Origin of the sequence: Sphingomonas pseudosanguinis (assembly GCF_014196255.1) — a bacterium.
Classification (GTDB): domain Bacteria; phylum Pseudomonadota; class Alphaproteobacteria; order Sphingomonadales; family Sphingomonadaceae; genus Sphingomonas; species Sphingomonas pseudosanguinis.
In genome coordinates, this window is the sequence record NZ_JACIDH010000013.1 from 1 (window position 1) to 57671 (window position 57671).

Annotated in this window: 43 protein-coding genes and 1 pseudogene; 10 read left to right on the forward strand and 34 right to left on the reverse strand. The window is 62.8% G+C overall.

Features of this window, described 5'->3' with window-relative positions; all coding sequences use genetic code 11:
• Positions 1-161 precede the first annotated feature (161 nt).
• Both GGR48_RS13010 and GGR48_RS13015 read right to left on the reverse strand, forming a co-directional pair.
• Complete coding sequence (locus GGR48_RS13010) at positions 162-2819, reverse strand: UvrD-helicase domain-containing protein (RefSeq protein WP_183952285.1); 2658 nt, start codon at positions 2817-2819, stop codon at positions 162-164.
• 150 nt (positions 2820-2969) lie between these two features.
• Positions 2970-3386 carry a hypothetical protein gene (locus GGR48_RS13015; RefSeq protein ID WP_183952286.1) on the reverse strand — a complete coding sequence of 139 codons (417 nt, stop codon included), beginning with the start codon at positions 3384-3386 and terminating at the stop codon, positions 2970-2972.
• Between the two features lie 73 nt (positions 3387-3459).
• On the opposite strand from GGR48_RS13015, the gene GGR48_RS13020 reads away from it, so the two are divergent.
• From GGR48_RS13020 to GGR48_RS13035, 4 genes are all read left to right on the forward strand, one after another.
• Positions 3460-5028: a recombinase family protein gene (locus tag GGR48_RS13020; RefSeq protein WP_183952287.1), complete on the forward strand. Its 1569-nt coding sequence runs from the start codon at positions 3460-3462 to the stop codon at positions 5026-5028.
• Positions 5025-5903, forward strand: coding sequence for a plasmid partitioning protein RepB C-terminal domain-containing protein (locus GGR48_RS13025; RefSeq protein WP_183952288.1), 879 nt, complete (start codon positions 5025-5027; stop codon positions 5901-5903). Before GGR48_RS13020 ends, GGR48_RS13025 begins: the two co-directional genes overlap by 4 nt.
• A gap of 10 nt (positions 5904-5913) precedes the next feature.
• Positions 5914-6804 (forward strand): plasmid partitioning protein RepB C-terminal domain-containing protein, encoded by an 891-nt coding sequence (locus GGR48_RS13030; RefSeq protein ID WP_425326508.1) that lies wholly within the window; start codon positions 5914-5916, stop codon positions 6802-6804.
• A 310-nt stretch (positions 6805-7114) separates the two neighbouring features.
• Positions 7115-8968, forward strand: a complete 1854-nt coding sequence (locus GGR48_RS13035) for a HipA domain-containing protein (RefSeq protein ID WP_183952290.1) — start codon at positions 7115-7117, stop codon at positions 8966-8968.
• Position 8969: 1 nt separating this feature from the next.
• On the opposite strand, the gene GGR48_RS13040 is transcribed toward GGR48_RS13035, so the two are convergent.
• The 6 genes from GGR48_RS13040 to GGR48_RS13065 all read right to left on the reverse strand — a co-directional run bounded on the left by GGR48_RS13040 (position 8970) and on the right by GGR48_RS13065 (position 24053).
• The gene (locus GGR48_RS13040) at positions 8970-12098 is read right to left on the reverse strand and encodes a DEAD/DEAH box helicase (RefSeq protein ID WP_183952291.1); all 3129 of its coding nucleotides are present in this window, start codon (positions 12096-12098) and stop codon (positions 8970-8972) included.
• Positions 12088-13944: a phospholipase D family protein gene (locus GGR48_RS13045; protein ID WP_183952292.1), complete on the reverse strand. Its 1857-nt coding sequence runs from the start codon at positions 13942-13944 to the stop codon at positions 12088-12090. Before GGR48_RS13045 ends, GGR48_RS13040 begins: the two co-directional genes overlap by 11 nt.
• Complete coding sequence (locus tag GGR48_RS13050) at positions 13934-15058, reverse strand: DUF6361 family protein (RefSeq protein ID WP_240455919.1); 1125 nt, start codon at positions 15056-15058, stop codon at positions 13934-13936. Before GGR48_RS13050 ends, GGR48_RS13045 begins: the two co-directional genes overlap by 11 nt.
• 153 nt (positions 15059-15211) lie before the next feature.
• Positions 15212-17893, reverse strand: coding sequence for an ATP-binding domain-containing protein (locus tag GGR48_RS18190; protein ID WP_240455918.1), 2682 nt, complete (start codon positions 17891-17893; stop codon positions 15212-15214).
• Between the two features lie 119 nt (positions 17894-18012).
• On the reverse strand, positions 18013-21399 hold the full coding sequence (locus GGR48_RS13060) for a UvrD-helicase domain-containing protein (RefSeq protein ID WP_183952295.1): 3387 nt from the start codon (positions 21397-21399) through the stop codon (positions 18013-18015).
• Complete coding sequence (locus GGR48_RS13065) at positions 21399-24053, reverse strand: PD-(D/E)XK nuclease family protein (RefSeq protein WP_183952296.1); 2655 nt, start codon at positions 24051-24053, stop codon at positions 21399-21401. Before GGR48_RS13065 ends, GGR48_RS13060 begins: the two co-directional genes overlap by 1 nt.
• Positions 24054-24276: 223 nt before the next feature.
• Here GGR48_RS13065 and GGR48_RS13070 point away from each other — a divergent pair, with 223 nt between their 5' ends.
• From GGR48_RS13070 to GGR48_RS13095, 6 genes are all read left to right on the forward strand, one after another.
• Positions 24277-25161, forward strand: coding sequence for a BrxR family helix-turn-helix transcriptional regulator (locus GGR48_RS13070; RefSeq protein WP_183952297.1), 885 nt, complete (start codon positions 24277-24279; stop codon positions 25159-25161).
• 22 nt (positions 25162-25183) lie between these two features.
• A complete protein-coding gene (locus GGR48_RS13075; RefSeq protein ID WP_183952298.1) occupies positions 25184-28687 on the forward strand; it encodes a protein NO VEIN domain-containing protein in 3504 nt (1167 codons plus the stop codon).
• Positions 28688-28782: 95 nt separating this feature from the next.
• Positions 28783-29958: a hypothetical protein gene (locus GGR48_RS13080; protein WP_206362429.1), complete on the forward strand. Its 1176-nt coding sequence runs from the start codon at positions 28783-28785 to the stop codon at positions 29956-29958.
• Positions 29955-32753, forward strand: a complete 2799-nt coding sequence (locus GGR48_RS13085; RefSeq protein ID WP_206362428.1) for a DUF1156 domain-containing protein — start codon at positions 29955-29957, stop codon at positions 32751-32753. The genes GGR48_RS13080 and GGR48_RS13085 overlap by 4 nt, the downstream gene beginning before the upstream one ends.
• A gap of 13 nt (positions 32754-32766) precedes the next feature.
• The gene (locus GGR48_RS13090; protein ID WP_183952300.1) at positions 32767-36063 is read left to right on the forward strand and encodes a DUF499 domain-containing protein; all 3297 of its coding nucleotides are present in this window, start codon (positions 32767-32769) and stop codon (positions 36061-36063) included.
• Between the two features lie 143 nt (positions 36064-36206).
• A complete protein-coding gene (locus GGR48_RS13095) occupies positions 36207-37100 on the forward strand; it encodes a LysR family transcriptional regulator (RefSeq protein WP_183952301.1) in 894 nt (297 codons plus the stop codon).
• Here GGR48_RS13095 and GGR48_RS13100 read toward each other — a convergent pair.
• From GGR48_RS13100 to GGR48_RS13220, 26 genes and pseudogenes are all read right to left on the reverse strand, one after another.
• Positions 37095-37334, reverse strand: a complete 240-nt coding sequence (locus GGR48_RS13100) for a DUF2274 domain-containing protein (protein ID WP_066520609.1) — start codon at positions 37332-37334, stop codon at positions 37095-37097. The genes GGR48_RS13095 and GGR48_RS13100 overlap by 6 nt on opposite strands.
• A 1-nt stretch (position 37335) precedes the next feature.
• Complete coding sequence (locus GGR48_RS13105; protein WP_206362432.1) at positions 37336-38451, reverse strand: TraB/TrbI/VirB10 family type IV secretion system protein; 1116 nt, start codon at positions 38449-38451, stop codon at positions 37336-37338.
• Between the two features lie 68 nt (positions 38452-38519).
• Positions 38520-39500, reverse strand: coding sequence for a P-type conjugative transfer protein TrbG (trbG, locus tag GGR48_RS13110; RefSeq protein WP_183952303.1), 981 nt, complete (start codon positions 39498-39500; stop codon positions 38520-38522).
• On the reverse strand, positions 39497-40186 hold the full coding sequence (gene trbF / locus GGR48_RS13115; protein WP_183952304.1) for a conjugal transfer protein TrbF: 690 nt from the start codon (positions 40184-40186) through the stop codon (positions 39497-39499). The genes trbG and trbF overlap by 4 nt, the downstream gene beginning before the upstream one ends.
• Positions 40183-41541: a P-type conjugative transfer protein TrbL gene (gene trbL, locus GGR48_RS13120; protein ID WP_183952305.1), complete on the reverse strand. Its 1359-nt coding sequence runs from the start codon at positions 41539-41541 to the stop codon at positions 40183-40185. Before trbL ends, trbF begins: the two co-directional genes overlap by 4 nt.
• A gap of 3 nt (positions 41542-41544) precedes the next feature.
• Positions 41545-41829 carry a putative entry exclusion protein TrbK-alt gene (trbK-alt, locus tag GGR48_RS13125; RefSeq protein ID WP_183952306.1) on the reverse strand — a complete coding sequence of 95 codons (285 nt, stop codon included), beginning with the start codon at positions 41827-41829 and terminating at the stop codon, positions 41545-41547.
• Between the two features lie 10 nt (positions 41830-41839).
• Positions 41840-42637, reverse strand: coding sequence for a P-type conjugative transfer protein TrbJ (trbJ, locus tag GGR48_RS13130; RefSeq protein WP_183952307.1), 798 nt, complete (start codon positions 42635-42637; stop codon positions 41840-41842).
• A 4-nt stretch (positions 42638-42641) separates the two neighbouring features.
• A complete protein-coding gene (gene trbE / locus GGR48_RS13135; RefSeq protein WP_183952308.1) occupies positions 42642-45092 on the reverse strand; it encodes a conjugal transfer protein TrbE in 2451 nt (816 codons plus the stop codon).
• Between the two features lie 14 nt (positions 45093-45106).
• A complete protein-coding gene (locus tag GGR48_RS13140) occupies positions 45107-45388 on the reverse strand; it encodes a VirB3 family type IV secretion system protein (RefSeq protein WP_066520631.1) in 282 nt (93 codons plus the stop codon).
• Positions 45388-45720, reverse strand: a complete 333-nt coding sequence (locus tag GGR48_RS13145; protein ID WP_183952309.1) for a TrbC/VirB2 family type IV secretion system protein — start codon at positions 45718-45720, stop codon at positions 45388-45390. The genes GGR48_RS13140 and GGR48_RS13145 overlap by 1 nt, the downstream gene beginning before the upstream one ends.
• Positions 45717-46700, reverse strand: a complete 984-nt coding sequence (gene trbB, locus GGR48_RS13150) for a P-type conjugative transfer ATPase TrbB (RefSeq protein ID WP_183952310.1) — start codon at positions 46698-46700, stop codon at positions 45717-45719. The genes GGR48_RS13145 and trbB overlap by 4 nt, the downstream gene beginning before the upstream one ends.
• A 167-nt stretch (positions 46701-46867) precedes the next feature.
• Positions 46868-47317, reverse strand: coding sequence for a CopG family transcriptional regulator (locus tag GGR48_RS13155; RefSeq protein ID WP_183952311.1), 450 nt, complete (start codon positions 47315-47317; stop codon positions 46868-46870).
• A 4-nt stretch (positions 47318-47321) separates the two neighbouring features.
• Positions 47322-49307: a conjugal transfer protein TraG gene (locus tag GGR48_RS13160; protein WP_183952312.1), complete on the reverse strand. Its 1986-nt coding sequence runs from the start codon at positions 49305-49307 to the stop codon at positions 47322-47324.
• A gap of 26 nt (positions 49308-49333) precedes the next feature.
• Entirely contained in the window at positions 49334-51073 is a 1740-nt protein-coding gene (locus tag GGR48_RS13165) for a relaxase/mobilization nuclease domain-containing protein (RefSeq protein ID WP_183952313.1), read from the reverse strand.
• Between the two features lie 246 nt (positions 51074-51319).
• Complete coding sequence (locus GGR48_RS13170; protein ID WP_240455917.1) at positions 51320-52030, reverse strand: lytic transglycosylase domain-containing protein; 711 nt, start codon at positions 52028-52030, stop codon at positions 51320-51322.
• A 69-nt stretch (positions 52031-52099) separates the two neighbouring features.
• A complete protein-coding gene (locus tag GGR48_RS13175; RefSeq protein WP_183952315.1) occupies positions 52100-52435 on the reverse strand; it encodes a DUF736 domain-containing protein in 336 nt (111 codons plus the stop codon).
• A 68-nt stretch (positions 52436-52503) separates the two neighbouring features.
• Entirely contained in the window at positions 52504-53049 is a 546-nt protein-coding gene (locus GGR48_RS13180) for a S26 family signal peptidase (protein ID WP_183952316.1), read from the reverse strand.
• The gene (locus tag GGR48_RS13185) at positions 53046-53567 is read right to left on the reverse strand and encodes a DUF2840 domain-containing protein (RefSeq protein ID WP_183952317.1); all 522 of its coding nucleotides are present in this window, start codon (positions 53565-53567) and stop codon (positions 53046-53048) included. Before GGR48_RS13185 ends, GGR48_RS13180 begins: the two co-directional genes overlap by 4 nt.
• Positions 53564-53815, reverse strand: coding sequence for a hypothetical protein (locus GGR48_RS13190; RefSeq protein ID WP_183952318.1), 252 nt, complete (start codon positions 53813-53815; stop codon positions 53564-53566). The genes GGR48_RS13185 and GGR48_RS13190 overlap by 4 nt, the downstream gene beginning before the upstream one ends.
• A complete protein-coding gene (parA, locus tag GGR48_RS13195; RefSeq protein WP_183952319.1) occupies positions 53812-54465 on the reverse strand; it encodes a ParA family partition ATPase in 654 nt (217 codons plus the stop codon). The genes GGR48_RS13190 and parA overlap by 4 nt, the downstream gene beginning before the upstream one ends.
• Positions 54466-54803: 338 nt before the next feature.
• Positions 54804-55619: pseudogene (locus GGR48_RS13200) on the reverse strand (replication initiator protein A); the annotation flags it as partial.
• Between the two features lie 17 nt (positions 55620-55636).
• Positions 55637-55918 (reverse strand): helix-turn-helix transcriptional regulator, encoded by a 282-nt coding sequence (locus tag GGR48_RS13205; RefSeq protein WP_183952321.1) that lies wholly within the window; start codon positions 55916-55918, stop codon positions 55637-55639.
• A gap of 134 nt (positions 55919-56052) precedes the next feature.
• On the reverse strand, positions 56053-56595 hold the full coding sequence (locus GGR48_RS13210; RefSeq protein ID WP_183952322.1) for a DUF2285 domain-containing protein: 543 nt from the start codon (positions 56593-56595) through the stop codon (positions 56053-56055).
• Positions 56504-56869, reverse strand: coding sequence for a transcriptional regulator domain-containing protein (locus tag GGR48_RS18455; protein ID WP_425326509.1), 366 nt, complete (start codon positions 56867-56869; stop codon positions 56504-56506). Before GGR48_RS18455 ends, GGR48_RS13210 begins: the two co-directional genes overlap by 92 nt.
• A gap of 72 nt (positions 56870-56941) precedes the next feature.
• Positions 56942-57202 carry a DNA -binding domain-containing protein gene (locus tag GGR48_RS13215; protein ID WP_183952323.1) on the reverse strand — a complete coding sequence of 87 codons (261 nt, stop codon included), beginning with the start codon at positions 57200-57202 and terminating at the stop codon, positions 56942-56944.
• 92 nt (positions 57203-57294) lie between these two features.
• Positions 57295-57561, reverse strand: a complete 267-nt coding sequence (locus tag GGR48_RS13220; protein ID WP_066520673.1) for a helix-turn-helix domain-containing protein — start codon at positions 57559-57561, stop codon at positions 57295-57297.
• Between the last annotated feature and the right edge of the window lie 110 nt (positions 57562-57671).

A 57671-nucleotide genomic window follows, 5' to 3' on the forward strand; every position in this document is an offset into this window, starting at 1 on the left:
CCTCAACACCGTCTCCAATACCAGCATCCCGATCTCGCCGCCTGACACACCGCCAAGCGAACAGCCTAGACCAACGGGATGAGGGGTCCCTTTTCGACGCCGATCACCCCGCTACCGGGGTCCCTTTTCCACGCCGATCCACAATCCGGTGTGATCGGACGTCATTCACCTGGTCGGTGGGGGGCCAGCGCTGCGGTCGTCTTGCAGGAAGGGTATGCTGAGCAAGCCAGGAACGGTTGATATGCGCCGCCGGAGCGGACGACCATCAACCCGTCGCCGCAGGTGGGACAGGTATCTCCGGCTGATATCGGATGGGTGATCCTCACCCGGTTGGATGGCGGGGGCGCGACAGAACCCTCCCCTGAAACATTGCGTTTGAAATCGCATCGGGGGTGGGTGCTGCACGCTTCGAATGGGCCATATTGGCCATCGTACCGCCTCATCGTGCCTTCGCCGCACTTCGGGCACGGGGTCAGAACCCCTCCCTCAGCTTCTACTTCTATCGCGCCAGACTTCGCCAATTCGCTCAGGAAGCGCGAAGGCGAGTCTGCTAGGGTGTAGATGCGTACCTGGCGGCGCGCCCGGGTCAGTGCGACGTAAAAGAGGCGGCGCTCCTCGGCCAGAGGATAGGGATCGGGTTCGGGCATCGCGATCTGTAGGACCGGATCGTCGGTAATCTGGCTTGGAAAGCCCATCATCCCCTCGACGACGTTTAGGAGCATCACATAGTCCGCTTCGAGGCCCTTCGAAGAATGGACCGTGCGGTACTCGATACTCAGAAAATCGCCAAAGCGCCGTTGCCAGCGCCGCCAGCCACGGGGTTCGTCATTGTTGTACCGGCCGAGCATCATCACGCTGATGCGGTCGCCGACATCCGGGCTCAGCCGGCCGTCCCGCGCAAAGTCGTACATGCTTTGCAGATCCTGCTCGAGCCGCTCTTGCGCCAAAGCAGGCGTTTCCGCAGCGAAGGCATGCAGCGCCTTTTTCGCATAGAGGTTCGTCGTCTCGACCGCCTTTTTGATCTGCCGGGGATTGGCCTGAACGAAGGTGCTTGAGGCCTCGCACAATTGCGCAGGACAGCGGAACGTCGTGTTCAGCATGAGCCGGGTCGAATGATCGAACACCTTATCGAACTCGGTCATGACTGCGATATCGGCTCCGGCAAATCGATTGATACCCTGCCAATCATCGCCGACGACACACAGATGCGCCTCTTCGCCGGCGTTCTTCAACAGGGCCTTCAACATGCGAACCTTGGCCCGTGAGGTGTCCTGAAATTCATCGGCCAGCACCATCAGATAGGGGCTGGCGAACCGGCCGCTCTCGATATGCTCGATCGCCATCAGCAGCATGTCGTCGAAATCGATACAGTCAGCCTCACGCAGCCGCCGTTCCCACTCGTTCGCTATCCGTTCGAAGAGTGCCAGGAATCGGGCTGAGCGGTCGGCATGACCCTGCGCATCCTTGGCAGCGGCATCCCGGAGCTGCTCGTGGGAAAGACCGTTGCTTTTGACATGCTGCTGGAAAATCCGGATTGTCGCAGCGAGCTGCTCGGTGGTTATAGGGCGCTGACCTTTGGGCGGCCGGTCAGGATCATATTGGAGGGTGATCCCGCTCCGTTTCAGCTCATCTGCAAGGCCTGCAAAGCCAGCCGCTCCCCTGATCCCATGAGAGGTGGTTTCGAAGAGCCGCGTACCTTTCTCGGCATGAAGTTCGCGTTTCCAGTGGACCCCGCTGACATAATCGCCACCGAAATGTGGCGGCGCCTGCCCCTTATCGTCGAGCGCGAAATGCTCGTGATAGAGGCTGATTTCCGGGTAGAAAAAGTCGGGACGATACTGTCGATGATGTTCGGTGGCAGTATCATGCTCATAGGGGCGTTCGTACTGGTAGAGGACACCATGATAGAAGAGCCAGTCGGCGATCATCCGCTCCTCTTCGCTTTTGACGATTTCGCCATTGGCCGTGAGAATGCCGCGCCTTCCGTCGCGATAGGCGTTGGCCTGCGCAGGCTCGTTCCAAGAACCAATGTTCCGGCCGAAAACCGTGCGAAACAGATCCCAGTCGTGACGGAATTTATCATCGCCGGTCCGCAGGTCATCGATGATCTCGACGATCATGGCCCCATCCCGGCCCGGCTCGGCCCATTCGGCGAGCGAAGGCTTGCGCCCCGTTGCCTTGCCGATCACGCTTAGACCAAAGGCATTGAACGTCTTAACGGTCACAGCATCGACGCCATCGAACCCTGCCAGCCTGGCCTTGATTCTGGCCTGGAGTTCTTCAGCAACGGCCCGGTTGAAGGCGAGTACGAGAATCTGCTCGGGCTGTACCAGGTCTTCGTGAAGCGCATAGCCGACCCTCGCCACCATGGTCGATGTCTTGCCCGATCCCGCCGCGGCGACGATTTGCACCGCATCGTCCATGCAGATGCAGCCGTCCATTTGATCATCTGTGAGCGGATTCTTTTCGACCGTGTCGAAAAAGGGTTTCAGCCGTTCCTTTTGCTTCGCCAGATAAGCGGCATTGTGCGCGGCAAATTCGGTGAGCAGTTCCTTCTCGACGCGATCGCCACCCATCCAGGAAAAGGAGATGTCGGAGCGCTTGGGCGGCGGAAACCGAGCAATGATGCGCGATGCCATGCTTTTGGGGATCCAGCGTGAGCGATCGACGGCCGGCTCCCAGCTGGTGCGCCATTGCGCGACCTTGGCAGGAAAATCCTCACGCGGGCCGGGCACCGGGCGCGGGCTTTGTGACTTCGTCTTGTTGTTGCCGAAGAGACCGCCGGCGAGGAGGGCGGCGCCGATGATCCATTCGATCATGTGCGCCTCCGGCCGGGGACGAGGCGTGCGCTCAGGGTGAGCGTGTCGCCGCACGCCATGGCACCGTTTTCCGGCGCCGCGAGTCGTTTGAAATCAATGTCGTTTCGTGTCTGCACCAGACCATATAGTCATAGCACAGTTCCAAAGTCGTTATGTCCCGGCGTCGTCGATGTCATCCGATCCATGATCCGAGGTGTCTGTCGGCAACCCGTCGATCGCCGCGACCGCGTCCATGAGCTGCCGGCGGAGGCCGGCAAGACCGACTGCCACGACGAGATCCTGGCGATCCGCAAGCGCAAGCACCGTGCGCAGGATGAGATCGGAATGACGCATAAGAATGACCAGATTTTCGGCGCTTGGACTGTTTTTCCCCTCGAACCAGTTGCGCACGGCTCGCTCGTTGGAGCGGGTCAGTTGCGCGATCGTCTTGAGGGCTGAGGGCGTGTTGCCGAACTCTTCCTTGAGGGCTCCGGCGATGGCCATCGCCAGCGGTTCCGCGAAGGTGGCGGTAGGAAATATTATTCCGCTTTTGGACTGAAGTTTTCGGTCTTTCTTGGAAAACGACATTCTGGCTCACTCCCAATAAAGTTGGTGGGAAGTCGAGCCTGTCCGCTTGCGGTCAACGAAAGCAGTCGGTGTCATGAACTCTACGGAGATAATTGCCGCAGAAGCCGTACCGCGCGAACCTGTCCGCGCCGCGCAATATGTCCGTATGTCGACCGAACATCAGAAATACTCGACCGAGAACCAAGCCGAGATCATCGCTCAATATGCCGCCCGGCGGGGGTTCGAGATCGTCAAGACCTATGAGGATTCGGGCAAGAGCGGCCTGCGTCTCGACGGACGGCTCTCGCTCCAGCAACTGATCGCCGACGTGCGGAGCGGCCAGACCGACTTCAAGGCCATCCTCGTCTATGACGTGAGCCGGTGGGGTCGGTTTCAGGATGCCGACGAGAGCGCCTATTATGAGTTCATCTGCCGCGAGGCCGGCATCACCGTTCAATACTGCGCGGAACAGTTCGAGAATGACGGCAGCTTGAGCGCGACGATCATCAAGAGCATGAAACGCGCGATGGCCGGCGAATATAGCCGGGAACTGTCGGTCAAGGTCTTTACCGGGCAATGCCGTCTTATCCGGTTGGGGTTTCGGCAAGGCGGCGCTGCGGGCTTCGGATTGCGGCGTTATCTCGTCGATGAGCATCGGCAGCCCAAGGCCGAGCTCAGTCGCGGTGAGCAGAAGAGCCTGCAAACCGACCGGGTCATTTTGAAACCCGGCCCTCCCGAAGAGGTCGAGGTGGTTCGGCGGCTCTACCGGATGTTCGTGGTGCAACGACGCACGGAAACCGAGATCGCCGCAGCACTGAACGAGGAAGGCATTCTTACCGATCTCGGCCGTCCCTGGACACGCGGCACGGTTCATCAGGTACTGACCAACGAGAAGTATATCGGCAACAATGTCTATAACCGTGCGTCCTTCAAGCTGAAGGCCAAGCGGGTCGTGAACACCCCCGACATGTGGGTGCGCGGTGACGGCGCGTTCGAGGCGATCGTCGAACGCGACTTTTTCGAAGCCGCGCAGCGCATCATCCAGGAGCGCAGCCGGCGTTTCAGCGACGAGGAATTGCTGAGCCGCCTATCCGCCCTGCTCGCAGAGAAGGGATGGCTCTCAGGGCTTGTCATCGACGAGGTCGAGGACATGCCATCGAGTTCCACTTTCCGGCATCGCTTTGGAAGCCTGGTCCGGGCCTATCAGCTGGTTGGCTACGCCCCATCGCGGGACTACCGCTATATCGAGACGAACAAGGCGCTCCGGGCGCTTCATCCCGATGTCGTCGCCCAAGTGATCACACAGATCGGCGAGGCCGGCGGATCAGTCTGCCGCGATCCTCAGAACGACCTTCTCCATATCAATGAGGAATTTACCGCCTCGCTCGTCATCGCCCGGTGCCGGGTGACTGAGGCGGGTGCGCTGCGCTGGAAAGTGCGCTTTGACAGCGGGCTTCGCCCGAACATCACGATCGTCGCACGCATGGGGGAAGATAATCGCGTCATCCGCGACTTCTATCTGTTGCCCTGGCTGGATTTCGGGACAGCCGCCAACCTGCGATTAGCGCCTGAAAATGGCATTCTTCTCGACGCCTATCGTTTCGACACGCTGGATCCCTTGTTCGATCTGTCGCGGCGGACGCCATTGAAAGTTGCGGCATGAACGAACCGGCCCCTGAAATCCGTTCGGTTCCGATCGACCTCATCACGGTTCTCAATCCGCGGGTGCGCAACAAGCGGATTTTCCAGGAACTGGTGAACAGTATCGCCCATCTGGGCCTCAAGAAGCCGATCACGGTCAGCAAGCGGCCCGGAAAGACCCGGTTTGATCTGGTCTGCGGCCAGGGACGGCTCGAGGCGTTCATCGCGCTCGGCCAGACCGAGATTCCCGCCATCGTGATCGATGCGGCCGAGGAAGACTGCTTCGTCATGAGCCTCGTCGAGAATCTGGCGCGTCGCCAGCACAGCCCGCTCGAACTGGTCCATGCCATCGGCGCATTACACGCACGCGGCTATTCCTATGCGGAAGTCGCCGCCAAGGTCGATTTCTCTGTCGAATATGTGAGCGCCATTTGCCTGCTGCTCGATCGGGGCGAGGAAAAGCTGATCGCGGCGGTCGATCGCGGGGTCATCCCGCACACGATCGCAATGGAAATCGCCAGGGCCAAGGATGGCGAGGTCCAGCAAGCGCTGGCGCAGGCCTATGAGGAGAAGGCCATTCCGGGCAATCAGGTTCTGGCTATTCGCAAGATCATCGATCAGCGCAACACCAGCGGCAAACAGCTCCACAAGCGCGGTTCACGTCCAGGGCGGGTACAGCGGCCGGTGACCTCCGAAGGCCTCATCCGTGCCTATCAGCGGGAGACTGAGCGGCAAAAGCTCCTCATCAAGCGCGCCTCGCTGGCGCGCAGTCGTTTGCTGTTCGTTGCCAATGCGATGCGGCGCCTCCTGGCCGACGAGCATTTTGTGACGTTGCTGCGAGCCGAAGGCCTCAGCACGCTCCCGCGCGCGCTCGCCGAGCGCATCGAACCGGCATAGGTGAGCCATGGTGGATCCTGTCAAAATCGCCTTCGAGCGCAAGATCATCATCCAGCCGATCGCCGATCTCCTCCCGACCAAGGGTTTGCCGGCGGGGGTGCGCGAGACGGTTAAATATCGCCGGATCGCCGCGTCTGTCGCCGAGGTCGGGTTGATCGAACCCCTTTCGATCGCCCGGCAGAAAGGAGGCGGGGGCTATTTGCTGCTCGATGGCCATATGCGGCTCGATGCCCTGCGATTTCTGGGCGCGACCGAGGCGGCCTGCGTCGTGGCCGACGACGATGAGGCGTTCACCTACAACAAGCGCGTGAACCGTCTCGCGACGATCCAGGAGCATTACATGATCGTGCGCGCGCTTGATCGCGGCGTGCCCGAGGAGAAGCTGGCGCGGGCGCTTAATGTCGATGTGAAGGTCATCCGGCAGCGGCGTCACCTGCTGGCCGGGATCAGCGCGGATGTCGCCGAGCTGCTCAAGGACAAGCCGGTTGGGCATCATGCCTTCCAGAAGCTGCGCAAGATGAAGCCTATCCGGCAACTCGAGGTCGCCGAGCTCATGGTGTCGGCGAACAATTACACGGTGAGCTATGCCAAGGCCCTGCTCGCGACATCAAAGCCTGCCGACTTGCACAAGCCCGACGAGCTGAAGAAAGCGACGGGCCTTTCCGCCGAGCAGATGGCCAGGCTTGAACGCGAGATGGCCTCGGTGAGCGAGGATTATAAGGAGCTCGAGGCGTCCTATGGCGATGACATGCTGGTGCTAGTGGTTGCCTCGGGCTTTATCGAACGGCTCCTTTCCAAGCCCGAGATCGAGGGCTTTCTGGAGCGCCGTCATCCAGAGTTTCTGGAGAATTTCCGCGCCATTGTTCAGGCCACATCGCTCGACCAGTCGACGCCGGCCTGACGGTAAGAAGCATATGGGGACCGGGACCCAAAAGCGCCGGGACCGTCGGAGAAGCCGTCGTATGGTGCGGATCAAGGACGGCGGCGGGGATGGCGGCGAACCCGCTCGGAGCCCGCTAGGTCAGCCGTCATAGGGCTGGCTGCTTGCCGTGATTACGGCATGATGGTCCACGGAGCGCGCCGATGGCAGCTGCCCATCGGCGCGCTCCAAAATGACCTTTGGAATTATCGCGCATGTGAGATGAGAGATAATTCTTGCCCATCACGTCCATCAGTGGGATTATCGCGCATCTGAAATGCGAGATAATTCCATGACGATCCATCTGGTTGGCGAGACGATCGATGCCAAGCGCGCGCACCAGCGCGCGCAAGCCGGCGAGCTCGTGCAGCTCGTGCGAGGCATATATGTCGATCACGATGTCGATGCAGACGCCGCCATAATGAACCATGCGATCCGCATCGCCCACTATCTTTATCCCCATGCCTATCTGTCGTCGGCGAGCGCCGTGCTGCTTGCGCCGACACCCGACGGCCGGCTCTTTATCAGCGGCAGGCGCAACCAGCGCACGAGGCTGCGCAGCCTGGAGATCGTTCAGAACGAAGCGCCGCCGCATCCTTCGACCGCCTCAGCGGTGATCGGCGACGAACTGGGCGAGTTGCGCATCGACGCATCCTCACCCCGGCAGCGTTTTCTGGAAGCCTTTCGTCTGCGCAGCGAGCATGCCAGCGCCATTACTGCCGAAATGCGCGTCCAGATGGCCGCGCGCCTCGTCGAGGAGCACGGCTCGCCCAAGGATGCCGCCGATGCAGTCTGGGCGCTGGCGCGCGAAAATGGCTGGTATCGCGAAGGCGAAGGCGCTGAACGCTTCCTCCTGGCGCAGCCGGGCACATCCAAAGCGCCCGTCAACAAGGCGGCGCTGGATCTGATGATCGCCTGGCACGGCGAGCCGCTCGGCCGCCTGATTCATGACGGCTTTGAATGGCGCTGGAAGCCGGCTCGGCGTTCAGGACCGGCGCTCGTCCGGGAGACAACACCCGGGAAGCTCCCGGCATTTGTCGAATCCCTGTTACCGGAAGGCTGGCTCGCCCAGGTGCTTCACGAGCGCGACGAGCGCGAGGCGTTGAAGCGTGGGCGGCGTTATATGTCGAACATCACAGTGGTCGAGGCCCGCGACGAGCTGGCGGCGCTACCGGCGGACATTCTCACGACGAGGCTGAACGGCTTTATCGACGCAGGGCGCTTCACCGGTCGCTATGATGGCCCGGCACGCGGCGCGATCGAGGAGAGTTTCGAGCAGAACCTCGCGCGCATATTCGCTCGCGCGGAAACGCCGCGCCTGTCGGGTGTCCAGATCAAGGCGCCGATGCATCTGGCGTCCGATGGCGCGCTCCTCCCGGCCATCGATCTGCCATTTACCCATATCCTCAAGCCGGCAGGTACCGCTGGCTTCGAGATGCTGCCGATCGTGGAATGGCTCTGTCTTCAACTTGGCCGAGCGGCCGGCTTCGCGGCGCCTGACGTCGCCCTGACGGCGATGCCCGATGGCATGGCCCCAGCCCTCGTCGTGGAGCGGTTCGACATCCGCCAGGGACCGGACGATCAAAGGCGGATCGCGCTTGAGGATTTCTGTTCGATCCTGGATCTTCCCGCCTCGGCCAAATATGATGGGACGATAGAGCGGATGGCGCGCGGACTGCGGCCGCTGTCGACCGACCCTGCGGCCGATCTCGATATTCTCTTTCGCCGCGCGGTTTTCGCCTGGCTGATCGCCGATGGCGACATGCACCTCAAAAACCTCGCGCTGCTCAAAATCGCTGAACCGGATGCCAAGGCCTTCACCTCGGTTCGTTTCGCCCCGCTTTATGATGCGGTCACGACGCGGGTATTCCCGGGTCTTGGCGGCGATCGCATGGCGCTCAAGCTCAACGGCAAGGATGATCGGCTGACGCGCCGAGATTTCATGACGCTGGCCCGCACGATCAGCCTGCCCCAAATCGATGCGGAGGCGGCGATTGCCGAATTGACGAGCAGCCTCGCCCAAGCCGTCGAAACCGTCAGGCTACCGGCTTTTGCGGCGGAGGCCGAGGCCGCTGCTACCGTCCAAGGCCAGATATTGGCCATCGTCGGCGAGCGCTGCACTGCGCTCGCCGACGATGCGGGTTAGCTTACGGCTGAAGCTGGATTTGAAGCTCGGCCAGGTCTTCTGCGCTCATGTCCGAGCCCAGAAGGGAGTGCAGATATTCCAGCAAATCTTCCTGCCGTGGCTGACCGAAGGCGAGGCGATAGAGGGTCAGGCTCCGTTTGAGCCATTCCAATCGGCGCACCTCGCGGCTGAATGGCAGTGTTGGAACGCGCCGTTCGACCTTAACCGGTCCCTCATAGATCCAATAGGGGATGAGGTCGGAATCGACCGCAGCTTCGGCGCGCGCGGCGTCGAACATGGCCTGCCAAGGATCGCCATTGTCCACGCCTGCCCCGCGCACGACATCGGTTTGATTAAACGCCAGATTGAGCCGGATTGCATGGCCCTTGAAGCGATGAACCCGCCCTTCGCGCTGTTCGAGATCGACCGGATTGCCGGGCAAATTCCAGTGGTAAAGCCGATAGCAGTAGGGATGAAAATCCAGCCCCTCCTGGCCGACCGATGTGGTCGCCAAAGCGAAGGGACGAAATGGCGAGTTGAAGGCATCGCGAACGCTGCCCAACCGTGCCGCGCCGCCTTCCTCGTCTTTGTAGTCGGACAACCGCATGGCGAAGCGTCCGCGCATCTGGAACTTGCCGATAACGAGCTTCTTGTCTTCGACGCGCGGGTCTTCCACGTCGATCTGCGAAGGCCGGATCGAAAGCGCGTCTGAGATCGCCCGGCTGATCCCGGCGATCCGATCTGCCGACGGGCGTGCGCCGAGCCCTTCGGCATCAACGAGATAATGGACATATTCGTCGAGGACGGCCTGGAGATTGTGCTCGGCGCTGAAAGTCAGCACGCGATGCCAGTAGCGATCGTCATCGCCCTTGCGCAGCAATGCGACTGCATCGTGCTGGTTGAATAGGGTGCGAAACCCCCAAGCGATCTGGCTCGCGGCGTTGAGCAGCCGATGATCGTCCAAGGCCATGTCGGGAGCGACCCGTTGCAAGGCTCGCAAGGCACACACCGCAGGGCTTCCGAGCGCGATGTCGGTGAGAAGATCGATGAGCGTGTCGGGCACTGCACCAAACAGCCTGTCACCGGCAGCGGTGCGAAGTTCGGCAACATGCTCCTTGAAACCTTCTTCATTGCCAAGCGCGGCAAAGCCATAGGACGTTGCCACCCAGGAGACCGAGCGCGCACCCGCGACCGTGTCGATCACGGCGGGCGCGGCCCATTCCCAATCGCGGCCGTCCGATGCGTCTCCTGTCCGAGCCTCGAGTGCCGCCACGCTTGCACGCAGCCGTTCGGCGACAGCCTGACGCATCGCCTCATAGGTCAGCCGTTCGGTGGTCTGACCGAAGATTTCTCGGGGGTCGGCAAGCTGCGCGAGTGTTGGCGAGGGATAAACAAGATGCAGCGCGCGCATCGCGACCAGGCGCTCCTGCGCTTGTCGGAACTGAATGGGGCGTGGGCGCACTCGGTCGAAATAGCGGTGCCCCGTGGCACCGACACCCATGCGGCGTTCCGCTTCATATGATAGGATCGCTGCGATCGCGTCGGGCACCATCGACCATGACGAAAAGATCAGCGCCTTGGTAAGCGGCGCCCCCTTCCGCTCTGGTCCATAATAGGGCAGCGAAGGCGGGATCCAAAGATGCTGTTCGAGATCGTCCGCGAACATCTCGTCCATCAGCCCGCGCATGCGGCCATTGGCAGGTTCCAATGGCGCATAATTGGCGAGCGCCTCGTGATCGAGCATCGCTGGCCGGGCCTGCTCCAGGGCTTCGCGCAGTGCGGGCGCAGGTTTGTCTAGCTTATCCCTCAGAAGGCGTTTGAGCGCATAATCGCGCATGAAATTGAGGAGATAGGGCGCCGATTTCCAATATTCGGTAATTTCCGGCGCTTCGAGCGCGCGGGCGACGTCGGAAACGACGGTTGCCTGGCGAAGATCGGCAGGTTGTATGGAGATGGTCATCGGCGGTTCGCTGACCATGGAATCTCGCTCGATCGTACTCGCCACCCGTTCGGTGCGTGCAATCACCCGCCGCAAGCGGCCCTCGATCGTCTGGCGGGCCGTGATGGCTTCTGGACGGGATCCAGGCAGCGCGTGGAGGAAGCCGCGAAACGCCCGCATCTCGCGTTCCAGCGTCTGGGCGATTTCAGGTCCATTGGCCTTGCCGTAAAGGAAGGAGAGCGTTTCGAGAAAATCACGATAATGCTCGCCGTCATCGGGTTCATCGCCGGAAAGAGTGAGCATCCGATAAGGGGTAGCCGACAGCAGCAAGGTACGTGCGCCAAGGCCTGAACCATCGGAATAGTCGAACAGCTCCTGAGCCAGTTCGGCCGCGGGCGTCTTGCCATGGAGGAGATCGCGAAACCGCTGAAACTCGTCCATGATGATCAGATCCGGCTTCAGGGCGTCGATACACGCATGGGAAAGCTTTCCGCGGAGACGTCCGACCAGCGCGTTTCGCCGCTGGTTAAGCTCGTGAGGATAGGTCTCCCGGCGCCGGGGAAAGAGGTCGCATACCGCCTCCAGTTCCTCGAACAGATCAGGGTCTGCTTCGACATCACGGCGGAAGCGTTCGACAATCCGCGGGTCAACACCCTTGAGCGACAGGTCGCTCACGGCGCCGTTCCATCCCGTGACGCCGGCGCTCACCTGAAGCAGATTGTGCAGACCACGCGGCCTGGAAACGCGGTCCTCCAACATCCGCAGCAAGAGTGCGCGTTCCTGGGTTACACCGGTGGTTGATTTCAGATCGAATGTCGTGCCCGGCGTCAGGCTGATGAAATTCACCTTATTGGCATCGAGGCCCTGGCCGCCGCGCACTTGCAACGGGATGAGGGTCATGCGTGTGGGGAGCGCCAATTCCTTACGGCCAAGGACGTTGAGGCGGTTGAGATTCTGTGCGGCAATGGCCTGGTTTGAGCAGATGTAAAGAATGTCGATGCGGTCGGTCGTGTCCCAGAGTTTTTCGATGGTTCGCGCAATGACGCCGCGTGCAACCATCGTCTTGCCCAGGCCTACCTCATCGGCGACGAGAAACTGCCTGACAGGATCCTGCTCTCCGTAAAGCCGGTCAAACACATAATCGACAGTCCGACGCTGGAAGGCCTTGAGAGGCGCCAGCGCGGCAGCAGCTTCAAATCTGCTATCTGGCACGGCCGTCTCCCCGATCCTGTAGTGCGATACGAAATGCTTCCCAGAGCGTGCGGAATTCCGGCGGAATTGGATTGCCCGCGGGGTCTTCCCCGCCGGCCTCCAGCCGGGTCATCAGGCGCTCAATGGCATGAAGACGCTCGCCGCCCCCGCAGAGCGCGCGGACCATGTCTTCTAATAGCGGCGCATCGTCGGCGGCCGCTTCCCATCCGCCACCTCCGCCGCCTTCCTGTGCCGCCAGAGCCGCACCGAAGGGATCGCCCAGCTCCGAGAGGAGGAGGCGCAGATAGCGGAAAAACGCACCCCGGCTATCAATGACCCAGCGAAGGATGGCTGCGTGCCGTTCGGACGGGAGCCCATCCATGACGAGCCCCGTACTAAACAATGCGGATGCAAGGCCGTCCTCGGCCTCCAGGCGAAAGGCGAGAAACCGGGTGAGATCGACCAGGGGCATGGCTCCCAAATCGACCGCAACACCCTCGCGCAGGGCGGCTAAGCCATCGCGGGCATGCCCATCACCGCGGGTAATCGGCCATATGCTGAGCGAGGCCACGCCTGCGAGCGTGATAGGCTCAACGGGGATCAGCCAGACCCGCCACAACGCCTCGCTGTCCTGGTCTTCGATCCGCTCGCACCGCAGACGTAATCCGCCACGGCACAAAGCGCGGCGGGCTTCGTCGAGCCGCAACTCGGCCGATTTGGTCGCCGCATCGACAGGGGCCAATTCGCTGCGTTCATAGGTCCGGGTAAGCCGGCCAAAGCCTTTCTCGCCCATGATGTCATCGACGCTGCCAACCTTGGAACGCTTACCCTTGAGCGAAGCGAAGAGTTCGACATTGTTGCCTGAAATAAGTGCCGGACGGGTCGCGTTGCCCGATCCCACGGTAAGCACGGTGTCCCAACTCACCTCTGCGATGAATGCCTTGGCGTGAAGGCCCTGAATCGCATTGGGCGAGGCGTCCTCCTCACCATCCTCACTGGCGGCCATTTCATCGAGCACGGCCACCTGTTCAAAGCGCTCCAGGACATCCGCATCGATACATGCCAGCTCGTCGGGCCGGCTTAGCAGTCTCGGCTCGGCCCGTGATAAGTTACGGAGCAGTTCAAGGGCCTGGCCGTCGCAGAATGGCGAAATGATGCCGAGCCGTGCGCATGGCCCAGGCTGCCAGACCTTGTTGCTGAAACCGTTTACCGCAAAACTAACCTCATCGAACCGCTCGGGAAGCGTCCACTCAGCGCGTCGCAGATCCTGTGCCACCGAATTTGTCAGTTCCCGCGTATCTTGCGAGACCTCGGTAACCGCAAGGTCCGGCAAGCTGCTGACGAGGTCGAACAGCGGCCGGTTCTCGGCATCGACCCGCCGTGTAAGTTTGCCATCGAGGCGGAGCGAGATGTCCCACGAACGGTCGCGCGTCAGGTTTCGGGAAAGAATAAGCAGGCGCAGCAGGGTCGGATCGCCCGCTCGGATCGGACGATAGCGCAGCGCCCAGAGTTTGGGATGAAATGCGCCACCGCGAGGCGCCGCGACTTCGACAATGATACGCTCCAACAAAGAGCAAAGGCGAGAGTGAGGTCGTCCCTGGGCGTGAAGGTGCCCGGCATCGGCATAAACGACGAGCCTGCCGGCAATCCGTTCCGCACCTTCCAGCAGGGCGAGTGGATGGGTCAGAATATCGTCGCGATTTTCAGCCGCGAACAGAGCCAGGCTGACCGGCGCTGCGAGCGCAGTCTCAAAGTCGAGCGAGAAAGTGGTCGCGACGGCGGCATCGAAGACATAGCCCGGCGGCGGTTGAAGGCTGTCGCCGTAGAGCACGCGGGTTTCGGGATCGAGGGTGGGCCTATTCAACATGGGCCAGATCCCGCAGATGTGAGTGGGCTTGCGACCAGCGGAAGCTGAGCGGCTCGGCACCCGATGCGCCCGTCCACCTGTCCCGCACGGCTCGATTCACGAAGCGCGACTGATTGGTTTTGAGCCGCCGTTCGCGCTCCTGAACGAGGCGGCCAGCCGGCGCCGTCAGGCTGTCCCCGATACCCTCGGACGTCAGCAATCCCAACCAGTCGGTAACGAACCGTTTGGCCGCAGGTCGAATGCCATGTGCGGGATGCTCAATGGCCTGCCAAAATGCGTCGAGCGACCAGGCGCGGATGGCCGCCATGTCGAGGCTCGCACGCCAGTCGGCCAGCCTTGTCTCATAGCGTTCGATCCATTCGGATCGATCCCGCAGCCGGCTGAGCAGCAAATTGTAAAGAAGCGACGCGCCGTGCATCACGCTGGAAAAAAGCGCCGCGTGCTCGACCAGGCGGCGGGGAACGGCAGGGAAATTGGCAAGCTGGGGATGTTCCCAGATGTTGTCGCACTCTGCCTCGCCGTCACCGCTGCGGGCCAAAAAGGTCAGCAAGCTGTCCGGGTGAGTGGCGACCAGTCGATCGACGACAAACTGCGCTTCGTCCGAGGAGAGCTTGAAATGCGCCGCATCGAGCAGATCGTTGGGACACTGCGGCAGCGTCGGCGTCCAGATCTGCAAGGCCTGGCGTTCGGATGCCGGATCCTCGCTTTCGCGCACGCGTGGGCGGCTGCGCTGAAGGTGGCGCATCGAGGTAAAGAGATTGTCAGTCGAACCGGGAAATAAGCGTATGCCCCAGCTCCCCAAGCCGGCCCAATAGACCGAACTGGGCAGGCGCTGGAGGTTCGCTCCGGCATCGCGGCCGATGACCCCATTCGATTCCCCGCCAGCCTTGAGCGCGTTGACGAGCCGGATCTCCAGCGATCTTGCTTCGCGGGCGAGCTGATCTGAACCGGCCGATGATCCTTCGAGCATCTGAAACAGCCAGGGAATGAACAGCATATAGCGCAGCCGGGTCTGGATTGTGCTGGTCCCGGGAAAGAGATGGTCGGCAATGGAATCGCGAATGGCACCCAGCCCCAGTTCGTCGCGAGTTTCGCGTTCCTGGAAAAGCTCCATGATCCGCTGGGCGCGCTGCCGCTCAGCTTCGTCGAAATCTATCCAAGCTAGTGACGACATCCTGCTTTGATGCCTTTTTATCGATACTGTGAGGTCGACGCGGCGATCCGAGGTTCTCAGCTCGCCGCGATACGGATCGGGATAGGAAGGTGGCTACCAGCGCTCGCCAAAGTGATCGCTCAGGCGGGCTAATGACGGGGGGATTTCGTCGTCGGCACACATTCCTAGATATGTCGCCGCACGCGTCGCGCCGACATAGAGATAGCGCTCAAACAGTGACGGCTCCGATGCCGCCAATCTGTCCACCCCGACAAAGAAAACAGCCTCAAACTCGAGGCCCTTGATATGGCGAACGTCAAATACGCGGATCTCATCATCCCGGCCGATTATTTTTCCATCAACGCAAGCGACCGCATGGAGGTTTTGATCTTCAATGACCGCGTTCAAGGCATCTGTTATTGGGCGAACTGCCGCTTCTTCAGGCACCAAAATCGCGATGGAAGGGAGCGGTCGCGGGGACACTGACCGCTCGATTTCGGAGAGGCGCTGACTGAGCCAGAGAGCCACGTCCTCGGGCTCGGAAAGACCGGAAGCCATCACTGGTGACATGGCATCGTTGTTCACGTCCTCCGGCAAATCAGCATCAGACTGGTTCCCGCTTGCCGGGTCAGCCAATGCTTTAGCCAGATCGTTAAGCTGACGGCTTTGCCGATAGGCGATCGAAATTCTTTGAATCTGGAGCGATGGTTCAACCCACTGGAGACTTTCTTCGCTTCGGCTCCCCCAATCTGTGATACGCTGATTGAAATCGCCGCATGCGAAAAATGACCCGATAGGTTCGATCGCCAGTGCTCGCATGCAGGCGAGCTGAACCGGCGAGAAATCGGGCGCCTCGTCCACGAGAATCTGATTGCGCTGGATGTCGTACAGCGCGCGAAGGGACTCATAGGCGGATTGATCTATATTCCGCCGCACCCGATTATCTGCCAGCAGCGCGTTTCCAGCGCGCAGCATGGCCAGAATGACAAGGTCTGCCTCCAGAGGATGAAGGTCACGGCCCGGATTTCCGTCGGGATACCAACGCCCGCCTCGCTCACTCCTCCTGAATTGCCTGTATCGAGCAGGAACCTTGCTCAAATATTGGCGGACGGGGGCGCTGAAGCGATTGAGGGACAATTGCCAGCCCAATCGTTCAGCCAATCCGCTGGCCTCGGTATCAGTTAAGCCTCGATCACCAATCCAGTCGAGAACCAGCGCGCTGCGGGAGCTCGCTGACCGGCGACGTGCCTTCGAACGAGCCTGCAACCGCAGGGCCGCATAATAGGCCCGTTGCGCCGCAGCCGGCTTGTTCGTCGGACGATCCTCCTCTTCCTCTTCCTCGTCATCGAGATCGTCGTCGGCCTGATCTGTCTGATCATCCAGGGTGTCGAGAAAGGCGATAAGCTGCTCGAAAAAATTCTCGCCCTGTGCGCGCGCACCGGCCTGAGCCCGGGCAAGCGCAGTTTTCAGCACGCCGTCGACGTCTGCTCGAACACGGCCAAGAACGCGGCGAACGTCTTCGCTGAGTGAGACAAGAGCATAGATGCCGCTTGCAGCGGAGGTAGTCTGGGCGCTCTGAACAGCGGCGCGAAGACGGTCACCAAGCTTTGCGATTTCTGCGTCCGTAGCCGAAGATAAAATTGCCGCAGCACCTTCCAGGCCAGACCAAAAGTCGCTGTTCTGCTTGGTTTGGAATTGCTCGAACCACTCGATCGGTGATTGCACGGCATCCGGGGTGATGGTGGCAGCGCTATCCTTCAAAATGAAGGGGCCGCCGCCATTTGCCGTGCGCAAAATCGAGAGGTGATTGCGCGCGAGTTCCTTTCGATGTCCGATCCACGTTTTGATCCGCAGGTCCGGCGCAGGCACGTTGTTTCGGCTGAATGCCTCTTTGAGATATTGTCCCAGCAGATCAGTCGGCGTGAACATGATCCAGCTTTGGCCATGCGGCAGAGGCGAAGGCGAAGCGTCGATCAGGCTCTGCTCATCGTCACTGAGGCCGTGTGGGTCGAGTTTTTGCCCCAATCGGCGGATGAGCGTAGTCGTTTTTCCTGTTCCGGGAGGACCAAGGATCAGAAGCTGCGAGTCCAGCGACAATCGGAAGATCGCATCTTGATATTCATCGAGCACCGCCTGATCGCGCAGCTGCATCTTGTCGATGATCCCGCGCTTCCGCCCAATGGTGACGTTGTCGTCGACCTCGGCGTCCTTGAGCATCCGCTCAATCTCGTCCAGCGCATCTGCGGGGGCATCGCGCTCGGAAAGCAGCCGTAGCAATGAGGTGACAGTGACGGTCTTCTGGCCATCTGCCTCGAATATCGTGTCCAGAGAGTCCCAGCCGACAGGCAGGGCCTCCGCGTGAAACACCGTCCGTTCCAGCACCTCGAGGGAGCCGCCCGGCACTTCGATATACCCGCCGGGGCGCAGTGACGCGAGGCGACCGACTGGAGCGTTGTAACTGGCAAAACGCACCTTGGAATCGCGCAAACCGGAGGGCGCGAAACGGGAAATGTAGAATGTCGTTATGTTGTCAGATTCGTCAGCCGCGATCACCCTGGCAATAGCCGGCTCACGCGACAGGATCTGGTGACCGTTGAGTATCTCGCGGCCGATTTCATTGAGCTTCGCTACGGCCTTCTCGGTGGTGAGCGTATTCAAGGGGGCGAGGCTTTCGGCCGATGGGCCTTTGAAGCGCGCCAGTTCCGCTTTTGCACCTGTCGCAACACTGTCGAAGATAGCCAAAGCTTCTCTTGCAATATCGCTGGTGTGTTCGTTGACATTCAAACTCAAAGCCATTCCCCCCGATGGACGTTCACCTTGGTAAGCCAGTTGCCCGAAGTCCAGAATAACTACCTCAAGATTTTGATTTTCTTACTCGCCGCAGCCAGTTCGATCCCCATCGCCTCCTTTTCATGTCACGAAATCGCTGCACTTGCCTGAACCTCAATGATCCGCCCCGAGGTCATCAGCACGATCAGTCCGCGATCGGCGCCGGTCATGTCGAGATAGGCGCTGACCTGAGCCCGATAGTGGTCGAGCGTCTGAGCGTTGGGGTTCACGTCGCTCTTCCAGTCGACCAATGCAACCGGCCGACCGTCGCTGCCAATGGTCAGTGCATCAGCAATGCCCGCCGTTGCCATCAGGTCTGATCCTTCACCATTGAGCGCATAGACAGGAAATTCGGCGAGCAGCTCCGGCCGGAGAGCGGCGATCTCCGGCAATGCAAGGCTTCGCGCGACGCAGCCGGCCAGCTCTCCGGCGCAAAGCCCGGTGGCCGGATCTGCAACAGGGACTTTGCCGAAGGCGCGAATAAGATCAGCGGCACGGTCGGTCAGAGTGGCTTCGGCCTCCAGAGTTTCGCCGGTCAGCACCTCTTCCATGAGCTTATGGAGGATCAATCCGCGTTCGCGGCCGCCTTGTACCTGAGCGGTGGTCTCCAGCTCCGGGGGCAGGTCATCAGCCGATCCTGTCCAGAGGGAGGGTTCTTCTTCTCGCAGGACGCGACCGGCGGCGTTTTCGTCGCGGCTGGGAGCAAGCCAAGTCAGCCGGGTTTGAGCGGCGGCAATGGTTTCGGCTTCCGCGGCGAAACTTGCGCGCGTCTGGGGGTTGGCTACGCCAGCAGCAGTCGTCGTAAAACCCGCCGGCAAGTGCGAGGCGTCGAGGGCTGGAAGATCGGCGAGCGACAGATCGACAAGACCGATCCATGCTGATTTCGACGGCGTGATGTCGAGCCGCGGGAGAACGAGAAGCTCGCGAGCGCGCGTTGCGGCGACATACCACAAGCGGATGCGTTCGCGGTCCAGTTCTTCCTTTTCGGCTTGGCGTACCGTTTCGTAGCCCTCAGGCGCAACGCCGAGGACGGGACAATAAAAGGTCTCGGCCTGACGGTCGATGACAGCGCTTTCGGGTGCCATGACGCCGGTCATGGTATTGATCGGAATGACGATCGGCCATTCCAGCCCCTTGGCCGCATGCATGGTAAACAGCGCAACCGCTTCCTCTTGCGCGTCAGGCCGTCCCTCAACGGCGCGCGCCTCGTCGGACCATGCTGCTGTCATGGCTTCGGCGAAGGCGCGCAGACCGCGCACGGCATAGCCTGTCGACAGGCTGAGATAGAGATCGACATTGGCGAGTGCGCGCTCGGCTTGGCCGCGATGACGCTCGAGGAGAAGCGGTCGGACGCGCATGACGTCCACGGCCTGAGATAGCAGCTCGTGCGGGGTCGTGCTGTTGACACGCCGGGAGAGCGATTGCAGCCGCTCGATGATGTCCCGCGCCAGCGGGTGCGCGAGGGCGGCGGGGTCGACGCTGAGATCCAGGCGCGGAATCCGATCTGGCTGTTCCTCCGTGCGCGGAAGTCCCCAGATGATGTCCAGAAGCTCTTCCTCGGTGAGGCCGACTAGTGGCCCGCGCAGCAGCGCGCCGAGCGCGAGCGTGTCGCGGCGATCGGCGAGGACGCGGCTCAGCGCGATCAGGTCCTGGATTTCCTGGCGACGGAATAGCCCCTTGCCAGCTTGGGTTGCTACGGGAATGCCGCGACGTTCCAAAGCTTCCTCGTAGCGCCATAGTTCTGCGCCGGTCGGTGCAAGCAAGGCGATGTCGCCCGGCAGGCAGGGTCGTTCCGCACCACTGCGTCGGTCGATGATAGGGTGGCTTTCGATGAGCTGGGCGCATAGCTGCGCGATGGCGTCGGCTTCGGCGTCGCGCTGCTTTTCTGCACTGGCTTTGCCGTTTTCGTCAGCCACGGTGATGTCGAGGGCTGCCACGCACAGGCCGCCCCGGTCCTCGTGGAAGGAGTCGAGAGCGGTGAAGCCAGGCTGCCCATCAGCCGAGAGCACGGCTTCGAAGCGCTCGTTGACGAAGGTGAGGATCGAGCCGCAGGAGCGGAAGTTGGTGGAGATGGACAAGAGGCTGTCTGGATTCTGGTCGCGAAAGGCATCGCGCGCTTGCACATAGGCGCCGACATCGGCGCCCCGGAAGCGGTAGATGGCCTGCTTGGGATCACCGACCAGAAACAGCGCACCCGGTCGGATTCGGAACTGGGTCCAATCGTCCTCGCCATCGACCGGCTCGCCGCAGAGCCGCCAGAAGATTTCGGTTTGTAGCGGGTCGGTGTCCTGAAATTCATCGACGAGGACATGAGCGAAACGCTGCCCCAGCGAACGGCGCACAGCATCATGATCGCGCAGCAGATCGCGCGCGGCGAAAATCAGATCATCGAAATCAAGCTGGGCGCTGGCACGCTTGTGCTCGCGATAGCGTTGCAGGATCGGCCGCGCTTCGTCCATCAACGCCGCCAGGGCGTGGCCGGCGGCGGACTGCACAAGCGATATCCAGCTTTCACAGCAGGCCGCATAGTGGGCGTCGGCTGCGTCATTCAGCCGGTCCCCGTCAGCCTTGGCAAGGCCGGCCTGCTTTGCGGCGGCCGCCCATTTGCCCTTCTTGCGGTACGAGTAGAAGGCGCCGTCTTTCTTACAAAGATCCGGATGGGGCCGCGAGGTCAGAAGCCGGATGAGACCCGCAGGCGTGGCGGGATCGGGACCATCCGCCACAGCGGTCGCCATCTCGGCGAGTTGCTCGGCGATTGTCACCGTTTCCGGTTCGACCGCCGCGATGCCATCCAGGAAACCTGCAAAATCCGCCACGGCCTGCCGGAACGCTGTCAGGTGTCCCTCGAGCGGAGAAACGAGCGGCGCGGTAAGCGTGGGGCGGCGGCGCAGATTTTCGGCGATCTTGTGGATGAGCGCCACGGTTTCGCCGGGGCTGTGTAGCACCATTTCAGCCAGGACGCCGCCCTGGCCGCCTGACAGGCGTTCGCGCAGCCAGCCATCGACGATCTCCAGGAAGGTGAGATCGGCCTGGTTGCGATCCATCACGCCGGCACCGGGATCGATGTCGGCTTCCGCCGGATAGGGCTTGATCAGCCGTTGGCAGAAACCGTGGATCGTCGAGCAGGTAATTTCGTCGATCGCGGCGCTAGCGGTGGCGAGATTGTCGCGATGGGCCTGGGAGAGCCCATCGGGCAGAGCCACGCGAAGTTCGGTTGCGATCGTGCCGGCCGACAGATCGGCGACAAATTCGCGGACGCGCGAGAGTAGCTCACTCGCCGCGAGTTCGGTGAAGGTGACGGCGGCGATGGAGCGCGGCGCGACGCCTTCGGCCAACATGGCGGCGATGCGCCCTGCCATCACCGCAGTCTTGCCTGAACCCGCACCAGCCTCGACCAGGATCGAACGATCATGAAGACTGATCGCATCGCGGCGTGCGCCGTCATCTTTCAGCACTTTGGACATGTTGCTCATCATTCCGCCTCCCAGACCTGAGCGACTTCGCCCAGCCGTTCCGTCACAGCGGGCATTTTGCGTTTGGAATAGGTAGCGCTGGCATTCGCCGGCAGGGCAAAGGCGAGATCGTCATAATCGCCGCCGGTATCCGGACCAGGCAGAGCCGCGCCGCCGGCAAAACTTGCCCGTGCCGCGCGGAGATAGCGCGTGATCTGCGCGAGCACCGCCTCTGGATCATCGAGATGGAGATCAATCGGCTCGCGCGGATACAGCAGCGAGGCGCTGATGGCGACGTCATCGCCGAGAAGCGCTTTCACTGCGAAGGCATAGAGGCAACGCTGAAGCTCGCGTCCGCCATTCAGCTGGATGTCCCCGCGCGGTGGACGACCTGTTTTATAGTCGCGCACCATCGCACGCTTGCCGTCGCCGGATATGTCGATCCGGTCGATATAGCCGGCGATGTTGAAGCCAGTGTCGGGGATCGTGACTGGCGTGCTCGTATCCCACGGAGCCTCGGTTGCGGTTTTGGCTTCCGATCCGCCAAAAGGCACCTCTCCGTAGGAGCGCGTGCCCGGCAATAGGGCATCGCCGTAGGACAGAGCCCGGCCTGCCAGGACGCGGGCATCGTCGAGGGTTCGCCCCCAAATGACCGTCGGCGGAACCGGCCGTTCGCTTTCCCAATCCGCAGCGACAGCCTGAACGGCCTGTGTCACCGCGACTTCGATGGATTGCGCGTCAGCGGCTGCAAGCCCACCTGCGGCTTCGAGGTCACGCAAGGCGCGGTCGAGAACCATGTGGACGAGATCGCCAATTCCGAGCGCGTCGAGGACGAGTGGTTCGGCGCTGCTCTGTGGTTCACGCCAGCCGAACGCATAGACCCAGACGAAGCTGAGTGGATTGCGCAGCAGGCGCCGCAGTGAGCTGGCTGACTGGGTGCGGTTGAGGATGGCGAGAACAAGTGGATGGTCCGCACGCACCAGACCGTCATGAGGAGTGATATCCGCCTGCCTCCAGTCGTGCCAGCAGCCCTGTGCGCCGATCGCTTGCGGGTCGGCAGCGAACTCCTTTGGCCGGCCCATGAGGCGATCGGTCTCGCTGAAGGCATGCGTTGGAATCGCATTGCGGCGCAGGTATATTTCGTCGCCGCGTCCAGCGAGCAATGGGCTGCGTCCCAGGAGACGGCCATCACTGTCGCGTCTGGCGCGCGAGAGAACGACGGTATCGGCTGTCGTGGCGAGGATTGTCTCGAAGTCACGGCGGTCGGCGAGATTGACCGGCAAGGGATCGAGAACCGGAGTTGAGATGATATGGTCGGGAATGAGCCGATCCTCGGCGATCCCACGCGGCCAGCGCGAAGAATTCAGCCCGAGAAGACGCACGAAGCGGCGCGGCGACGACGCTAGCGCGCTGGCAGGCATCCAGACGATAGAGACGCAGGCCTCCAGTCCATCGTCCTGTTTCAGGGTCTCTAGAGTTGCGTCGATCGAGGCGGCGGGGCCAGCCACCAGTGCCTTACGCCAGATTGCGAGCCCCCGGCCAGAGAGAAAGGCCTCACCGATTTCGCTGGCGGCGTCCGGCCCTTTCGCCAGAACATCGACAGCGGCGCGGAGCGCCGGGGCGTGATCCTTGCCGTCAGGCCAGTGCTCGGGCGTCAACCGGGTGAGCACGCGGCTCCAGGCGCCTTCCGTAGAAAGCGGCGCATCTGCGGGCAAAACACGCAGCCAGCCATCAGGTAGCGCTTCGAAAGGTGCGCTTTCCCGGCAAAGAGCAGCAAGACGCCGCAGCCGTGATTGTGACAGCCCGCGAACGACAATGTCGGCGAGCGCTGCGGCTGCCTGGCCTTCCCGGGTGGCGACGGTTCGGATGCCGTGGACGAAATGGAGGTCGATATTGGCGTCAGCGCGCAGTGCCAGGAAATGATCGTCATAGTCCGCAGGCGAGGCCGTCGCGATGGCGATCTCCGAGGGCGAGACGCCCGATGCCAGCAGGCCTCGCGCCCAGCGCATCGCCTCAACAGCTTCGTGATAGGAGGTTGCGGCGCTGACGGCACTAATCTCAGGGGCTTCTGCCGGCGCCCGCGCGATAGTGACGGCCATGCCCTCCAGCCATGCAGGAATGCCCCTCGGGCCAGCCGTCCACTGCACTGGGATGTGGTCGGTGAGGGCTTGGAGCAACGGCCGCCAGCAAGGCGATAGTTCGGTAAGGCCAGTGATTTCCACCGGGCCGAGGACTGCCGGTGCATGGCCGATGCGGGCCATCGCGGCGGCGACAATGTCAACTGGCCGCATCATGGCGGTGGGCAGTTGATCCAGGACCGCCGCTTCCAGGCGAGCGATGGCAGCGAGGCGCGGATGATCGGCCGAGCGCGCAGCAAGATCGATCCCCGCGCGCCAGGCTTTGTGCAGCGTGTCCGCAGCAGCGTCGATCATGCCAGGAAGCGTCTTGATGCTCTCCAACTCACCCATCGGCGTCGCCGGAATGGCTGCCTGAATGGCCGAGCGCAGGCTTTCATCATCGATCGGGCGGACGAAGCCACCAGCGAGGCGGACAGCGGCCTGCTCGAAGGACATGATCTGGAGGCCGTGGCGAGCGTCACGACCGGCGGCCAATCGGCTCTTCCGCATCGCAAGGCGGCCGTGAACGATCAGGGTGGATCGATGCGCGATGGTCATTGCCGCTCTCCTTTCAGGAATCGTTTGCTGCCGGGCGTCACACCAGTGGCGGCAGATGCCGTCCGCGCGCAGATGGTCTGACAATTCAAGCCTTGTTGATGCATGCCTTGCTCCATCTCCGCACCCGATAGCCCATTGACTATAGCTTAAGATGGGAATAATAATTACACGGACTGCGATGCCATGTCCATATAGTTTTTATACTCACTTATGCGAGGCCAAGATGGCAGAAGCCGCGACGACGCTGAAATGGGGGGTGGAGCGCCGGCTTGAATTCATCGAATTTCGGCTATTCTGGGAGGGGTCAATCAACCGTGCCGATCTCGTCGAGACGTTCGGCGTGTCGGTGCCCCAAGCATCAAAAGACCTGACGCTCTATCAAGAGCGCGCGCCGGGAAATATGGAGTATGATACCCGCGCCAAGCGCTATGTCGCCGCCGCAAAGTTCGTTCTGCGCTTCCTTGAGCCGGACCCCTACATCTATCTCTCCCAGCTTCGCTCGGTCGCCGAAGGGGCCCTTCCTGCAAGCGATTCGTGGATCGCTGAGCTACCCAGCGCCGATGTCGCAATGACTCCCCGGCGGGACATCGATATCGAAGTCCTACGCAAAATTCTCGATGCCACCCGCGCAGGCGTCTCTATCGACGTTTTCTATCAATCGATGAACAAGGTGCGCCCAGAGCCTATCTGGCGCCGCATCACGCCTCACGCCTTTGGCTATGACGGCTTTCGTTGGCACGCGCGGGCCTATTGCCACCTTGAGCACAAGTTCAAAGATTTCCTGCTGCCACGCATTCTGGAAGTTGGCGAAAAGGGCGAACCAGGAGAAGCGGGTGAACGGGACTGGCTCTGGAACAATTATTTCGACGTACAGATCGGTCCGCACCCCGCGCTTACGGCCAGCCAGAAGCAGGTTGTCGCCAAGGATTACGGGCTGGATCACGGTAACGGCGTGCTCACGGTTCGATATGCGATGCTCTTCTATGTCTTGAAGCGCCTCGGTTTGCTTGCCGATGCCACAAAGCAAAGCGCGTACACGCAGCATATCGTAACAATAAACCGCAAGGAAACTGAAGCTGCGCTTGAAAAGGCAGAGCTTCAGCTATGAATGATTCGGGGGGCTCTGACTGATGGCGGCAAGGCTTGAGGAGATAAAGAACGGCGCGTCTGTACGAGGCATAGCTTCGGCGCAAGCTGTACATGTCGTTTCTGTCGACTGGATCGGCGATCAGGCGATCAGTGTTGTTTTCCGCGACCATAATGGCACAGTAGCCGAGTCTGTTCTTTACCGGGACGATGAGCATCGCCTTGAAGTCGAGCAGAATGGGCGGCCCTGGTCGTTTGATGCCGATGGCGCTCTGCTGCGTCTGGTGACCGAAGCCAACCGCATCAAGCTGGCCCATTTTTTTGACCCGTATCTGGCGATCCATACCAGCCTGGTCGATCCGCTGCCGCACCAGATTTCGGCGGTCTATGGTGAAATGCTGCCGCGTCAGCCGCTCCGCTTCCTACTTGCTGACGATCCGGGTGCCGGCAAGACCATCATGGCCGGATTGCTGATGAAGGAGTTGATCGCACGGAGCGATCTCGAACGCTGCCTCGTCGTCGCGCCGGGCAGTCTGGTCGAGCAATGGCAGGACGAGCTCGGCCAGAAGTTCAATCTTGAGTTCGATATCCTCTCCCGCGACATGATCGAAAATTCGCGCTCGGGTAATCCGTTCAGCGACCGCGATCGGCTGATTGTCCGCCTCGACGTGCTGGCGCGCAATGAGGAGCTTCAGGACAAGCTCATGAGCGCGCGCGAATGGGACCTGATCATTTGCGACGAAGCCCACCGCATGTCGGCTACCTATTTCGGCGGCGAGGTCAAATATACGCGGCGCTATCAGGTTGGCCAGAAGCTCGGCCAAGTCTGCCGACATCTGCTGCTCATGTCGGCGACCCCGCACAACGGCAAGGAAGAAGATTTCCAGCTCTTCATGGCTTTGCTCGACGGAGATCGGTTTGAAGGCCGATTCCGCGACGGTGTCCATTATGCTGACACCGAAGACATGATGCGGCGACTGACCAAGGAAGAGCTCCTCAAGTTCGATGGTCGACCGCTGTTCCCCGAGCGACGGGCGCGCACGGTCAAATATCAGCTCTCGGACGGCGAGGCCGCGCTCTATACCGCCGTCACCGAATATGTGCGCACCGAGATGAACCGGGTGCAGCGCTTCGCCGAGGGGGACGGAAAGAAGCGCAATAATGTCGGTTTCGCCTTGCAGATTCTCCAACGGCGCCTCGCTTCGTCACCGGCCGCCATCTACCAGTCCCTCAAACGGCGTCGGGAAAGGCTGGAAAACGAGCTGAGTGAAGCGCGCCTCGCCGCCAAGGGTCGGCGAGCTGGCGCGTCAGAGTCCGCGATCAACGCCGACATGCTACGCAACATCGAGGAATATGGTCAGGAGGAGATCGACGAACTTGAGGATCTGATCTCCACTGGCGCGACGACGGCCGAGACGGTTGAGCAGCTCGCCCTGGAAGTCGAGACGCTGAAGGGCCTCGAGACCATGGCGCTCGGCGTGCTGCGCTCGGGCGTGGACACCAAGTGGAGCCAGCTCAATCGCATCCTCGACGACGACCTGATGGTTGACGCGGCGGGTAACCGCCGCAAGCTGATCATCTTCACCGAGCCCAAGGACACACTGCATTACCTGCTCGACAAGGTGCGGGCGCGGCTCGGCAACCCCGAGGCCGTCGAGGTGATCCACGGCGGCGTATCACGCGAAGAGCGGCGCAAGGTTGTCGAGCGCTTCATGCAGGACAAGGACATGCTGGTCCTGATCGCCAACGATGCGGCGGGCGAAGGCGTGAACCTTCAGCGCGGTCATCTCATGGTCAACTACGACCTGCCGTGGAACCCGAACAAGATCGAGCAGCGGTTTGGCCGTATCCACCGTATTGGCCAGACCGAGGTTTGCCACCTGTGGAATCTCGTGGCCGCCGATACGCGCGAAGGTGAGGTTTACGCGCGTCTGCTCGAAAAGCTGGAAGCTGCGCGTGAGGCGCTTGGTGGCCGCGTCTATGATGTGCTCGGCGAATTGTTCGACGGCGTGGCGCTCAAGGACCTTTTGTTCGAAGCGATCCAGTATGGCGAACAGGAAGACGTCAAGGCCCGCCTCTTCCAGCAAGTCGATGGCGCGGTTGACCAGGCACATCTGCTTGAATTGCTCCGCCGCCGGGCGCTGACCAACGACACCATGCCCGAGGCCAGAGTCGAGGAACTGCGCCTCGAAATGGAGCGGGCAGAGGCGCTGCGCCTACAGCCGCACCACATCCAGAGCTTCTTTGTCGAGGCGTTTCAGCATCTGGGCGGCCGGATCAAGCGCCGCGAGGAAGGGCGCTGGGAGATAACTCATGTCCCCGTGCGCATCCGCGAGCGCGATCGTCAGATCGGAACAGGCGCGCCAATCCAGACGCAATATGAGCGGATCTGTTTCGAGAAGGACAAGATCAACCAGCAGCCGGTCGCCGCGTTTGTCTGTCCCGGCCATCCGCTGCTCGAAGCGGTGATCAGCCTGGTCCGGGAACAGTATGAGCAGATCATGCGGCAGGGCGCGATCCTGGTGGATGACACTGACGCCGGTGATGCACTCTCGGCGATATTCCTGCTGGAGCACACGGTCCAGGACGGGCGCGTCACCAGCATCGGCAAGCCACATGTGATTTCGCAGCGCCTCCAGTTTGCCGCGATCGACAAGGCCGGCACGACCGTCAATGCCGGCATTGCGCCGCATCTGAATTTGCGGCCCGCCAGACCGGAGGAAGTCGCTAGTGTTCGCGACCTTTTGGAGGAAAGCTGGCTGACCACCGATCTGGAGAAAGCTGCGATCCGGTTTGCCACGGTCGAGCTGGCCCAAGGCCATGTCGCCGAGGTCAAGGCACGTCGCTTGCCTGAAATTGAAAAGGTCGAGCAGGAAGTTCGTGCGCGGCTCAAGAAGGAAATCAACTACTGGGACTCGCGCGCTTTCGAGCTGAAGGAAGAGGAACGGGCCGGCAAAAAGACGCGTGTGAACTGGCAGAATGCCCAGCGCCGGGCGGAGGATCTGGCCGAGCGCCAGAAGCGCCGGATGGATCAGCTCGAACGCGAACGATTCATCTCGTCGCAGCCGCCGCGTGTGCGGGGCGGCATGGTCGTCATTCCGCGTGGCCTGCTCGAAACGCGTCAGGCGCCGAGCATTCCGAACCATTTCGCGGAGGACTCCGCCGCACGCCGGGCCATCGAATTGGCGGCGATGGAAGCTGTCATGGCGGCGGAGCGGGCCTTGGGCAATGAGCCGGCCGACGTCTCTGACCAGAAAATCGGCTACGACATCGCTTCGCATGATCCGAGGTCGGGGCATCTGCGCTTCATCGAGGTCAAAGGACGCATCGACGGTGCCGACAGCGTGATGGTCACGCGGCAGGAGGTCATCACCTCCTTGCACGAGCCGGAGAAATTCATCCTGGCGATCGTCTCGGTGGCGAACGGCTTTGCCCATGAACCGCGCTACGTACGAGGTCCGCTCGTCGAGCGGGAACCGTCATTTCTCGAAACAGCGATCCAGTTCGATTTGAAGAGGTTGTTGCAACGGGCGGAGGGCGTGCAGTAGTGGCGTTACCGCTTGTGCAGATGACTCATTGGGGGGCCGTCTCCAGACGGGTCGTTCGTGCGTTCAACGGGCGAAGCAACCTTCCCGTGCATGAATTGGCGAAGGCCAAGGTCGAGAAGCCTCACGGTCGTACACGGCCGCTACCCAAAGCATCGGGCAACGTGCAGTTCAGTGCTTGGCGTCTCGCCCATGCGGTCAAGAAGGCCGATTGCTTGCGCTGGCCTACCGCGCCGATCCGGTGGGTAGGGGCTACAGGGTTTCTTCTCGAAAACGGCCACTTGTTCGATTGGACTGCGAGCGAATGGTGCCTGAGCGAGGGCATGTCGAGTTTCTATGCTGATTTCGCCGGCACCGGCATAGCGGGACGGATCGCACAAGGCATGGCCCTGCTGTTCTTGGAGGACAATGGCTACGCCTACGTCGGCCGCTTCGAAACGGAGTGGAAGCGACGCGCGGCCACTCAAAACAGGCAATGGCCAGCAGACAAAACTAAGGCACCAGACTTCATTGCCGAAAACGGGCAAAAGGAATGGGTGCTCGCTGAATCCAAGGGCGGGTTTTCTGCCCCTGGAAAGAAGCCTCCAATCAAAGGCGCATTGAAGGATGGGCTGACCCAGCTCGATGGTTGGGACAAGTACATTACCCCCCAACCTATCAAGAGCTTTGCGATCAGCACGTTCCTACGGGAAACCGGAGATACTTCCGGAGAGACGTCGCTTATCGCCTTCGTTGATCCTGAGCCGGAGGTTCCCGAAAACCCCGTTGAGTTCCCTCGGGACGCGGTTCGCCGGGCCAATTATGCCTCCTGGCTGTCGCTGATGGGATTGGACGAGGCGGCTGCGCGGCTCCTGCGAGATGATGGAGAGCGGCAGCGATACGAGCTTCCTCTTCTTACCGTTGGCGGGCACCAATACGTCGTCGGCATCGTGTCCGTGTCGCCGAGGCATCCCGACCTATCCAGCCGTGAATTCTGGCGCGACTTGCGGGACTGGCCGTTTTGGCCTTTCCCTTGGTCTCGGGACGGATTCGACATTGAAATAGTCGGGCTCGATCTAAAAGTCCTGCATGCTCTGAGTTCGGTAACGCAACTGGCTGGTGCTTCGGAGCTAATGGCGCTGGAGCCGTCGGAGGGGCGAGACGGGCCCGCCGAACTCGATGGCGGAACATTTTACGGAAGTGTTTTTTCGGACGGTTCCCTGCTGGGCGAGTTGAGATTGCGGCGTCCGGGCGAGCCGTTTCCGGATTTTGAATGGATTGAGGTGGAACTGTGACAGCTTACAAAAAGAAACTCATTGAAGTTGCTATACCGCTGGAAGCGATCAATGCGGCGTCGGCATATGAAAAGATGCCTGGAATAGGGCCACATCCTCGGGGTTTACATCAATACTGGGCGCGTCGGCCCTTGGTTGCCAGTCGTGCCATTCTATTCGCGCAGCTTGTCGATGATCCTTCGAGCGACCTCGATCGGTTCCCTACACATCAGGCGCAGGAGGCCGAGCGCAAGCGGCTGTTCGGCATTATCGAGGATCTAGTGAAGTGGGAGAACTCGACCAACGAAGCGGTGCTGGAGCGCGCGCGCGCCGAAATCCGCAAGAGCTGCGGCGGTGAATTGCCCCCGGTCTATGACCCGTTCTCCGGGGGGGGAGCGATCCCGCTTGAAGCGCAACGGCTCGGCCTACCCGCCTATGGGTCCGATCTCAATCCGGTCGCGGTGATGATCGGTAAGGCAATGATCGAGATTCCGCCGAAGTTCAAGGACAAGGAGCCGATCCATCCCGGGGTCAAAGGCCGACAATTCTACCGGAATGCTGAGGCGCTTGCCGAAGACGTCAAATATTACGGCGAATGGATGCGCGAGAAAGCATTTGAGCGTATTGGTCGTCTCTACCCGCAGGTGGATCTGCCGAGGGAATATGGTGGCGGAAAGGCGACCGTGATTGCCTGGATCTGGGCGCGGACGGTGCCCAGCCCCGATCCTGCTTTTGCGGGCGTGCCGGTACCAATCGCGTCGAGTTTTTTGCTTAGCTCCAAGACTGGGAAAGAGGCTTGGATCGAGCCTCTTATCGACAAGCAAGCGAGGGCTATCACCTACCGGATTAGACATGGCGGCACCAAGGCCGAGATTGCAGCGGCCAAGGAAGGGACCAAGGCCGGCCGTGGCGCAAATTTCCGCTGCCTGATGTCGGATACTGCCATCACCCCTGACTATGTGAAGGGCCAAGGTAAGGCCGGTAAAATGGGCCAAGCTTTGATCGCCATCGTGGCCGAAGGCAATCGCAGCCGGGCCTATGTTGCACCCACGGAAACGCACGAAACGCTAGCTCTGTCAGCCAAACCCGAGCGGAAGCCGGAGGGCAAATTACCGAACGATCCGCGCAACTTCTGGACCGTAGATTATGGACTGACAACCTTCGGAGATCTGTTCACCGATCGCCAGTTGGTGGCCCTGAATACCTTTAGCGATCTGTTGCATGAGGCGCGTGAGCAGATCGAGGCTGATGCACTCGCTGCCGGTCAATCTTCCGATCCTACCCCGCTTCGAGATGGCGGCCATGGTGCCAAGTCCTACGCCGAAGCAGTGAGCGTGTATTTGGCATTTGCTATTGATAGGTGTGCAGATTTCGCGAACTCGGCGGTCCGCTGGAATCCTGGAAACCAGAAAGTCATGAACCTATTTTCGCGCCAGGCGATTCCTATGACTTGGGATTTTGGCGAGGCGAATATTCTTGAAGATGTTGTTGGAGGATTTCGTCCAGCATCAGCATTTATAGCGAGCTGCATTCAGACATTTTCGCCGTCAGATCAAGGAATCGTAAATCAACACGATGCCCAGACGGTAAAATATCCAGAAAACGTGGTAATATCAACGGACCCTCCTTATTATGATAATATAGCATACGCAGATTTGTCTGATTTTTTCTTTGCATGGCAAAAATACAATCTGAAATCTGTTTATCCAAGTATTTTTGGTGTTCTTGCCACTCCGAAATCGGAAGAGTTGGTCGCAACGCCCTATCGTCACGGAGGCATCCAAGCGGCGGAATCTTTTTTCTTAAAGGGAATGACGGCAGCCATCAAAAATGCCTGCGATCAGGCCAAAGCAGATGTACCAACTACGATCTACTATGCATTTAAGCAGAGCGAGATCGAGAAGGATGGCGTAAGTTCCACCGGCTGGGCAACCTTTCTTCAGGCCGTCGTTGAGGCAGGATATTCTGTGGTTGGCACTTGGCCAATCCGCTCTGAGCAAACCTACCGCATGATTGCTTCGGGCACCAATGCTCTCGCCAACTCAGTCGTCCTCGTCTGCCGCAAGAAGGAAGCCACAGCCGAAGTAATTACCCGCGCGGAGTTCATCCGCGCTCTCAAGCGTGAACTACCTCCAGCCATAGCCGAGCTTCAGGCCGCCAACATTGCCCCGGCCGACATGCCCCAGTCGGCTATTGGCCCTGGCATGGGTGTGTTCTCGCGCTACAAGGCCGTTCTTGAATCCGACGATAGCCCGATGAGTGTGAAGACCGCGCTTCAGCTCATCAATCGTGAACTCGATGAATATCTCGGGGGCATTCAGGGTGAGTTTGACGCGGACACGCGGTTCGCGATTACCTGGTTCGAGCAGAACGGGAACGGCAAGGGTGATTATGGCATGGCCGACAATCTTGCCCGTGCCCGGGCCATCTCGGTCGAAAGCGTCAAGCATGCCGGGATTGTCGAAAGCGCCGCCGGCAAGGTTCGCATTCTGACCCGCGACGAACTCGACGAGGATTGGGAGCCGGAAAGCGATAGCCACCTGACGGTGTGGGAATGCCTCCAGCACCTGGTCCGTTTGCACGAGAAGGACGGCATCTCCGACGACACCGCCGTTCTGTTGAAGAAGATCAGTGCCCAGGCCGAGGCCGTGAAGGATCTCGCATACTGCCTTTACGATATCAGCGCCAACAAGCGGAAGGATGCGAAGGAGGCCACGGCCTACAACGCCTTGATCGCTGACTGGGCCGAGTTAACCAAGGCGGCTGCGGCCATCCACGACACGAGCGGGGATCGCCAGACCCGCATGGATATTTGAGGGGTAACGGGACGTGGCAAAAAGCACCCGCCAATATGTGTTTGAAGGGATGGAACTGCTGCCGTCGGCGCTGATCCCATTCGTTGAAAAGCGATTGGAGACTTCGCTCAAAGGCCATTGGCAATTGGAGGTGGTCGAGCGAGTCCAAGGACTCCGCCCGAATTCTGCCGGAGAAGTGGGCTGGGATCAGCAAGGATTGCTGAAAACGATGATGGCCTTCTGGAGGGACGCATTCGCCAACGTCCTTGGTCATCCAGAACGGTCCTACGTGTCCGAACTGCTCGATGTACGTAACAAACTTTCGCACAATGAGAATTTTACCTACGACGACGCCGAGCGAGCTCTCGATTCGATGCGCCGTCTGATGGAGGCGATCAGTGCAGGCGAGGTCGCCGAGCAGCTTGGCAAGATGCGCGACACGATCCTACGCACCAAGTTCAGCGAACTGGCCCGCAACGAGGAGCGGCGCAAAACCCAGCGCCTTGAAATCTCGGTCGAAACGGTCGCAGGGCTGCTGCCGTGGCGAGAAGTGGTCGAGCCGCATCAGGATGTCGCCACTGGTGAGTTCCAGCAGGCCGAGTTTGCAGCCGATCTCGCCAAGGTCCATTCGGGTAGCGCGCCGTCCGAATATCGCGATCCGCGTCAGTTCTTCAGCCGCACCTATCTGACCGAGGGCTTGAGTACCCTGTTGATCGGGGCCGCAAAGCGACTGACCGGCAGCGGCGGCGATCCCGTCGTCGAACTGCAAACCAACTTCGGTGGCGGCAAAACTCACTCCATGCTCGCCCTCTATCACATGGCGGGCCAGACGCCGGTACAGGACCTGTCAGGCCTCGACCAATTGCTCGACAACAACGGGCTGACGGTGCCGAAGAATATCCGCCGCGCGGTGCTGGTCGGCACGTCGCGGGGGCCGCAGGACGTGCTCATCGCCGAGGGCGACCGGAAGATCCGCACGACCTGGGGTGAACTGGCTTGGCAGCTAGGCGGCGCCGAAGCCTTCGACATGGTTGCGGAGAATGACGCTAACGGCATCGCGCCAGGCTCGAATCTGCTGGAGGCGCTGTTCAAGAAATATGCGCCGTGCCTGATCTTGATCGACGAATGGGTCGCTTATCTCCGCCAGATCTACAAGGTCGAGGGGCTGCCGTCCGGGTCGTTCGACGCGAACCTGTCCTTCGTCCAGTCGCTCACGGAGGCAGTGAAGGCTAGCCCCGGCACGCTGCTCGTGGCCTCCTTGCCAGCTTCGCAGATCGAAGTGGGTGGCGAAGGTGGGCAAGAAGCCCTCGCTCGTCTCAAGCAGACCTTCAGCCGCGTGGAATCCTCGTGGAGGCCGGCGAGCCAGGAAGAAAGCTATGAGATCGTGCGGCGGCGGCTGTTCAAGGAAATTCCTGGCGACAAGTTCCATCACCGCGACAACACGCTGAAGCAATTCGCCAAGATGTACCGGGAGAATGCCAACGATTTCCCGCAAGGCTGCGCGGATGAGGACTACCGGCGCAAGCTGGAGAAGGCTTATCCGATCCATCCCGAATTATTCGATCAGCTTTATACGAGCTGGGGATCGCTCGAGAAATTCCAGCGCACGCGCGGTGTGCTGCGCCTGATGGCGCAGGCAATCCATGAGCTTTGGATGAGCGGCGATCCGTCGGTAATGATCATGCCGGGCAGCGTGGCGGTCAGTTCGCCTCGCGTCGAACCGGAACTGCTCCATTATCTTGATGTGAGCTGGCAGGCGATTATCGCCGGTGATGTCGATGGCACGACATCCACGCCGTACAAGGTTGACCAGTCAGCACCCAATCTCAATCGCTATTCGGCGACCCGTCGTGTCGCCCGCGCGATATTCATGGGGACCGCGCCGACGGCGCAGCAGCAGAACACCGGTCTCGACGACAAGCAGATCAATCTCGGCGTCGTGCAGCCGGGCGAGCGTCCTGCAATCTTCGGTGATGCCCTTAGGCGCCTGACCAACCAGGCCAAGTTCATGCATGCCGATCTTGGACGGTACTGGTACTCGATGTCGGCGAGCCTCAACAGGATCGCGGCTGACAAGGCCGCACAGATCGAGGCGGCGCTGGTTGACGTGACAATCGATGCCGAACTTGGAAAATATGTGTATGGCCTCGCCGATCGCGGGCATTTCGACGCCGTGCAGGTCGCGCCGGCGACATCGGCCGAAGTGCCAGATGAGGCCGGCGGCGTGCGCGCTGTGGTGCTGGGCGTCAAATATCCGCACAATGGGCGCGAGGGGTCGGATGCGCTCGTCGAAGCGAAAGACATTCTTACTCAGCGCGGCAGTACTCCGCGGGTCTATCGCAATACGTTGGTGTTCATAGCCGCGGAGGCGCGCCAGCTTGATCATCTCAAAGACGCCGTGCGTGCTTCTCTTGCCTGGGGCGAAATCGTCCGTGACACGGAGCGGCTGAACCTGACCCAGAGCGACAGCGCGCTGGCCAAGGCGAAGCTGGCTGAAGCGAACGAGACGATGAAGACGCGCCTGAAAGAGGCGTGGTGCTACCTGCATTATCCCGCCCAGGAGAGCGCCCAAGCCGACTGGGAATGGGTATCGGGTAAGATCCCGGCACAGGACGGGTTGTTAGCGCGCGCCAGCAAGAAGCTAGTGGCGGAAGAAGGCTTGCTCACCGAGCTCGGGCCTGCACGTCTCGACCGCGATCTCCAGAAATATATCTGGAACGACAAGCCGCATTTGTCGCTGAAGGATTTGCGGGAATATCTCAACCGCTACATCTATCTGCCGCGCCTCAAAGGTCAGGACGTTCTGGTCAAAGCCGTACAGGCGGCCGTAAGCGGCATGTTGCCGGGGCCGTTCGCCTATGCCGAGCGATGGGACGAAAAGTCCGACACCTATCTGGGACTGGCTATCGAACGAGCGGTCAACGCCGTGGTCGTGATCGACAGTGACAGCGTCATCGTGACACCTGCGGTGGCGGAGGCTCACCGTCCGGCGCCGGCGCAGCCTGGGACGGGTGGCACAGCCCCCGTAACCAGCGACGGGACGCCGGCACCCGATGGTCAACCCACGGACGGCACGACAACGACGCCTCCCCCGGAAAAGAAGCCGACACGCTTCTCCGGCGCCGTGATGATCTCGCCGGAGCGCCCGGCCCGAGACATCCATCAGATCGTCGAAGCTATTGTCGAACAGCTCACGACGCTGCCAGGAAGTCAGGTGAAGCTCAGGCTCGAAATCGAGGCGGAAGTGCCTGATGGTCTTGAGCGCGCCAAGGTGCGGACGTTGGTCGAGAATGCCAACACACTTGGATTCCTAGAGAAATCCGTAGAGTAATAGTCGGTCGGCGTTCTCCGATGTGCCGGGGAGCGCCGACCGAACTATGTCGCCACGCTGGGAAGATGCTTTGGCAGGCCTCCCAGCGTCTCTGTCAAGCATTCGGGATAAGGGGGCTGCCCGGACGATTTCCAGGTGTGAGTATGAACTTTCGACATCTGCGCTATTTCGTTGCGGCTTCCGAGCATGGGAGTTTCCGCAAGGCGGGCGCGGCGCTGGGCGTACAGGAGTCCACCATCAGTCGCCGGATTCGCGACATGGAAGATGGGCTTGGCTCGGCGCTGTTTCACCGCCACAGCGGCGGTGTATGCCTGACCGTTGCTGGACAGCGGCTTTTGTCGAAAGCGCAAACGGTTCTTCGATACATCAATGAGGGCGCGGAGATCGTGGACGCGGTAGGACGTGGCGCGGAAGGTCAATTGCGCGTGGGAATCTTCTCGTCCCTGGCATCGGGTTTCCTCCAGGATCTTCTCCGGACCTTCGCGGCAGAGCACCCCAGTATCCATGTCGAGGTTGCCGACGGCAATCCCGCGGAGCATGTCGCCGCGATCCGGCAGTTTCGCTTGGATATCGCCTTTCTCACAGGGACGCTGGAGTGGCCCCGATGCGAGACCACCTACCTCTGGTCGGAGCGTGTTTTCGTGGTGCTGCCGGAGGCACATGCTCTCGCCGTGAAGGAGGAAGTGAATTGGCAGGACCTCGCGCACGAGACCTTTATCGTCAGCGATGTGCCGCCGGGCCAGGAAATCCATGACTATCTGGTGCAGCGGGTCGCCGATCTAGGCCACCATCCGAAGATTCAGGCGCAGTTTGTCGGGCGCGACAATTTGTTGACGCTCGTCGCGATCGGCAGCGGGCTCACAGTCATGAGCGAGGCTGCAACAGCAGCCCATGTGCCGGGCATCTGCTATCGGCCGATCATTGGCGAGGTTCTTCCATTCAACGGCGTTTGGTCGCCAGAGAATGACAACCCAGCGCTCAGGCGCTTCGTCAGCATGGCGAAGACGATGGCGCGTCGTCAGGGCGTGGATTTATGAACCGGCATCGCCCATGGGTTTCGCCCGGCGAGCCTTGGCGAACCCGCGATCGGTGGCGATGAAGCGCTCCAGCATCGGCACGATCAGTTGGACGGGATCGCGTACAGGCTGGCCGGTCTGCCGTCCCAGCACCTCGGCATAGGCGGTGAGATCGCGGTGAAGCGAGGCCGGCAGCTCCAGTGCGGCCTTGACAGGCTTTTCTGCCATGATTGGACCGAGCTTCAATTTCGTCATGTCAGCCTCCGTAGGGTTCGAGGATGAGATCGCGGGTGACGACGACGCGGACGGGAAAGCCCGGCCGAATGGTCAGGGTCGGCGCGACTTGGAGCTGGCGGCGGATGATTTGCTGGCCGGCGTCATTGATGGTGTCCTGTCCGCCATTGCGGATGGCGCGCAAAAGCCGGTCGTCGTCATCGACGGCGAGTTCCGCGCCGACCGATAGCAGCGTGGAGAGACCGGCGGCCTTGGCGAGATCCCACCAGTGATAGTCCACGCCATCCTCCAGACCCGCATGGCCCATCGGATCGGCGCCAGGCTGGCGTTCCAGCACGATCGAGCGGCCATTCGGGAAAATCAGGCGGCTCCACACGAGCAGGACGCGGCGTTGCCCGTAGCCGACATCGTTGCTGTACTCGCCGATGATCCGCGTGCCCTGGGGAATGACGAGGATGCGGCCGGTCGGGCTGTCATAGATGCTCTCCGTCACCTGCGCGGTGATCTGGCCCGGCAGGTCGGAGCGGATGCCGGTGATGAGCGCGGCCGAAATGACTGCGCCCGCCTGGAGAATATAGGGTGATGCTGGTGCCATGACGCGATCGGCCGCCGCCGTGCGTCGGTCAACGGGGGCGCCCAGGAAGGCGAGCTGGCGATCCTGCGCGCTGGGTGCGCCCGGTTGCTGCCCCTGCGCCAGGCCGGCGAGCGGACCGACGCCCATGCTCGCCGGCATTGCCGGCGTGGAGCCGGGGCCGCTCTGGAAGAAGACGCGACTGGTGCGAGCGGCTTCGAGTTCAGCCAAACGACGCTGCTCCTCGGGATCGGCCTGGGGCGTCGCCCTCGCCGGCGGCGTGACGGGCTGGCCGCGGTTCTGCGCATTGAGGATCGGCCGGCCGAGGTCTCCGGGCAGCGCCGGACCCAGGACTGGCCCGGTATAGTCGCGCGGCAAGCCGGCCAGGCCATCGGCCGTCGCGCGATTGTCGGTCGAATAGAGTTCTTCGCTGGCTTTGCCGGTATCGCGGGTCTGGAGTGCGTAGACGAGCGCGCCGCCGATGCCGAGGCTAACGACGAGGCCGATGCTCGCGAGAACTTTGCGCGACAGGCGGGTCACGCGCGGCGGTTCGGCGCGCAGCCGCATGGGAGCGGCTGAATCGGCAACGGGAGGCGACAGATGTTCCTGCTCGGTGATGTCGTTGTCAGTGTCGCTCATGATGCGGGCTTCCCATCGGTTCGCACGATCCTGACTGTCTGCTGGCGATCGCCACTGCCGAGGCGCAGTTCAGCGGCGCCGAAGATGCGGTCGACGATCAGGATGTTCTGGTGGACACGGCTGTTGACGATCTGCGGCTCGCCATCGGAGCCGAGCACGAAGATCGGCGGCATTTCGCCCTGTATTATGCCGCGCGGAAACTCGACATAGACACGCCTGCCGTCATCATAGGCCGTGACTGGTCGCCAGGGGGGCGTGTCGCCGGTGATGCCGTATCGGTAATGGCGCTCTGTGGCCGCAGGAATGATCGGCGATGTTGGGATGCTGACGCGCTGCGACGCTGGCGGCGCGGGATAGGCCCAGGCGACCGCCGGCATATAGGGGGTCTGGCCCGCCCGCAGTTCGAGCATGTAGATGCGCCGATCCGTCGTGATGACCAGGTTCGTCGTGATGTCGGGGCGCGTCGGTTTGACGAGGATATGGACGCGGCGTGCGAGCCCGGACCCGCTCTCGGTGTCGCCTATGATCCAGCGGGCGGTATCACCGGCGGCGATCGGACCCGCGCCAGTCAGGTTCTCACCGGGCTCGAGCGCGATGTTGGTGATCTGTCCGGGCGACGCATAGACCTGATAGAGCGCACCTTCGCTCCAGGGGTAGATCTGGATGGAATTGTAGTAGCCTTCGCGCCGGGGCTCGACGCGCGCGGCGGCATTGGCGTTCCCGACCCGACCGATCGGCGTGCCTGCGGCGGTTCCGCCATGCGCGACAGTCCAGGCGGGCGGCGTATGGAGTGATCGTGGCGGTTGTTCCACGACGGGCGCCGGTATGGCCGGCAGGGGCGGCACATCGCTGTCGTAACTGATGGTGGGAGGTTTGAACGTCGCGCATCCGGCCAACGTCGTTGCGGAAACCAGCGCTATCGCCAAGGTGGCCTTGCGTAAAGCCGGCGGGCCGGAGCTGCGGATAGACATGCTCATTGGGCCATCTCCCGCGACCAGGAGATAGCGTTGACATAGATCCCGAGTGGGTTGGCGCGCAGCCGTTCGGCGTCGCGCGGCGTCTGGATGACGATGGTGAGGATCGCGGTCCAGCGTTCGGAACCGGCGAGCTGGCCGTTCTCGTAGCGCTTTTCGGTCCAGGCCACGCGGAAGGAATCCGGCGAGGCGCGCAGGACGCTGGAAACCTCGACCGCGATCTGCTGGCGGCCGACCTTGGTGAAGGGATCGTTGGCCCGGGCATAGTCATTGAGAGACGCCGCGCCACGGTCTGTCGTCCATTCATAGGCGCGCAGCCAGTTCTGGCGCACGATGATGGGGTCGGCCGGGATCGAGCGCACCTGTTCGATGAAGCGGGCGAGATGCCAGGCGATCTGCGGGTCGGTCGGCCGATAGTCAGCCGTCGCTGGCGCCACCGATTGCGCCTGCCCGAGGCGATCGACCTGAACCACCCAGGGCACGACGGTCCCGCGCGCCGATTGCCAGACGAGTGCGACAGCAAAGCCGGCGGACAGGAACAGCGAACCGAACGCCATGATGCGCCAGTTCCTGGCCTGGACGCGGGCCGACCCGATACGCTCGTCCCATACCTGGGCCGCCCTTTGATAGGGCGTTTGGGGTTCAGGAGATTTCCCATAGTGGGCAGCGGGTCGCTTGAAGAGGCTCATGAGCGGTCACTTTCGGAAAGGTTGACGGAGGAACCGCCGCCATGGCTGTCGCCGGAACGGACGGCGTGGGCCGCAAGCGTGGTCCCGTGGCCGAGGGACTGGCTCCGCTTCATGCGCTTGGCCCAGTCGGGCGGCCCTTCGCGGGGCGTGGTTGCGGACTGGCCCGCGGTCTGCGAACCGGCAATCGGATCCATGGTCGAGGAACCGCCCGTTGCGCCGAAGCCGGCCTTGGCGCCTGCGGAGAAGCTGGATTTGACGCTCTCGGTAGTGCGCGAGGCCGCGCGTTTCAGCGGTGACACGGTGGCCGCTCCGGCCGCGCGGGCGACACCGCCGAGACCGGATGCGACGCCAGCGGCGCCGGACTGACCGAGAGAGCCGAGACTGTAGGCGGAGGCGGCGCCCCCTGCGGCAGCCGCACCACCGCGCACAGCGGCCGCACCCCCGGACATCGCAGCCGCTCCGCCTTTCAGGGCAAGCCCAGCGGCGCCACCGGCGGCGAGTGCTGCGCCGCCTACCGCAAGGCCGGTGCCGACGGCCGCGCCCGCGCCGAGCTGAGGCCCGCCGCTGACGAGACCGGCTGCGATTCCGGGGCCGAAGATACCAAGTCCGAGCAGCGAAAGGGCCGCAAGCACGATCGCCATGGCATCGTCGACGGTGGGTGTCGCGCCGCCGAACCCTGCGGTGAACTGGCTGAAGAGGGTCGAGCCGATGCCGATGATGACGGCGAGAACCAGCACCTTGATGCCCGAAGAGACGACATTGCCGAGCACGCGCTCGGCCATGAAGGCGGTCTTCCCGAACAGTCCGAACGGGATGAGCACGAAGCCGGCGAGCGTCGTCAGTTTGAATTCGATCAGGGTGACGAAGAGCTGGATGGCCAGGATGAAGAAGGCGAGCAGCACCAGCGCCCAGGCGAAAAGCAGGCAGACGATCTGGATGAAGTTCTCGAAGAACGCGACCCATCCCATCAGGTCGGAGATGGATTCGAGCAGGGGACGCGCCGCGTCGAGCCCGGTTTGCGCGACCTTGCCGGGACGCATCAGATCCTGTGCGGTAAATCCCGTGCCAGAGGCTTTGAGGCCTAGCCCGGCGAACGAGTCGAAGACGATCCTGGCGAGGTTGTTCCAGTTGCCGATCAGATAGGCGAAGACGCCGACGAACATCGTCTTCTTGACCAGCCGGGCGATGATGTCGTCATCTGCCCCCCAGCTCCAGAACAGGGCGGCGAGCGTCACGTCGATGACGATGAGCGTCGTGGCGATGAACGCGACCTCGCCGCCGAGCAGTCCGAACCCGCTATTGATGTAGGAGGTGAAGACCCCCAGGAAATTGTCGATGACGCCTGCGCCGCCCATGGCTCACTGACCTTCCGGCGGCTGTGCGGCGGATGCCGGGGCGCGGCCGAGGAAGCGGTCGCGGCTTTCGGCCCAGATACGCATGCAATGCGCATCACTGGCCGCGGCCTGGCCAAGCTGCTGGCATCGGCGCTGGTCCTCGCGGAGCGGATCGCGCGCGGATTCGGCAGCACGGGCGGGCTCCCTGTCCGGGGGCGTTTCCGTCCGGGTCATCTCGATCGCCGTCGCCGTGATCGCGAGCGATACGAAGACCACCGCGCCCAGCCGGGCCAGCATCTTGCCATCCATGGCCGAGCCCTCAGTTGTCGTTGCCGAACATCTGTGCGTTGCCCGGCTGATAGCTCGAACCGGGTGTGAGGAAGCGGCGACGTTGTTCCCGGCCCTGGTCGGCGGCCGTCGCACGATCAGCTTCCGTCAGTGCGGCGGCGCGGCCATTGGCCGAGATCAGCGCGATCAGGTCGGAGAGCTGCTGCGATTGCAGCGCGAGAAGCTGATTGCCGGCCTGGGTCGCCTGCAACGCGCCTTGCGCGCCCTGGCTCTGGGAGACGAGCGCCGACATTTCGGCGCGGTTGGCGTCGATATTGGTAACGACGCCCGCCTGGACGCGCATGGCGTCCTGCAAGCCGTCCACGGTGTTCTGCCAGCGCGTGCGGGCATCGGTAATCAGCTTGGTGTCGCTCGCCGAGAGGGAGACGCGGCCATATTGTTGCTGGAACATCCGGTCGACGGTCTGGACATCGAAGGCGATGTTCTGCGCCTGCTGGAGGAGCTGCTGGGTGCGCTGGACGTTCTGCTGGATCTGCTGGAGTGCCGAATAGGGCAGGTTCGCCAGATTCCTGGCCTGGTTGATGAGGCTCTGCGCCTCGTTCTGTAGCGAGCGGATCTGGTTGTTGATCTGCTCGAGCGAGCGCGCCGCCGTCAGGACATTTTGCGCATAGTTGGTCGGATCATAGACGACGCCGCCAAAGCCGAACTGCGCATGCGCCGGCGCCGTCAGTATCGGCGAGACGGCGATCGGCATCGCAAACAGCAATGCCGCGAACGGCAATGCGCGCTGGCGTGAGCCTTTGGGGCGTGAACCTTGGGTGGCCTTCATGTGATTACTCCTTCTCGGGCTGCGGGTGGATGAGGTTCGTCAGGTTGGGGATGAGGTCCGCGGCCCATTCAGCGCCGCGCAGGCGCAGCCACGCCGCAAGGAAGCCCTCGCGGCCATGTTCGGCGAGGGTGCGCGCGATCGCGGATTGGTCGGTCTTGGCGGATGCCGCGACAAGTGCGAGGCCGACTTCCGACAGGCCCAGCTCGAAGAGGCGATTGCCCTTGCGGCTCTGGCAGTAGTAGTCGCGCTTCGGTGTCGCGCGGGCGAGGATTTCGATCTGTCGGTCGTTGAGCCCAAACCGGCGATAGATCGCCGTGATCTGCGGCTCGATCGCCCGCTCGTTTGGCAGCAGCAGCCGTGTCGGGCAGCTCTCGATGATGGCGGGCGCGATGGTGCTGTTGTCGATGTCGGACAGCGATTGCGTAGCGAAGATGACGCTGGCGTTCTTCTTGCGCAGCGTTTTTAGCCACTCGCGCAATTGCCCGGCGAATGCGTCGTCATCGAGCGCGAGCCAGCCCTCGTCGATGACGAGCAAGGTCGGGGCGCCATCGAGCCGATCGCCGATCCGGTGGAACAGGTAGGCGAGCACGGCCGGCGCCGCGCCGGTCCCGACCAGCCCCTCAATCTCGAACGCCTGGACCGACGCCGATCCGAGATGCTCGGTTTCGGCGTCGAGCAGCCGTCCGTAGGGGCCGCCGACGCAGTATGGTCGCAACGCCTGCTTCAGATCGTTGGATTGGAGCAGGACCGTGAGACCGGTGATGGTGCGTTCCTCGACGGGCGCCGAGGCCAGCGAGGAAAGCGCCGACCAGAGATGCTCCTTCACGTCAGGCGTGATGGCGATGCCCTCGCGGATCAGGATGGCGGCGATCCAGTCGGCCGCCCATGCGCGTTCGGAGGTATCGTGGACACGGGCGAGCGGTTGCAGTGAGACCGAGGACGCCGCGCCGTCGGTCAGGTCGCCGCCGAGATCGTGCCAGTCGCCGCCCATGGCGAGCGCGGCGGCGCGGATCGAACCGCCGAAGTCGAAAGCGAAGACCTGGGAGCCTTCATAGCGCCGGAACTGCAACGCCATGACGGCGAGCAGAACAGATTTGCCGGCGCCCGTCGGGCCGACCACCAGGGTATGACCGACGTCGCCGACGTGCAGAGACAACCGGAACGGGGTCGAGCCCTCGGTCTTGCCGAACAGCAAGGGGGGCGACCCGAAATGCTCGTCCCGTTCCGGCCCCGCCCACACCGCTGACAGCGGGATCATGTGGGCGAGATTCAGGGTCGAGATGGGGGGCTGGCGCACGTTGGCATAGACGTGGCCCGGCAATGAACCCAGCCAGGCATCGACGGCGTTGATGGTCTCCGTCATGGCCGTGAAGTCACGGCCCTGGATCACCTTCTCGGCGAGGCGCAGTTTCTCGTCAGCGGTGCGCGGATCATCGTCCCAGACCGTGATCGTGGCGGTTACATAAGTCTGACCGGCGTAGTCGGCGCCGAGTTCCTGAAGCGCGAGGTCCGCGTCCGCCGCCTTGTTGGCGGCGTCGGTGTCGACCAGTGCGGACGCCTCGTTGGTCATCACCTCCTTGAGGATTGCGGCGATGCTCTTGCGCTTCGCGAACCACTGGCGGCGGATCTTGGTCAGCAGCTTGGTGGCGTCGGTCTTGTCGAGCAGGATCGCGCGCGTCGACCAGCGATAGGGGAAGGCCAGTCGATTGAGATCGTCGAGGATGCCGGGCGTGGTCGCGGTCGGGAAGCCGACGATGGTGAGAATGCGCAAGTGCGCGGCACCGAGGCGAGGTTCGAGGCCGCCTGTCAGCGGCTGATCGGCCAGGAGTGCGTCGAGATAGACCGGGGTTTCCGGCACCCGGACGCGATGTCGTTTGGTCGATACCGTCGAATGGAGATAGGTCAGCGTCTCGCCGCTATCGAGCCAGGCGCATTCGGGCATGAAACCGTCGAACAGCGCCAGCACGCGATCGGTCCGGTCAACGAAGACCTTAAGGGTCTCGTTCGGATCGATGCCGGTGCGTTCGCGCCCCTCGTAGAGCCAGGATTCGGTGCGCGCGGCATCCTCGGCCGGCGGCAGATAGGTGAGCGTAAGGAAATAGCCGGAGACATAATGCGCCCCGGCCTCCTCGAAATCGGCCTTGCGCTCGGCATCGAGGAGCGCGGAGGCGGCGTCGGGAAACCGGTCCGAGGGGTAGGTCGATGCCTCGTGGCGCTGCGCTTCGACGAAGATGGCCCAGCCCGACCCGAGACGGCGGAAGGCGTTGTTGAGCCGCCCGGCGACAGCGACCAGTTCGGCCGCGACCGCCGAGTCGAGATCTGGGCCACGGAAACGCGCCGTGCGCTGGAACGAACCATCCTTGTTGAGGACGACCCCTTCGGCGACAAGCGCGACCCAGGGCAAATAGTCCGCGAGGCCGGTTGCGTTGCGGCGATATTCGGCAAGGTTCATCATCGCGGCGCACCTCCTCAGACGGACAGGTGAGCGGGGATGCGCAGATGGCGGCGGCCGACTTCGACGAAGAGCGGATCACGCTTGGCCGCCCACACCGCTGCGATATGGCCGATGGCCCAGATCGCCAGACCGACCAGCCAGAGGCGCAGGCCAAGGCCGATCGCGCCGGCGAGTGTGCCGTTCATGATGGCCAGCGCACGCGGTGCGCCGCCGAGCAGGATGTGCTCGGTCAGCGCCCTGTGAACCGGGACCGTGAAGCCCGGCACTTCGCCAAGCTGTTCGAGCGTCGCGGTCATCAGACGAGCACTCCGCCGCCGAACGAGAAGAACGACAGGAAGAAGGAGCTGGCGGCAAAGGCGATCGACAGGCCGAAGACGATCTGAACGAGCCTGCGGAAGCCGCCGGAGGTGTCGCCGAAGGCGAGGGTCAGCCCGGTGACGATGATGATGATGACGGCGATGATCTTGGCGACCGGGCCTTCGATCGATTCCAGGATCGACTGGAGCGGTGCTTCCCACGGCATCGAGGAGCCGGAGGCATGCGCGGCCGAGGTGAACATCAGGCTCAGGGAAACGGCGGCGGTCGCGTTGGCCATAGTGCGGCAGCCGCGCGAGAGAGTGCGGATCATGACAGGTCTCCTGTTGGGTTGGGGTTGGCCGGACGGATGCTGTAGTCGCCGTCGGGGCCGAGCCCTTCGACGCGAGTAAGTTCGGCAAGGCGGCGCGCGGAGCCGCGGCCGGAGAGGACAGCGACGAGGTCGATGGTCTCCGCGATCAGCGCGCGCGGGACCGTGATGACGGCTTCCTGGATGAGTTGTTCGAGGCGGCGCAGCGCCCCGATGCCGGTGCCGGCATGGATGGTGCCGATGCCGCCAGGGTGGCCGGTGCCCCAGGCCTTGAGGAGATCGAGCGCCTCGGCGCCGCGCACCTCGCCGATGGGGATGCGATCGGGGCGCAGGCGCAGTGAGGAGCGGACCAGTTCGGAGAGTGTTGCGATGCCATCTTTCGTCCGCATGGCGACGAGGTTGGGCGCTGCGCATTGAAGTTCGCGCGTATCCTCGATGATGACGACCCGATCCGTAGACTTCGCCACCTCGGCGAGGAGCGCGTTGGTGAGCGTGGTCTTGCCTGTCGACGTTCCGCCGGCGACGAGGATGTTGGCGCGTGAGGCGACGGCGCTGCGGAGTATCGCGGCCTGGTCGGCGGACATGATGCCCGCGGCGACATAGGCGTCGAGCATGAAAACCGCGACGGCGGGCTTGCGGATCGCGAAGGCGGGTGCGGCGACGACGGGTGGCAGCAAGCCTTCGAAGCGCTCGCCGGTTTCAGGCAGCTCGGCGGAGACACGCGGACTGCGCGGATGCACCTCGACCCCGACATGGTGGGCGACCAGACGCACGATGCGTTCGCCATCGGCGGCCGACATCCGCTCTCCCGTATCGGCGAGCCCCTCGGACAGCCGGTCCACCCACAGGCGCCCATCCGGGTTCAGCATGATCTCGACGACAGCGGGATCTTCGAGCAGATGGGCGATGGTCGACCCGAGTGCGGTGCGCAGCATGCGCGCCCCGCGTGCGAATGCCTCCGGCTTCTGGTTGATCGTGGTCATCTCGCCCCACTTTCTCGCGGGGCCGAAAAGGCGGTCCCCGGATCGGGGACGATTAAAAGAGCCCTGAATCAGGCCAGTTCAACAAGTATCGCTCGTCGTAGTGGTGTGGCGTGTAAATACAGGCGAACGGCGGCGGCGCGCTGATCTTGATCCGGCGATATCAGCTTCTATGAAGCGGTCTTTTTCTCGCCCGCCGGCGCCTCGCCGACATCTTCGACGATCTCCTGTCTGAGCTTCGGCCCCTGCGCCAAACGGCGTCCGAGCGCGGTGATGAAGGCCTCATAGCGCTTTCCGGACATTGCCCGCGCCGCCTGAGCGGCAGGTTCGGGAAGCGCCGGCGTGGTAGTCAGCCAGAACCGGACGAACACGGCCATGGTTTCGACACTGATGCCGACATCGCGCTCGATGCGCATCAGGCGGCGATCGATCTGGTCGAGCCGTTTGGCGACCACCGCCTCCCGCCGCTGCGCGTCGTCCGGCGACAGAAAGGAGGCGATGGCGGCTTCGGCGATCAGGGAGAGCGATTGCTCGCGGCGCGCGGCGAAGTCGGAGAGCATCGCCATGACATCGGGATCGAGATAGACCGAGATCTGCGCCTTCTTCTTGCGTCCGGCCATGGCGCTACAGCTCCATGCCGTCGTTGGGATCGAGCGAAACCTGGTGAGCGACGCCCCGCATGACGCGGGTCAGCCGCTGATTGCGGGTTGCTTCGTCCTGGGTATCGTCGGGCAGTTCGATCTCGAACTCATTGTCGATCGGCGTCTTCTTCTCGATGGGCGTCAGCCGATTGAGTTCGGGCTGGTGACGCCGCTCGGACTCGGTCGGATCGTCATCGGGGCCGATCGGTGGGGCCGCGGCATCGCTCGCCTCGGGGCGCGCTGGCGTCGGCAGCTTGCTCCAATCGTCTGGCCGACCTTCGGCGGGTCGTTCCAGTTTGGGGGGCGGCAGGATGCGCTCCTTGAAGCGGATGTCTTCGTAGTAGCGCGCCTTCTTTGCGCGGATGGGCGGCGTGCCAGCGACCATGACGATCTCATCGGTGGGAGGAAGCTGCATGATCTCGCCCGGGGTCAGGAGCTGACGCGCGGTTTCCGAGCGCGATACCATCAGGTGGCCGAGCCAGGGCGAGAGCCGGTGGCCGGCATAGTTCTTCATCGCCTTCATCTCGGTGGCGGTGCCAAGTGCATCGGAAACGCGTTTGGCGGTGCGTTCGTCGTTGGTGGCGAAGGAAACGCGCACATGGCAGTTGTCGAGGATGGAGTTGTTCGGCCCGTAGGCCTTCTCGATCTGGTTCAGCGACTGGGCGATCAGAAAGCTCTTGAGGCCGTAACCCGCCATGAAGGCCAGGGCGGATTCGAAGAAGTCGAGCCGGCCGAGCGCGGGAAATTCATCGAGCATGAGCAGCAGCCGATGACGACCGGCCTTGGCCTGTAGATCCTCGGTTAGGCGCCGCCCGACTTGGTTGAGGATCAAGCGGATCAGCGGCTTGGTGCGGTTGATGTCGGACGGCGGGACAACGAGATAGAGCGTGGCCGGGCGCTTGCCGCCCACCATGTCGGTGATCCGCCAGTCGCAGCGCCGCGTCACCTCGGCGACGACGGGATCGCGGTAGAGGCCGAGAAATGACATGGCGGTGCTGAGCACACCGGAGCGTTCGTTGTCCGACTTGTTGAGGAGTTCGCGCGCGGCGCTGGCGATGACCGGGTGCGGCCCGGCGTCGCCGAGATGGCTGGTCTTCATCATGGCCGCGAGGGTCGACTCGATCGGCCGCTTCGGATCGGAGAGGAAGGCCGCGACGCCGGCGAGCGTCTTGTCGTCCTCGGCGTAGAGGACGTGCAGGATCGCGCCGACTAGCAGCGCGTGACTGGTCTTTTCCCAGTGATTGCGCTTTTCGAGGCTGCCCTCGGGATCGACGAGGATGTCGGCGATATTCTGGACGTCGCGGACCTCCCATTCGCCGCGGCGCACCTCGAGCAAGGGATTGTAGGCCGAGGATTTCGGATTGGTCGGATCGAACAGCAGGACGCGGCCATGCCGGGCGCGAAAGCCTGCGGTAAGCTGCCAGTTCTCTCCCTTGATGTCGTGGACGATGGCCGAGCCTGGCCAGGTCAGGAGAGAGGGTACGACCAGACCGACGCCCTTGCCCGATCGTGTCGGTGCAAAGCACAGCACATGCTCCGGCCCATCGTGGCGGAGGTATGCGCGTTCGTAGCGGCCCAGCACCACCCCGTCAGCGCCGAGCAGCCCGGCCGCCTTCACTTCTCCCTTCTCGGCCCACCGCGCCGAGCCGTAGGTCTCGGCGTTCTTCGCCTCGCGAGCGCGCCAGACCGACATGCCGATCGCGACGGCTATGGCGATGAAGCCGCCCGACGCCGCGATCATCCCGCCCTCGGCGAAGATGTCCGGGGCGTAGGCTTCGTAGAAGTACCACCACCAGAAGAGCGCAGGCGGATAGTAGATCGGCACCCCCGCCAGAACGAACCAGGGCGAACCGAGCTGAGCCTGGAAGCCAAGGCTCCACGCGACATATTGGGTTGCCGCCCAGGTGGTGATCAGGATGATCAGAAAGACGACGGTAATCTGCCCCCAGAGGATTTTGGTCGCGGACATCGCAGCGTTCCTTTCTTGTTGGGTGGTTAGAGGCCGAGGCCGCGCTTGCGACCGAAGCTCCAGTCGACGCCGCCGTCGGCGCGCGCGACGCCGGAGACGTGTTTGCCGAGATGCTTGTCGAGGGACGGCGACCAGGGCACGAGCTGGAAACCGAGGCCGTCATCGATCATGGCGAAGCGGCCGGATGCGAGCGCAAGGCGCTGGCGATAGGCGCCGGCGACATATTCGCCGTTTCCCGCTGGCTTGAACGGCTGGCCGGTTTCGGAGCTGAGTTTGTCGGCTACGGCGTCCAGTTCGCGGCGGCGGAGTGTGTCGATCAGATTGCGGGCGAAGGTGATGCGCTGCCCCTGGCGATCGGCAAGACCTTCGCCAATCAGATGGTCGGCGCGGCGCTGCATCGCCTCCCGGACCTCGGCGCCGAATCCACCCTCCGACATGGCGACCGGCTCGCGGGCGATGGCCTGCCGGTCGAGCCACGTCGCGCCGGTCGCGCTTACCTGCTGCTTAAGATCTAGGTCTGATCGGATGGCGATCGCCACGCGGCGATCACCGCGCGAATCTTCATAGGTACGCAGTTCGACGATTGATCCCGGTCGGCTGTCACCGGCGGCGTCGAGATGCGGCAGCCTGATGTGATGCGTCCTGCCGTCCACGCCGTCGACGACGGCGTAGGCCGTCCCCTTCAGCTCGTCGTCGAGGCCGCGCGTGACCAGTCGGCCGATGACCGGCACGTCGAGGCTTTCGCCGGCCAGGACATAGTTCGTCGATCCGCGCTCGATGCCGTGCTCGACCAATGCGCGGTGCATGCGCTTGATGATGTCACCGCGCAGCCCAAGTTCGCGCAGCACCGTCTCGGCCTCGGACTTGATGATCCATTGCCCTGGGCCGACCTGTTCGGCGACGCCGAGCACCTCCAGCCTGCGCAGCCGCCCGACTTTCAGTGCATGGAACTCGTCGGGCTGGCGGTCGGCGTCCGGGGCAAGATCAATGACGCCCGATTTTCCAGCATCGCGGACAAGCTGCCGGTCGAGCTGCGTCCAGCGTTCTGCCCCGATCTGGCTTTCGAGGGTCCGGCGGATGTCGAGATCGCTGCGCGGTCCCAGTTCCCGCGTGATGAGGTCGCGCGCCCGGTCGCGCATCCCTTCCTTGATGTAGTCGCGGGAGATCACGAGATCCTGGCCGTCGTCGCGGACGCCGCGCACGATCAGGTGGACGTGCGGATGAGCGGTGTTCCAGTGATCGACCCCGACCCAGTCGAGCTGCGTGTCCAGATCCTTCTCCATTTGGCTGACCAGATCGCGGGTGAAGGACTTCAGGTCCGACATCTCCGCAGCGTCGTCGGGCGAGACGATGAAACGGAAGTGATGGCGGTCCTCCTCGCACCGTTCGGCGAAGACCCGGCCGTCAGCATCCTCGTTCCCCGATCCGAACAGCCGCGCCTTTTCTCCGTCACGGGTGACGCCGTCGCGGCGGAGGTAGTCGAGATGGGTGCCGAGGGGGGCGGCGCGGGCGCTATGCCGAACGACGCGGGCCTTGATGACCGCGCCGCGCGTGCGCGCGGTGATGAAGCGGTTCGCCTGGATGCTGGCGCGCTGGCCACGGCCGAAGCGGGAGCGATTGGCGGAGACGATGCGCCCGGAACGCGAGATGCCGCCGCCCGCTTTCTTTGCTGCGGCGAGGGCCTGGGCAATGAAGGGCCGGGCCGACTGGGCGCAGGCCGAGCGGATGCGCCCAGGCCGAACGCGGAACTCATGGTCATCGGCCATGAGGCGAGCCCACAATGTGCGAAAAAGTGCGTAGATACAATGCACTGGGCCTGCGGCGCACATTGCCCAAAAGCATGACAATGTGCGCGGCGCGCCAGAAATTCCTGCAAAAACAACCGCCCGACCGCCGCACAATGTGCGCCCTTTTATCCTGCCATCGTTCGGTTGTTGTGCCTGCCTCTCTCCCTTGCGCCCTCCATGTTACGCTAGGGCGCGACCGGCTGCGACGGATGCTGGACGGGCTCATCACGGCGTTTCCGGGTCGGAGCGAGCGACAACAAGGGGCGTGTCCAGCGTTTCGGCTGGATCGGATGCGCGCGCCGTGACCGGGGGCCGGCGATCGTCCGTATGTGCGTTACCCGGTCGTGAAACGACAGAACGCGCGTCAATGGACCGCACGACGAACAGCGGCGCCTCACGCCAATCTGGGGTGGGTGGCGGTGTGTTGGACGGTGAGCCGGATGGCGACGCCCCGCTGAGTTGCGGAGCGAGGAACGCGATGTAGGCGCGCGTTTCAGCAGGCAGCGCGCGGCCTGTCCGCAGATAGGCATCGTAGCGGGCAGGTCCGGCATTATAGGCACCCAGCATCGCCGGGACATCGCCGTAACGGTCAAACATTTCGCGCAGATAGGCAGCGCCTGCGAGAATATTGTCGCGCGGATCGTAGGGATCATGACCGAGGCCATAGCGGGTGCGCAAACCCGCCCAGGTGCCGGGCATGATCTGCATCAGCCCCATCGCACCGGCCGATGATATGGCCCGCACATCGCCCGCGCTTTCGGCGCGCTTGACGGCGACGATCCAGAGTTCGGGAATGCCGAAGCGCCGCGAAGCTTCCGCGACGAAGGCGGCGTGGGGTTCGGCTGATGTCGTGCCCAAAGCGGGTGACGTTTGCGCGATAGCGCCGCCGGCCGTGCTGGTGGCGACGATCAGGCCGGAAAGGAGAAGGATAGCCATGCGCCGGGCGGATCGAGGCCGCCCGAGCGCACTCCGCCGGCTCGTCGATGATCGGCGAGCAGACATCGATCAGTCCTTCTCGCCGCGATCGCGCGGGCGCGACCAGTGCAGCGACCAGGACGTTTTGTCGTCACCGTTCTGGAAGAGGTTGGCGCGGATCGGCTGCGGGAGTGTGGGATCGTCGAGCTGGATCGAGACGAACGCGCCGGCTTTGTCGCTGGAGCGTTTCCAGCCAGCGCCAATCTCCGGGCCGTCCTCGCCCTCGGCATGAACACGATAGTCCGGCGCGTTCTCGGTATCGCTCGGCTCGGCCGCTACCACGGCGACCGTGATGTTGAGACTTAGCGTGCGAATGCGCCCGTCATAGCCAGTCTTCAGCTTCGTGAACTCTCCGATCTGTGTCATGCGAGACTCCTGTCGATTGTGCTGCGGTGATGAAATCGGCGGCGGTGGGAATGCCGCTGGTCGCGCGCTCACCGCGTCGGCGCGCGCCATTCGAAGCGGCCGTTGCCTTCCTCGTCGGTCCACAGCGGGGCCGCGCGGCCGATGATCTGCTTGGTGGAGGTCAGGCCGAAGTAGCGACCATCGAGGCTGTCGGGGACCTGCCAGTTCATGAGGAAGACTTCGCCGGTCGGAATGCGGCGGCAGCCCTGCCAGACGGGCAGGTCGCGGCCCGCGCGATCACGTTCCCGCGCTTCACCCATCTCGGCGCCATCGACGGTGATGGTGAGGTTCGCGCGGCAAACCGTCTGCCCGGCGGTGCCGAGGATGTGCTTCAATAGCGGTACGCCTTTGGGCAGATAGCCGCGTTCGGCGAGGAAGGCGGCGAGCGGCTCGGGCGCATCGACGGCGACGAGGTCGGTGACTTCGAATGGGCCGTCGGAGTCGATTATGTAGAGCCCGACCGGCGCGCTGGCCGATGCGTTCCATAGGAGCTTGATCGGTATCGGCGTGAGCGCCGGATACGCAACGCCCATCGTGGCGAGCGCCATCGTGAGGATGAGGCCGGGCCGCGTCACAGCATGACCCTGGTGCGCAGCAGGAAGGCGCGATGCTGCGCGGGCGTGTAGGTCTGAGGTTGATGACCTGCCGCCAGGCGGTTGTGGACATGACGCCAGTGATCCGGCGCAGCCGTGTCCGCGTCGATGCCGATCGCCTCGATGCCATCGATATGCCGGAGGACGCTTTCGACCTTCGGCCAGCCGTCGATTTTCAGCAGGATTTCGCCGCCTGGGCGCACGAAAGGTAGCGTTTGGTGCGGTTCGCCCGGCTCGATCGCGCGCACGATGTCGATGCGAGAACTGACCGTGCCGAAGTCGTTGGCCGTCCATCGGACGAAGGCGAATATTGTATTGGGCCGGAACGAGACGACACGCCGCCGGCGGTCGATGATCTGTTCGCGCGCTTCACGGCCGAACCTGATCCAGTATTCGATCTTTTGCTCGACCCATGTCAGCTCGACATGGGTCAGGTCGTCGCGAGGACGTGCTGACGGCATCGCGCCGCCGCTCGCGTGGGGAGCCGCGATGCCGGTCATGAGGGATCTCCTTCGGTTGGCGGGAACTCGCGCGCGAGCAACGCGCGCAGCATGTCGGCGACGGTGACGCCGCGACCGAAGGCGGCGATCTTGATCCTGCCGCGCAATTCGGGTGTCACGTCGATGGTTAGCCGGGCGGTGAACGCGCTTGCATCGATCGTGCGCGGAGCAGTGTCGGCGCCCCTGATCCATCGATCGGGATCGGCAGGGCGCGCTGCGAAGCCGCGACGGGTGGATCGCTCGGTCATGGAGCGCTCCTGCCGATGGGAAGACGCAGCAGTTCGTCGGCGAGCGCCGCGATTTCGCGCGCGGCCAATGTCGCATCGTCGCGTTCGGCGACCAGACGGCCCGTCTGCGCCGCGGCGGCAAAGGCGACACGCTGGCCGATGGTGGCGGCGAGGAGCGCCGGGTCGTGCTCCGCCAGCACCTCGGCCGTCTCGCGGGCAAGGATGGTGCGCGCGTCGCAGCGGTTCAGCACGAAGCGGGCGACAAGCTCGGGGCGGTAGATGCGCGCCTCGCCCAGAAGCACCAGCATCTCCGCCGACGCCCAGCCATCGAGCGGTGACGGCTGCACGGGGATCAGCACGAGGTCGGCGGCGAGGAGCGCCGAGCGCATCAGGCCCGCGACGCGCGGCGGGCCGTCGATGATGATGTGATCGACGCACTTCGCCAGTTCCGGCGCTTCGCGGTGGAGCGTGTCACGGGCCAGGCCGACGACGCCGAAGCGGCGCGGCAGGCCGCTACGGCTGCGCTGCTCGGACCAGTCGAGCGCCGAGCCTTGCGGGTCCGCATCGATCAGGGTGACTCGCTTGCCGCGTCCGGCGAGTTCGCCGGCGAGGTTGAGCGCCAGCGTCGTCTTGCCGACACCGCCTTTCTGATTGAGCAGCGCGACGATCATCGAGCACCTCCGGGCGGGTTCCCGAACGGACGCGGATCGGTAGCAAGCGGTTCGCCTTCCTGCCGGCCTGGCTGGTTGGCGGAGGTGTCGCGAGCTGGTGTTTTGCCGTTGGCGCGGAGGTTGTTCGCGGCGGTGCGGATGATGTTTCCCACATCGCGCGCGCGTTCTTCAAAGTTAGATTCTGGGTTAGACTCTAAGTTAAGGGTGCGATTCCACCCGTGTTTTCCATAGCTTATGGCTGACTTGGGTTCCTGATGGCACGAGCCTCGGGTTCCTGATGGCACGATAGTCCGGGTTCCCGATAGCACGAGGCCGTCCACAGCTTTTCCACAGGCCGCGAGCGGCTCGAAGGCGAGCAGCGTGCGCCCACCAATCTCCACCTCGAGAGAGAGGCGGTAGCCGGGCAGCGGCTGGCGCCGCACGATGTCGCGTAGCTCGAAGGCGAAGCGCTTGAACGGCGACAGGCTGCCGGATTTGAGATGGAGATGGCGCAGGTCGAAACGCCAGCCAGCGCGCTGACGGCCGCCATGTTTGCGCACGAGGCGGTAGAGCCAGCGATCGAGGCCGCCGGTGAGATCAAAATAGGCCGGGTCGATGGTCAGGATGAGAGCGTCGTCGAGAACGGCTTTGTAGAACCAGTCAGGGACGATCAGCTCGATGCCATCGGGCCGCCCCTGACGATTGGTGCGCTCCTGCCACTCGTTGATCCAGGAGAAGCGATGGCGGCGGCCCTCGACCGGTTGCCGGATGGATGTCGACACGGTCGTGGATTGCAGGCGGTCCAGCGCCGCCTTGAGGCGTTGATAGTCGCGCAAGGACGTACCGCGACCAACGTAGTTGAGGATCTCATAGGGTGTCGCTGCCATCAGGCGCGAGGTGCGAAGACCGGCATCGCGCGCTTCGACGACCTGACTGGCCGCCCAGATCAGGATGTCCGCGTCCCAGATCGTGGCCATGCCGTGATCGGGCACGGCTTCGACCCGGATCGTGACGTTGCCGGCGGCAAAATCGATCGGGGCGATGCGACGGGATTTGGAGAGGGAGAAAAAGGGATAGGCCATCAGATCCTGCGCGTCTCGTGGCGCGAAGTCGCCAGGGAGCGCACGAAACAGATCGAGCTGCCCGCGCTCCGAAAGGTCACGACGCGCCGCCATGGAGGGGACCGGCGCAATCAGCGTGCGTAGCGGCCGGCGATCTGGCCGATCGGCAGCGCGTGGCGTTTGGCGGGAAGGACCGATCCGCGCGGATCGGAAGTCGAGGTGACGGCGCCGCGCGCCGCCCAGGTTTCGAGGTCGTCGACGGAATAGACGACCCGCCCGCCGAGTTTGCGGTAGGCCGGGCCGGTGCCATAGGTGCGGTGCTTTTCGAGCGTGCGTGCCGAGAGGCTGAGAAACTCGGCGGCTTCCTTGGTCCGCAGGTAGCGTGGCGGGAGCGCGGCGGTATCGGGTCGCATGAGCGGGCCTCCGTGGGGTTGCTGGGGGCCGCTGGCGATCAGCGGCTGACAGCGACCACGGTGGCGGAGGACCATCGGCGGGTGGGATGGGAAAGTTGGGGTGGCTGAATTTCCCACCCCAGTCATCGACCCGGCTAAGCGCGGCGGCGGTGCCGGAGCAGTTTCAGATAGCCGCCGCCGATGAGCGCCATGCCTGCCTCGACGAACCCGATCACCGCGTCGCGCAGCGGTGATGTCTTCCAGGGGTCGGTTTCGACGCGCGCCGCGCCGTAAATTGCGATGGCGATCTCGCGATAGGTGGCGCCGTTCATGCGCCCATCGGCTGCGCGGAGCCTTAAGCGAAAACGGCGGCGCTGGTCGACGGTCAGGCGTGTGTCGCGCAGGGGCGGGCGTTCGAGCCAGGCTCGCGACAACCGGGTAAGCGCATCGATGCGGTCGAGGATGTCGTCATCGATTGGTATGACTGCCGCGAGTTGATCAGTGGGCGATACGCCGGGACGAAAAAGGATCTGGAGGTCATGCTCGCGGAGAACGGAGTACGCCCCTTCTGGGCCGTCACGCTCCGCAATGAAGCGATCGGCGAGACTATTGTCGGCCTGGGGCAGGAAGTCTGGCCGCTGCGTCAGCATGATGAGGGCCGGATTGCTCGATGGCGACCACACCACTTGCTGCTGCATCGCTGAAAGACTGGGTCTTGCGGCGAAATCGCAACCCCCAGCGCTGCTGCGCTTCGTGAGGCAGCGGCAAGGTTTCGGTGCTGGCGGAGGCCAGACGTGCGTAATGGTCCTGATACAGGCGGGATCTGCGAAGGCATTCCCATGCGAGTCCTTCGATCGCAAGAGTGTCGAGGAAGTCGTAGCCCCCCTCATTCCGCCAGTCCGATGTATCAGGCTTCATTGCATCAACTCCCCGCGTGGTGCGCGTAAGTCGAATGCCCATTGTTCGTGGCATGGGGTGAATGCCGGAACCCTGAAGCGGGGCATCGCGTGATGTTGAAAGGGCATCACGCGGGCTGCAAGCATGTCAGCTGTGGGCCTGCCGGAGGAGATGCTGATAACCCGTGTGCGTCATCCAGCGGGCGCGGGCGAGATGGCTATCATGGATGCGCTGGCAGCGCTCTGGTTCGCTGGCGGGGTCGAGGCCGAACAGGACCTGGACGGCTTCCTCCCAATGCGCACCGTCAGCGGCCGCATCCAACAAGCGCATGTAGAGTTTGACATGCGACCTGTCGTACTCGGTGAGTTCCTGCCCGGACGGCGCGATATCGTCGAATGCTTTGGTCATGGTACAGACGCGATTGGTAAACGAAGCCTGCCCGTTAACCAAGTTCGATCGAGCCCATCGGCAGCGTATGCAATGGGCGATTACGCGGAAGGTCAGTGCGCGACGGTGGATCGGTTCGGCTTGTTTCCGCGATCGTCGACCAGCAGCACTCCTTGCCCACGGTCGGTCGACAGGAAAACGATGCCGGCGGCTTCCAGGGCCCTGCGTGCCTGATCGCGTGTCGTCTCGTACACCTCGAGCCCGCTTTCGGATTCAAGGCGTTTGAGTGCTGTCAGCGATATGCGAGCCTTGTCAGCGAGCGTCTCCTGCGTCCAACCCAGCAACGCGCGTGCGGCCCGGGATTGTCGGGCGGTGATCATGCATGATCACCTCCCATCGCAACCCACGCGCGCTCCAGAACTACGACTATTTTAGTCGTCCTCGCCCCTTCCGGCTAGCTTATAGACCCGAGTCGGGGACCGGCATCGCG

Excerpts from the sequence above, each read along its gene's own strand:
- GGR48_RS13100 (WP_066520609.1), bottom strand. The coding sequence starts at position 37,334 with ATGACGAAATTGAAGCTCGGTCCAATCATGGCAGAAAAGCCTGTCAAG.
- trbF (WP_183952304.1), bottom strand. The coding sequence starts at position 40,186 with ATGAGCCTCTTCAAGCGACCCGCTGCCCACTATGGGAAATCTCCTGAA.
- GGR48_RS13145 (WP_183952309.1), bottom strand. The coding sequence starts at position 45,720 with ATGATCCGCACTCTCTCGCGCGGCTGCCGCACTATGGCCAACGCGACC.
- GGR48_RS13210 (WP_183952322.1), bottom strand. The coding sequence starts at position 56,595 with ATGCAGCAGCAAGTGGTGTGGTCGCCATCGAGCAATCCGGCCCTCATC.
- GGR48_RS13045 (WP_183952292.1), bottom strand. The coding sequence starts at position 13,944 with ATGTTGAATAGGCCCACCCTCGATCCCGAAACCCGCGTGCTCTACGGC.
- GGR48_RS13075 (WP_183952298.1), top strand. The coding sequence starts at position 25,184 with ATGGCGGCAAGGCTTGAGGAGATAAAGAACGGCGCGTCTGTACGAGGC.
- GGR48_RS18190 (WP_240455918.1), bottom strand. The coding sequence starts at position 17,893 with ATGGCTTTGAGTTTGAATGTCAACGAACACACCAGCGATATTGCAAGA.
- GGR48_RS13065 (WP_183952296.1), bottom strand. The coding sequence starts at position 24,053 with ATGACCATCGCGCATCGATCCACCCTGATCGTTCACGGCCGCCTTGCG.
- GGR48_RS13140 (WP_066520631.1), bottom strand. The coding sequence starts at position 45,388 with ATGACCGCGACGCTCGAACAGCTTGGCGAAGTGCCGGGCTTCACGGTC.
- GGR48_RS13155 (WP_183952311.1), bottom strand. The coding sequence starts at position 47,317 with ATGGCCGGACGCAAGAAGAAGGCGCAGATCTCGGTCTATCTCGATCCC.
- GGR48_RS13095 (WP_183952301.1), top strand. The coding sequence starts at position 36,207 with ATGAACTTTCGACATCTGCGCTATTTCGTTGCGGCTTCCGAGCATGGG.
- trbJ (WP_183952307.1), bottom strand. The coding sequence starts at position 42,637 with ATGAAGGCCACCCAAGGTTCACGCCCCAAAGGCTCACGCCAGCGCGCA.
- GGR48_RS13220 (WP_066520673.1), bottom strand. The coding sequence starts at position 57,561 with ATGATCACCGCCCGACAATCCCGGGCCGCACGCGCGTTGCTGGGTTGG.
- trbL (WP_183952305.1), bottom strand. The coding sequence starts at position 41,541 with ATGGGCGGCGCAGGCGTCATCGACAATTTCCTGGGGGTCTTCACCTCC.
- trbG (WP_183952303.1), bottom strand. The coding sequence starts at position 39,500 with ATGAGCATGTCTATCCGCAGCTCCGGCCCGCCGGCTTTACGCAAGGCC.
- trbB (WP_183952310.1), bottom strand. The coding sequence starts at position 46,700 with ATGACCACGATCAACCAGAAGCCGGAGGCATTCGCACGCGGGGCGCGC.
- GGR48_RS13215 (WP_183952323.1), bottom strand. The coding sequence starts at position 57,202 with ATGACCAAAGCATTCGACGATATCGCGCCGTCCGGGCAGGAACTCACC.
- GGR48_RS13015 (WP_183952286.1), bottom strand. The coding sequence starts at position 3,386 with ATGTCGTTTTCCAAGAAAGACCGAAAACTTCAGTCCAAAAGCGGAATA.
- GGR48_RS13190 (WP_183952318.1), bottom strand. The coding sequence starts at position 53,815 with ATGACCGAGCGATCCACCCGTCGCGGCTTCGCAGCGCGCCCTGCCGAT.
- GGR48_RS13105 (WP_206362432.1), bottom strand. The coding sequence starts at position 38,451 with ATGCGGCTGCGCGCCGAACCGCCGCGCGTGACCCGCCTGTCGCGCAAA.
- GGR48_RS13070 (WP_183952297.1), top strand. The coding sequence starts at position 24,277 with ATGGCAGAAGCCGCGACGACGCTGAAATGGGGGGTGGAGCGCCGGCTT.
- GGR48_RS13160 (WP_183952312.1), bottom strand. The coding sequence starts at position 49,307 with ATGTCCGCGACCAAAATCCTCTGGGGGCAGATTACCGTCGTCTTTCTG.
- GGR48_RS13165 (WP_183952313.1), bottom strand. The coding sequence starts at position 51,073 with ATGGCCGATGACCATGAGTTCCGCGTTCGGCCTGGGCGCATCCGCTCG.
- GGR48_RS13010 (WP_183952285.1), bottom strand. The coding sequence starts at position 2,819 with ATGATCGAATGGATCATCGGCGCCGCCCTCCTCGCCGGCGGTCTCTTC.
- GGR48_RS13050 (WP_240455919.1), bottom strand. The coding sequence starts at position 15,058 with ATGGAGCTTTTCCAGGAACGCGAAACTCGCGACGAACTGGGGCTGGGT.
- GGR48_RS13020 (WP_183952287.1), top strand. The coding sequence starts at position 3,460 with ATGAACTCTACGGAGATAATTGCCGCAGAAGCCGTACCGCGCGAACCT.
- GGR48_RS13185 (WP_183952317.1), bottom strand. The coding sequence starts at position 53,567 with ATGACCGGCATCGCGGCTCCCCACGCGAGCGGCGGCGCGATGCCGTCA.
- trbE (WP_183952308.1), bottom strand. The coding sequence starts at position 45,092 with ATGATGAACCTTGCCGAATATCGCCGCAACGCAACCGGCCTCGCGGAC.
- GGR48_RS13025 (WP_183952288.1), top strand. The coding sequence starts at position 5,025 with ATGAACGAACCGGCCCCTGAAATCCGTTCGGTTCCGATCGACCTCATC.
- trbK-alt (WP_183952306.1), bottom strand. The coding sequence starts at position 41,829 with ATGGATGGCAAGATGCTGGCCCGGCTGGGCGCGGTGGTCTTCGTATCG.
- GGR48_RS13175 (WP_183952315.1), bottom strand. The coding sequence starts at position 52,435 with ATGACACAGATCGGAGAGTTCACGAAGCTGAAGACTGGCTATGACGGG.
- GGR48_RS18455 (WP_425326509.1), bottom strand. The coding sequence starts at position 56,869 with ATGCCACGAACAATGGGCATTCGACTTACGCGCACCACGCGGGGAGTT.
- GGR48_RS13170 (WP_240455917.1), bottom strand. The coding sequence starts at position 52,030 with ATGGCTATCCTTCTCCTTTCCGGCCTGATCGTCGCCACCAGCACGGCC.
- parA (WP_183952319.1), bottom strand. The coding sequence starts at position 54,465 with ATGATCGTCGCGCTGCTCAATCAGAAAGGCGGTGTCGGCAAGACGACG.
- GGR48_RS13035 (WP_183952290.1), top strand. The coding sequence starts at position 7,115 with ATGACGATCCATCTGGTTGGCGAGACGATCGATGCCAAGCGCGCGCAC.
- GGR48_RS13205 (WP_183952321.1), bottom strand. The coding sequence starts at position 55,918 with ATGCGACCCGATACCGCCGCGCTCCCGCCACGCTACCTGCGGACCAAG.
- GGR48_RS13060 (WP_183952295.1), bottom strand. The coding sequence starts at position 21,399 with ATGAGCAACATGTCCAAAGTGCTGAAAGATGACGGCGCACGCCGCGAT.